The sequence below is a fragment of the Sulfuricella sp. genome (genome assembly GCF_035531155.1).
Classification (GTDB): Bacteria; Pseudomonadota; Gammaproteobacteria; order Burkholderiales; family Sulfuricellaceae; genus Sulfuricella.
Window position 1 is genome coordinate 1 of record NZ_DATKTK010000058.1, and the last position, 52,803, is coordinate 52,803.

Annotated in this window: 55 protein-coding genes; 19 read left to right on the top strand and 36 right to left on the bottom strand. The window is 58.7% G+C overall.

Annotation, left to right across the window (positions count from 1 at the left end; translation table 11 throughout):
* Positions 1-179 precede the first annotated feature (179 nt).
* The 4 genes from VMV64_RS14335 (at position 180) to cysG (ending at position 4,184) form a co-directional block, all read left to right on the top strand.
* Positions 180-677, top strand: a complete 498-nt coding sequence (locus VMV64_RS14335; RefSeq protein WP_325331523.1) for a nitrous oxide reductase accessory protein NosL — start codon at positions 180-182, stop codon at positions 675-677.
* A 162-nt stretch (positions 678-839) separates the two neighbouring features.
* Positions 840-2,054 (top strand): GAF domain-containing sensor histidine kinase, encoded by a 1,215-nt coding sequence (locus VMV64_RS14340; RefSeq protein ID WP_325331525.1) that lies wholly within the window; start codon positions 840-842, stop codon positions 2,052-2,054.
* Positions 2,051-2,725: a response regulator gene (locus tag VMV64_RS14345; protein WP_325331527.1), complete on the top strand. Its 675-nt coding sequence runs from the start codon at positions 2,051-2,053 to the stop codon at positions 2,723-2,725. Before VMV64_RS14340 ends, VMV64_RS14345 begins: the two co-directional genes overlap by 4 nt.
* 31 nt (positions 2,726-2,756) lie before the next feature.
* Positions 2,757-4,184, top strand: a complete 1,428-nt coding sequence (gene cysG / locus VMV64_RS14350; RefSeq protein WP_325331529.1) for a siroheme synthase CysG — start codon at positions 2,757-2,759, stop codon at positions 4,182-4,184.
* On the opposite strand, the gene VMV64_RS14355 is transcribed toward cysG, so the two are convergent.
* The 4 genes from VMV64_RS14355 to VMV64_RS14370 all read right to left on the bottom strand — a co-directional run bounded on the left by VMV64_RS14355 (position 4,181) and on the right by VMV64_RS14370 (position 6,741).
* A complete protein-coding gene (locus tag VMV64_RS14355) occupies positions 4,181-4,672 on the bottom strand; it encodes a disulfide bond formation protein B (protein ID WP_325331531.1) in 492 nt (163 codons plus the stop codon). The two genes, cysG and VMV64_RS14355, sit on opposite strands and share 4 nt — an antisense overlap.
* A 12-nt stretch (positions 4,673-4,684) precedes the next feature.
* On the bottom strand, positions 4,685-5,329 hold the full coding sequence (locus VMV64_RS14360) for a pyrimidine 5'-nucleotidase (protein WP_325331533.1): 645 nt from the start codon (positions 5,327-5,329) through the stop codon (positions 4,685-4,687).
* The gene (gene argB / locus VMV64_RS14365; protein WP_325331535.1) at positions 5,326-6,216 is read right to left on the bottom strand and encodes an acetylglutamate kinase; all 891 of its coding nucleotides are present in this window, start codon (positions 6,214-6,216) and stop codon (positions 5,326-5,328) included. Before argB ends, VMV64_RS14360 begins: the two co-directional genes overlap by 4 nt.
* Positions 6,217-6,309: 93 nt before the next feature.
* Positions 6,310-6,741, bottom strand: a complete 432-nt coding sequence (locus tag VMV64_RS14370) for an Hsp20/alpha crystallin family protein (protein ID WP_325331537.1) — start codon at positions 6,739-6,741, stop codon at positions 6,310-6,312.
* 170 nt (positions 6,742-6,911) lie between these two features.
* On the opposite strand from VMV64_RS14370, the gene VMV64_RS14375 reads away from it, so the two are divergent.
* Entirely contained in the window at positions 6,912-10,955 is a 4,044-nt protein-coding gene (locus VMV64_RS14375) for a PAS domain S-box protein (RefSeq protein ID WP_325331539.1), read from the top strand.
* 54 nt (positions 10,956-11,009) lie between these two features.
* Positions 11,010-12,860, top strand: a complete 1,851-nt coding sequence (locus VMV64_RS14380) for an ABC-F family ATP-binding cassette domain-containing protein (RefSeq protein WP_325331541.1) — start codon at positions 11,010-11,012, stop codon at positions 12,858-12,860.
* 113 nt (positions 12,861-12,973) lie between these two features.
* Here VMV64_RS14380 and VMV64_RS14385 read toward each other — a convergent pair whose 3' ends face one another.
* From VMV64_RS14385 to VMV64_RS14410, 7 genes are read right to left on the bottom strand one after another with little or no spacing between them, the layout of a single operon-like run.
* Positions 12,974-14,116: an NAD(P)/FAD-dependent oxidoreductase gene (locus VMV64_RS14385; protein ID WP_325331543.1), complete on the bottom strand. Its 1,143-nt coding sequence runs from the start codon at positions 14,114-14,116 to the stop codon at positions 12,974-12,976.
* Positions 14,117-14,161: 45 nt separating this feature from the next.
* Positions 14,162-14,869 (bottom strand): glutathione S-transferase family protein, encoded by a 708-nt coding sequence (locus tag VMV64_RS14390; protein WP_325331544.1) that lies wholly within the window; start codon positions 14,867-14,869, stop codon positions 14,162-14,164.
* The gene (locus VMV64_RS14395) at positions 14,869-15,066 is read right to left on the bottom strand and encodes a hypothetical protein (RefSeq protein ID WP_325331546.1); all 198 of its coding nucleotides are present in this window, start codon (positions 15,064-15,066) and stop codon (positions 14,869-14,871) included. Before VMV64_RS14395 ends, VMV64_RS14390 begins: the two co-directional genes overlap by 1 nt.
* A gap of 33 nt (positions 15,067-15,099) precedes the next feature.
* The gene (locus tag VMV64_RS14400) at positions 15,100-15,534 is read right to left on the bottom strand and encodes a NifB/NifX family molybdenum-iron cluster-binding protein (RefSeq protein ID WP_325331548.1); all 435 of its coding nucleotides are present in this window, start codon (positions 15,532-15,534) and stop codon (positions 15,100-15,102) included.
* Between the two features lie 34 nt (positions 15,535-15,568).
* Positions 15,569-15,712, bottom strand: a complete 144-nt coding sequence (locus tag VMV64_RS17450) for a DUF6858 family protein (RefSeq protein WP_414718902.1) — start codon at positions 15,710-15,712, stop codon at positions 15,569-15,571.
* 13 nt (positions 15,713-15,725) lie between these two features.
* Positions 15,726-16,070 carry a NifB/NifX family molybdenum-iron cluster-binding protein gene (locus VMV64_RS14405; RefSeq protein WP_325331550.1) on the bottom strand — a complete coding sequence of 115 codons (345 nt, stop codon included), beginning with the start codon at positions 16,068-16,070 and terminating at the stop codon, positions 15,726-15,728.
* A gap of 9 nt (positions 16,071-16,079) precedes the next feature.
* A complete protein-coding gene (locus tag VMV64_RS14410) occupies positions 16,080-16,514 on the bottom strand; it encodes a hypothetical protein (RefSeq protein WP_325331552.1) in 435 nt (144 codons plus the stop codon).
* Between the two features lie 183 nt (positions 16,515-16,697).
* Here VMV64_RS14410 and VMV64_RS14415 point away from each other — a divergent pair, with 183 nt between their 5' ends.
* A complete protein-coding gene (locus tag VMV64_RS14415) occupies positions 16,698-18,005 on the top strand; it encodes a sigma-54 interaction domain-containing protein (protein WP_325331554.1) in 1,308 nt (435 codons plus the stop codon).
* 31 nt (positions 18,006-18,036) lie between these two features.
* Here VMV64_RS14415 and VMV64_RS14420 read toward each other — a convergent pair whose 3' ends face one another.
* Positions 18,037-18,813 carry a hypothetical protein gene (locus tag VMV64_RS14420; protein WP_325331556.1) on the bottom strand — a complete coding sequence of 259 codons (777 nt, stop codon included), beginning with the start codon at positions 18,811-18,813 and terminating at the stop codon, positions 18,037-18,039.
* A gap of 32 nt (positions 18,814-18,845) precedes the next feature.
* On the opposite strand from VMV64_RS14420, the gene VMV64_RS14425 reads away from it, so the two are divergent.
* On the top strand, positions 18,846-18,992 hold the full coding sequence (locus VMV64_RS14425; protein ID WP_325331558.1) for a hypothetical protein: 147 nt from the start codon (positions 18,846-18,848) through the stop codon (positions 18,990-18,992).
* A 19-nt stretch (positions 18,993-19,011) separates the two neighbouring features.
* Here the strand turns inward: VMV64_RS14425 and VMV64_RS14430 are convergent, their stop codons facing one another.
* From VMV64_RS14430 to hslV, 3 genes are all read right to left on the bottom strand, one after another.
* Entirely contained in the window at positions 19,012-19,356 is a 345-nt protein-coding gene (locus VMV64_RS14430) for a hypothetical protein (RefSeq protein WP_325331560.1), read from the bottom strand.
* Between the two features lie 28 nt (positions 19,357-19,384).
* A complete protein-coding gene (hslU, locus tag VMV64_RS14435; protein WP_325331561.1) occupies positions 19,385-20,707 on the bottom strand; it encodes an ATP-dependent protease ATPase subunit HslU in 1,323 nt (440 codons plus the stop codon).
* Between the two features lie 70 nt (positions 20,708-20,777).
* On the bottom strand, positions 20,778-21,314 hold the full coding sequence (gene hslV / locus VMV64_RS14440; protein WP_325331563.1) for an ATP-dependent protease subunit HslV: 537 nt from the start codon (positions 21,312-21,314) through the stop codon (positions 20,778-20,780).
* A gap of 88 nt (positions 21,315-21,402) precedes the next feature.
* Between hslV and VMV64_RS14445 the strand changes: the two genes are divergently transcribed.
* Complete coding sequence (locus VMV64_RS14445) at positions 21,403-21,918, top strand: phosphate-starvation-inducible PsiE family protein (RefSeq protein ID WP_325331565.1); 516 nt, start codon at positions 21,403-21,405, stop codon at positions 21,916-21,918.
* A 33-nt stretch (positions 21,919-21,951) separates the two neighbouring features.
* Here VMV64_RS14445 and VMV64_RS14450 read toward each other — a convergent pair whose 3' ends face one another.
* The 17 genes from VMV64_RS14450 to VMV64_RS14530 all read right to left on the bottom strand — a co-directional run bounded on the left by VMV64_RS14450 (position 21,952) and on the right by VMV64_RS14530 (position 38,416).
* Positions 21,952-22,962 carry an STAS domain-containing protein gene (locus tag VMV64_RS14450; RefSeq protein ID WP_325331567.1) on the bottom strand — a complete coding sequence of 337 codons (1,011 nt, stop codon included), beginning with the start codon at positions 22,960-22,962 and terminating at the stop codon, positions 21,952-21,954.
* Positions 22,963-23,228: 266 nt separating this feature from the next.
* Complete coding sequence (locus VMV64_RS14455; protein ID WP_325331569.1) at positions 23,229-24,002, bottom strand: metal ABC transporter permease; 774 nt, start codon at positions 24,000-24,002, stop codon at positions 23,229-23,231.
* A gap of 203 nt (positions 24,003-24,205) precedes the next feature.
* A complete protein-coding gene (locus VMV64_RS14460; protein WP_325331571.1) occupies positions 24,206-25,117 on the bottom strand; it encodes a metal ABC transporter substrate-binding protein in 912 nt (303 codons plus the stop codon).
* Between the two features lie 11 nt (positions 25,118-25,128).
* Entirely contained in the window at positions 25,129-26,520 is a 1,392-nt protein-coding gene (locus tag VMV64_RS14465) for a TonB-dependent receptor (RefSeq protein WP_325331573.1), read from the bottom strand.
* 66 nt (positions 26,521-26,586) lie between these two features.
* Positions 26,587-26,901, bottom strand: coding sequence for a hypothetical protein (locus VMV64_RS14470; RefSeq protein ID WP_325331575.1), 315 nt, complete (start codon positions 26,899-26,901; stop codon positions 26,587-26,589).
* Between the two features lie 107 nt (positions 26,902-27,008).
* Positions 27,009-27,737, bottom strand: a complete 729-nt coding sequence (locus VMV64_RS14475) for a hypothetical protein (protein ID WP_325331577.1) — start codon at positions 27,735-27,737, stop codon at positions 27,009-27,011.
* On the bottom strand, positions 27,737-29,740 hold the full coding sequence (locus tag VMV64_RS14480; RefSeq protein WP_325331579.1) for a BbrUII/HgiDII family restriction enzyme: 2,004 nt from the start codon (positions 29,738-29,740) through the stop codon (positions 27,737-27,739). Before VMV64_RS14480 ends, VMV64_RS14475 begins: the two co-directional genes overlap by 1 nt.
* A gap of 44 nt (positions 29,741-29,784) precedes the next feature.
* Positions 29,785-30,816 (bottom strand): DNA cytosine methyltransferase, encoded by a 1,032-nt coding sequence (locus VMV64_RS14485; RefSeq protein WP_325331581.1) that lies wholly within the window; start codon positions 30,814-30,816, stop codon positions 29,785-29,787.
* A gap of 12 nt (positions 30,817-30,828) precedes the next feature.
* Positions 30,829-32,010, bottom strand: coding sequence for a DNA cytosine methyltransferase (locus tag VMV64_RS14490; protein WP_325331583.1), 1,182 nt, complete (start codon positions 32,008-32,010; stop codon positions 30,829-30,831).
* Positions 32,007-32,654, bottom strand: a complete 648-nt coding sequence (locus VMV64_RS14495) for an Eco29kI family restriction endonuclease (RefSeq protein WP_325331585.1) — start codon at positions 32,652-32,654, stop codon at positions 32,007-32,009. The genes VMV64_RS14490 and VMV64_RS14495 overlap by 4 nt, the downstream gene beginning before the upstream one ends.
* 69 nt (positions 32,655-32,723) lie before the next feature.
* Positions 32,724-33,617, bottom strand: coding sequence for a tyrosine recombinase XerC (gene xerC, locus VMV64_RS14500; RefSeq protein WP_325331587.1), 894 nt, complete (start codon positions 33,615-33,617; stop codon positions 32,724-32,726).
* A gap of 184 nt (positions 33,618-33,801) precedes the next feature.
* Positions 33,802-34,449, bottom strand: coding sequence for a DUF484 family protein (locus VMV64_RS14505; protein WP_325331589.1), 648 nt, complete (start codon positions 34,447-34,449; stop codon positions 33,802-33,804).
* A 19-nt stretch (positions 34,450-34,468) separates the two neighbouring features.
* Positions 34,469-35,299 carry a diaminopimelate epimerase gene (gene dapF, locus VMV64_RS14510; protein WP_325331591.1) on the bottom strand — a complete coding sequence of 277 codons (831 nt, stop codon included), beginning with the start codon at positions 35,297-35,299 and terminating at the stop codon, positions 34,469-34,471.
* A 102-nt stretch (positions 35,300-35,401) separates the two neighbouring features.
* Positions 35,402-35,818: a CoA-binding protein gene (locus VMV64_RS14515; protein ID WP_325331593.1), complete on the bottom strand. Its 417-nt coding sequence runs from the start codon at positions 35,816-35,818 to the stop codon at positions 35,402-35,404.
* Complete coding sequence (locus VMV64_RS14520) at positions 35,815-36,474, bottom strand: class I SAM-dependent methyltransferase (RefSeq protein ID WP_325331594.1); 660 nt, start codon at positions 36,472-36,474, stop codon at positions 35,815-35,817. The genes VMV64_RS14515 and VMV64_RS14520 overlap by 4 nt, the downstream gene beginning before the upstream one ends.
* Positions 36,475-36,640: 166 nt before the next feature.
* Positions 36,641-37,510 (bottom strand): lipid A biosynthesis acyltransferase, encoded by an 870-nt coding sequence (locus VMV64_RS14525; protein WP_325331596.1) that lies wholly within the window; start codon positions 37,508-37,510, stop codon positions 36,641-36,643.
* 48 nt (positions 37,511-37,558) lie between these two features.
* Positions 37,559-38,416, bottom strand: a complete 858-nt coding sequence (locus tag VMV64_RS14530) for a lysophospholipid acyltransferase family protein (protein ID WP_325331598.1) — start codon at positions 38,414-38,416, stop codon at positions 37,559-37,561.
* Positions 38,417-38,746: 330 nt separating this feature from the next.
* On the opposite strand from VMV64_RS14530, the gene metK reads away from it, so the two are divergent.
* The 3 genes from metK (at position 38,747) to VMV64_RS14545 (ending at position 40,886) form a co-directional block, all read left to right on the top strand.
* Positions 38,747-39,913 (top strand): methionine adenosyltransferase, encoded by a 1,167-nt coding sequence (gene metK, locus VMV64_RS14535; protein ID WP_325331600.1) that lies wholly within the window; start codon positions 38,747-38,749, stop codon positions 39,911-39,913.
* Positions 39,914-40,170: 257 nt separating this feature from the next.
* Positions 40,171-40,491, top strand: coding sequence for a type II toxin-antitoxin system MqsR family toxin (locus tag VMV64_RS14540; protein ID WP_325331602.1), 321 nt, complete (start codon positions 40,171-40,173; stop codon positions 40,489-40,491).
* On the top strand, positions 40,488-40,886 hold the full coding sequence (locus VMV64_RS14545) for a type II TA system antitoxin MqsA family protein (RefSeq protein ID WP_325331604.1): 399 nt from the start codon (positions 40,488-40,490) through the stop codon (positions 40,884-40,886). Before VMV64_RS14540 ends, VMV64_RS14545 begins: the two co-directional genes overlap by 4 nt.
* A gap of 877 nt (positions 40,887-41,763) precedes the next feature.
* Here VMV64_RS14545 and VMV64_RS14550 read toward each other — a convergent pair.
* The 3 genes from VMV64_RS14550 to cyaY form a co-directional block, all read right to left on the bottom strand.
* On the bottom strand, positions 41,764-42,057 hold the full coding sequence (locus tag VMV64_RS14550) for a hypothetical protein (RefSeq protein WP_325331606.1): 294 nt from the start codon (positions 42,055-42,057) through the stop codon (positions 41,764-41,766).
* A 225-nt stretch (positions 42,058-42,282) separates the two neighbouring features.
* Positions 42,283-42,948, bottom strand: coding sequence for a zinc ribbon domain-containing protein (locus tag VMV64_RS14555; protein ID WP_325331608.1), 666 nt, complete (start codon positions 42,946-42,948; stop codon positions 42,283-42,285).
* Positions 42,949-43,152: 204 nt separating this feature from the next.
* Complete coding sequence (gene cyaY, locus VMV64_RS14560; RefSeq protein WP_325331610.1) at positions 43,153-43,464, bottom strand: iron donor protein CyaY; 312 nt, start codon at positions 43,462-43,464, stop codon at positions 43,153-43,155.
* 56 nt (positions 43,465-43,520) lie between these two features.
* Between cyaY and lptM the strand changes: the two genes are divergently transcribed.
* On the top strand, positions 43,521-43,670 hold the full coding sequence (lptM, locus tag VMV64_RS14565) for an LPS translocon maturation chaperone LptM (RefSeq protein WP_325331612.1): 150 nt from the start codon (positions 43,521-43,523) through the stop codon (positions 43,668-43,670).
* Positions 43,667-44,911: a diaminopimelate decarboxylase gene (lysA, locus tag VMV64_RS14570; protein ID WP_325331614.1), complete on the top strand. Its 1,245-nt coding sequence runs from the start codon at positions 43,667-43,669 to the stop codon at positions 44,909-44,911. The genes lptM and lysA overlap by 4 nt, the downstream gene beginning before the upstream one ends.
* 368 nt (positions 44,912-45,279) lie before the next feature.
* Here lysA and VMV64_RS14575 read toward each other — a convergent pair whose 3' ends face one another.
* Positions 45,280-45,777: a hypothetical protein gene (locus tag VMV64_RS14575; RefSeq protein WP_325331616.1), complete on the bottom strand. Its 498-nt coding sequence runs from the start codon at positions 45,775-45,777 to the stop codon at positions 45,280-45,282.
* Positions 45,778-46,041: 264 nt separating this feature from the next.
* Between VMV64_RS14575 and VMV64_RS14580 the strand changes: the two genes are divergently transcribed.
* The 5 genes from VMV64_RS14580 to VMV64_RS14600 all read left to right on the top strand — a co-directional run bounded on the left by VMV64_RS14580 (position 46,042) and on the right by VMV64_RS14600 (position 52,664).
* Positions 46,042-46,680, top strand: a complete 639-nt coding sequence (locus tag VMV64_RS14580) for a TetR/AcrR family transcriptional regulator (protein WP_325331618.1) — start codon at positions 46,042-46,044, stop codon at positions 46,678-46,680.
* 20 nt (positions 46,681-46,700) lie between these two features.
* Positions 46,701-47,762 (top strand): efflux RND transporter periplasmic adaptor subunit, encoded by a 1,062-nt coding sequence (locus tag VMV64_RS14585; RefSeq protein WP_325331620.1) that lies wholly within the window; start codon positions 46,701-46,703, stop codon positions 47,760-47,762.
* Entirely contained in the window at positions 47,759-50,830 is a 3,072-nt protein-coding gene (locus VMV64_RS14590; protein WP_325331622.1) for an efflux RND transporter permease subunit, read from the top strand. Before VMV64_RS14585 ends, VMV64_RS14590 begins: the two co-directional genes overlap by 4 nt.
* Positions 50,831-50,982: 152 nt before the next feature.
* Positions 50,983-52,017, top strand: coding sequence for an inorganic phosphate transporter (locus VMV64_RS14595; RefSeq protein ID WP_325331624.1), 1,035 nt, complete (start codon positions 50,983-50,985; stop codon positions 52,015-52,017).
* A 5-nt stretch (positions 52,018-52,022) separates the two neighbouring features.
* Positions 52,023-52,664: a DUF47 domain-containing protein gene (locus tag VMV64_RS14600; protein WP_325331626.1), complete on the top strand. Its 642-nt coding sequence runs from the start codon at positions 52,023-52,025 to the stop codon at positions 52,662-52,664.
* Positions 52,665-52,803 lie beyond the last annotated feature (139 nt).

Here is a 52,803-nt window from a genome sequence, read left to right on the forward strand (position 1 = left end):
CCCTGACCGAGCAGAGCAGCGCCAGCAATGACATTGCCAGCCAGGTGGAAAAAGTGGCGCAAATGACCGAAGAGAACAGTGCCGCCGCAGCCGAAACCGCCAGTGCGGCAAATAACCTGCAAGAATTGGCGAATACCATGCAGGCCGCGGTGAGCCGGTTCAAGATATAGCGCTGCCCGATGCCAACAGCACTCAGTCGCAAACTTGCCCGGCTCGGGGCACTCGTTTTGGCCGGCATGGCGGCCTGGGGGGCGATTGCCGCAACCGGCGACCAACCGCCCGCCACCAGCAAGGAATTGCGCTGCCCGGTATGCGGCATGATTCCGGCCAACTATCCCAAGTGGCGCACCCGGATCACTTTCAGGGATGGGACTGTTACCGCGTTCGATTCTCCCGCGGACATGTTCCGCTTCCTCAGCAACATGACGAAGTACGACGGCAAGCACTCTGCCACGGACATCGTGCAGATGGATGCCACCGATCATGTCAGGCGGGGCCTGATCGATGCACGACGAGCCTCTTACGTCTCCGGATCGGCAGCCAGGGGTCCAATGGGGCCGGACTTGCCAGCCTTCGAGAATAAGGCCGACGCTGAGTTTTTTGTCCGGACAGCGGGCGGCAGGATGTTGAACTTCGACCAGGCAGCAAAGGAAACCGGGCGCGCTCCTCCCCGGTGACCGAACGACGCGGAACCTGTTCCCGGATTCATTCTCTAACCTGCAGTCATTGCGCCAACCGCCCGCGCTCTCTACAATTGCCAAGCATTTGTTTTTGTCCAAATGCTGGCTAGAATAGATTCCCCGGCGGCAAGGCTACCAATGCGTTATTCAGGAAACCCAATGAATCAGGAAGTTGGCGTTAAAAGTGCCCCCTCCAGTGCAATCCAAACCTCAGCCCACGGGACCTACAAGATCCCGGCGCTGCGGGTTTTATCCGAAATCACCAGCAGCCTGTCCAGCGAGAATAATCTGGATTCGCTGCTGGAGCGCTTTCTCGGCACCATGATCAAGCTCGCCGGCGCTGATGCCGGCGCAGTGCGGGTATTGACCGCTGATGGCCTGTATCTGCGTCTGGTCGGCGCCTTGGGGCTCCCCCCCGAGGTGATCGAGCAGGAGCGCTACATCCCGGTCGAGTGCGGCGTCTGCGGCGAAGCCGCGCGCGAGCACACCGTACACCACAGCACCAACCTGAAAGCCTGCGAGGAGCGCACCGCCCACAGCTATTTCGGCAAGCAATGCCTGCGCGTAGTGGCAGTGCCATTGCGCTATCAGGGCAAGATGCTGGGGGTGTACAACCTGTTCATGGCTTCGGACAGCCCGGTACCTGAAGACGTATCGCTGCTGTTTCACTCGATCAGCGAACACCTCGGCATGGCGCTGGAAAACGCTCGGCTGACACGGGAAAACCTGCGCATCAGCCTGACCAACGAGCGCCAGATGCTGGCCAACGAACTGCATGACTCGCTCGCCCAAACCATGGCCTACATGAAAATGCGCCTGCCGCTGTTGCGCGACGCCGTGGCGAACCGCGACGAGGCGCGTTCCAACAAATACGTCAACGATCTCGGTCAGGCGCTGGATTCCGCCTATACCGAATTGCGCGAACTGCTCACCCAGTTCCGCAACCGGATGGACCCGCGCGGCTTGCTACCGGCACTGTACGATATCGTCGGCAATTTTTACGACAAAACCGGCATCACCATCGATTTCATCAATCATGCCCCCGACATCAACCTCAGCCCCGACCAGGAAGTCCAGGTCTACCACATCGTGCGGGAAGCGTTGAACAACGTATCCAAGCACTCCCGCGCCAACCACGTGAGTCTGGCGATCGAAATCAGGCAAAGCCGCTACGTCATCAGCGTCGAGGATAACGGCATCGGCATCACCGGCAAGCTTAACACTGACAGCGGCATGCACCTCGGCCTCAACATCATGCGCGAACGGGCCAGACACCTGAATGCCGAAGTGACCGTCACCCCGGGAGAGCAGGCAGGCACCCGGGTAACCCTGAGTTTCCCGGTCTCCGCCGCGCGCAGGGAGGACAGCCTATGAGCGACCCGATTCGCGTCGTGCTGGTCGACGACCACACCCTGTTCCGCATGGGCCTGGCCGAATTGCTGGAGCAGCGCGGCAGCATCAAGGTGGTCGGCGTCACCGGCAATGCGGACGAAGCGCGCCGCCTGTTGACCGAGCAGCAGCCCGACGTGCTGGTGATGGACCTGCACATGCCGCCGCTCGACGGCCTTACCCTGTTCCGCCAGCTGCGCCAGGAGGGTTTTACCACCCCCACCCTGATGCTCACCGTCAGCAACGCCGAGGAAGATCTTTCCAATGTCTTGCGTGCCGGCGCCCGCGGCTATCTGCTCAAGGACATGGAGCCGGACGACGTGGTGGATGCGATCCTGCGCGCCTCACGCGGCGAAACCGTAGTCGCCCCCGCGATGACCATGAAGCTGGTCAAGCTGCTGCAGAACGACCAGCCGGCCAGCTCCTCGGCTTCGATGCTCGACTCGCTCACCCAGCGCGAGCGCGAAATCCTCACCCATCTGGCGCAGGGCGAAAGCAACAAGGTGATTGCCCGCGCACTCGATATCAGCCACGATACCGTCAAGCTGCACGTTCGCCACATTCTTTCCAAGCTCAACCTGACTTCGCGCGTTGAGGCGGCAGTTTTCGCTGTGGAGCACAAATTCAGCACCCAAACCGGCCAGCTCACCAGCTAACCGCATTACCTCAACTAACGGATTTTACGATATGGATTTTTTCCCAATTTTTTTCGACATCAAAAACAAACCCTGCCTGGTCATCGGCGGCGGCGAAGTAGCGACGCGCAAGGCGGGGATGCTGATGCAGTCCGGCGGCCTCATCACCGTCGTCGCGCCGGAGCTGACCCGGACCCTGAAAGAGCTGGCAGATGCGGGAAAAATCACCCATGTCGCAGAAAAATTCCGCCCCGAACTCCTCGGCGAAGCCGTTCTGGTGATCGCCGCCACCAATGACCGCGCTGCCAACGAGCAGGTTTCCGTGGCCGCGAAAAAGCTGCGGATTCCGGTCAACGTGGTGGACAACCCTGATTTATGCTCCTTCATCATGCCCTCGGTGATAGACCGCTCGCCGCTGGTCATCGCGATTTCCAGCGGCGGCACTTCGCCGGTGCTGGCACGGGTAGTGCGAGCCAAGCTGGAGGCCTTCATCCCGGCGGCCTACGGGCGGCTGGCGCACTTTGCGGCAAGCTTCCGCGACCAGGTGAAAGACCGCATCCTGCCTGCCAAGCGCCGCATTTTCTGGGAAAAAATCCTGCAGGGCCCGGTGGCCGAGATGGTGCTTTCCGGACAAGACCAGACCGCGAGGGACGCGCTGCAAAAAATGCTGGCAGCCGATTCCGACGACACCCCGCCGCGCGGCGAGGTCTACCTGGTCGGTGGCGGCCCCGGCAACCCCGACCTGCTCACTTTCCGCGCCCTGCGCCTGATGCAGCAGGCCGACGTGGTGGTCTACGACAACCTGGTTTCCCCGGCGGTGCTGGAACTGGCGCGGCGCGATGCCGAACGCATCTATGTCGGCAAGGAGCGCGCCAAGCACACCATGCGCCAGGAAAACATCAACGAATTGCTGGTAAAGCTCGCCCAGGAAGGCAAGCGCGTAGCGCGGCTGAAAGGTGGCGACCCCTTCGTGTTCGGCCGCGGCGGCGAGGAAATCGAAACCCTGGCGGCTCATGGCATCCCATTCCAGGTCGTACCCGGCATCACCGCCGCCACCGGCGTTTCATCCTACGCCGGCATTCCGCTGACCCACCGCGACTACGCCCAGTCCTGCGTGTTCGTCACCGGGCACCTGAAGGACGGCAGCGTCAACATCGACCTCACCGGCATCGCCAAAACCAACCAGACCATCGTCATCTACATGGGACTGCTCGGGCTGCCGACACTATGCCAGGAACTGGTCGCCCACGGCCTGCCGATCACCACGCCGGCCGCCATCGTTCAGCAAGGCACTACTTATCAGCAGAAGGTCGTCACCGGCACGCTGGCAACCCTGCCGGAACTCGCGGTCAACGCAAAGATGAAACCCCCGACCCTGATCATCGTCGGCGAAGTGGTAAAACTGCAGGACAAGCTCGCCTGGTTCAAGCCGGAACCGATTGAGGGTGGCTCCGACTTCGTACAAACAACCAGCGATTAGGGGCGACGGCGGAAAAGTACCGCCACCCCCGCCAGGGCGAACAGGACGAACCAGCCCAGCGCCCATTGCGCGATGGACAGGTCAAGGAAGGTCCAGGTCACTTCGGCGCATTCGCCCGAACCTTTAAAAATCATCGGCAGGATTTTGGTCAGCGGCATGGCCTCGAGCATGTAATCCAGGCCCGGCCCGCATTCCGGCACCTGGTCCTTCGGCAGATGCTGCAAATAGACTTGCCAGGCCGCGACCCCGCCCCCCAGCATGGAAAATAATGCCAGCAGGCTGCCATATACGGTCCAGCCGCGGCGTTTCGGATTGTGAATGGCTGCCGCCAGCGCAGTAGCGCCGATGACGATGAAGGCGATGCGCTGCAGGATGCACAGCGGGCAGGGCTCCAGGTGCATGACGTGCTGCAGTACCAGGCCAAAGCCCATCAGCCCGAAGCAAACCAGAAAGATCGCGAAAAACAGTACACGGTTATTGATCGTCACCAGCAACTCCTTTCAACGGATACGGTGCTGTGCCCGAGGCAGTTCCAGCACCGATTTCACACTCAAATCCACACAACTCGGCCGTTTCGGCAGCGCCCCCACGAGTACCGTCTTCATGCCGAGTTTTTTTGCGGTTTTGAGATTGACCAGCGTATCTTCGACCATGATGCAATTCGCCGGGTTCAGTCGCATCCGACGGAACAAGCGCCGAAATCCATGGGAGTCAGGTTTCGGCCGGTACCCGGCATGCTCGATCGTGAAGACCTCTTCGAACAGGTCGGCGATACCGAGCAGTTCCAGCACCCTGTGGATGTAATGGGCCGGTGCATTGGAGTATACCAGCTTGCGGCCGGGCAGCCTTTGCAACGCCGCCCTCAGCCCATGCTGGCGCAACACCATCTGGTGCAGCGCCGGGAACTGATGGGTGTGCCAGAGAAAATGATCGGGATCGGTGCCATGATGCCGCATCAAACCCTGCAGGGTCGCGCCGTAGCGCAGCCAATAGCGCTCACGCAGCTCGTTCGCACCCGCTTCATCGAGGTCGAGGTGGTTTTGCAGATACTGCGTCATAGCCCGGTTCATGTGCGGAAAAATGTGTGCGCCGGCATTATGCAGGGTGTTGTCGAGGTCGAACACCCAGGTTCTGGACGATTTCAATCGTTCGCCCGGATCAGGGTTCCTACGCCCTCATCGGTGAGAATCTCCAGCAGCAGCGCATGCTCCACCCGGCCATCGATGATGTGGCTGGTCTTGACGCCGTTTTTCACCGCTTCCAGGGCCATGGAGATTTTCGGGATCATGCCACCGCTGATGGTGCCGTCGGCGATCAGCTCGTCCACCCTGGCGGCCGTCAAGCCGGTGAGCAGTTTGCCTTCCTTGTCGAGCACGCCGATGGTGTTGGTGAGCAGGATCAGCTTCTCGGCCTTGAGGGTTTCCGCCAGCTTGCCTGCCACCAAGTCGGCGTTGATGTTATAGGCTTCGCCCTGCTCGCCAACGCCGATCGGCGCGATCACCGGAATGAAGTCGTGCGAGTCGAGCAGCGACACCAGTTCCGGATCTATGCTCACCACTTCGCCAACCTGGCCGATATCGATGTACTCGCCTGCCTTCTCGGCGTGCTTCAGCTTCAGTTTTTTTGCCTGGATGAACTCGCCGTCCTTGCCGGTCAGGCCAACTGCTCGGCCCCCATGATGGTTAATCAGGTTGACGATGTCCTTGTTGACCAGCCCCCCCAGCACCATCTCGACGATATCCATGGTCTCCCGGTCGGTGACGCGCATGCCCTGGACGAATACACCCTCCTTGCCAACCCGCTTCAGCAGATCGTTGATCTGCGGCCCGCCGCCGTGGACGATCACCGGGTTCAGGCCGACCAGCTTGAGCAGCACCACATCTCTGGCAAAGCCCTGTTTCAGGGACTCTTCGGTCATGGCGTTGCCGCCGTACTTGATCACAATGGTCTTGCCGTGAAAACGCTGGATGTAAGGTAGCGCTTCGGCGAGAATCGCGGCTTTTTCTTTTGCAGTGGATGCGCTCAGTGGCATGGTTGGAGTCTTTCGCCCAGGGTGATAATCGGCCTATTTTAGCTCAAACAAAAAAGGCGGCACAGGGCCGCCTTTTCGGACAAGCTTGCGGAATTACTGGATGGACAGTTTCTTCGCGCTGGAGGTTGCCTTTTTCGGCAGGGTCAAATTAAGCACGCCCTCGTTGTACTTGGCCGTTGCCGTTGCCTCGTCGACATCCTGGCCGAGGCTGAAGCTGCGGTACACCTTGCCGTAATAGCGTTCACTGCGCAGCACTTTTTCGCCTTCCTTTTCCTCTTTTTCCTTCTTCACCTCGGCGCTGATGCTGACCTGGTTGCCCGCGATGGTGACGTGAATATCTTCCTTCTTCACGCCGGGAATCTCGGCATGGACATTATAGGCCTTGTCGTCCTCCTTCACGTCCATCTTGATCTGCATCTGCTGGGTCTGGCCCTCGAATCGCACCGGGCGGAGAAAGCCCCGGAAGAGGTCATCGAAGGGATCTAAAGTCACGTCAAACGGGTCGTAACGGGTAATATTGGCCATCTCGATACTCCTTTTTAGCAAAAACTCGGTGCATTGACAGTTCGGCGGCGACTTGCAGGCCGGCTGTTTTAACTATAGGAACTTCGCGCCGAAGTTCAAGCTCCTCCAGCCTCGCCCGGAAGCAGCGAAATAATCGTATAATTATCGCAATTTCCTGCTCCCCACGATCCATGCGTTTTCCCCTGTATTCTCTCCGCCTTCCTCAACTCCCGGACGGGCAAACCGTTTCCCGGCAGGCGGTTGCGAAGCTCTTTCTCGCACTCTATCTTCCCATGGCACTCGTCCTGACCGGGCTGGTGTACGGAACGCTGAAAATCAATGCTGAAATAGGTTTGCAGGCGCTTCAGGCACAGGAAGCGGGGGAAGTGAAACTCGCCGGCCAGATCCTGCGCCAAGACTTCGAGGTGGTGGCCGCCGACTTGCGGCTCCTGTCCAAGGCACCCGCGCTCAAGCATTTTCTCGACACAGGCAGCCCTGAAGAAAAGCAGCGCCTGACCGCGCTTTTTTTGATCATGTCCCAGGAAAAACACCATTACGACCAGATCCGCTATCTCGACAACAGCGGCATGGAAACGATCCGGGTCAACCTGGTCAATGGCAAGGCGGAAGCGGTGCCCGGAAAGGAATTGCAAAACAAGGCCGCGCGCTATTTCTTTAGCGATTCCCTGCGCCTCGAGAATGGAGAAATCTATATCTCGCCGCTGGACCTCAACATCGAGCACGGTCAGATCGAGATTCCCCACAAGCCCATGCTGCGCTTCGGCACTCCGGTGTTCAACAGCGCCGGCAAGAAGATGGGCGTGGGGCTGATCAACTACTACGGCAGCGAATTGATCAAGGACTTCAGGTGGGCAATGGCGGAAAAGCGCCACGCCATGCTGCTCAACCGGGACGGATACTGGCTGAGCAGCCCTGACTCGAGCCTGGAATGGGGCTTCATGTTCGGACGGGAGACCACCTTCGCCAAACAATATCCCGAAGCATGGACGCGGATCAAGGCTGCCGACGAAGGCAGCCTCATGACCGAGCAGGGCCTGCTGACCCATGCCACTGTCTACCCCTTGCTGGCTGGCCTGCGACCCGCCACCGGCACGCCCAGTGCCGAGGGCGCGAGCGCGCACGAACTGTCGGCCCGGGAATATTACTGGAAGGTCGTTTCCCTGGTTCCCGAAAATGAGCTGCCTTCCCTCAGCCTGACCCGGCATCCGGGCATCCTCGCCCTCTATTTGATCGGCATGGCGCTGCTGGCGCTGCTCGCCAGCTTCATGGCGGTAACCATGCCGACCCGCCGGCAATTCCGCCGCGCCCTGGCCGAGAACGAAGCGCGCCTGCGGGAAATCACCGCCACCCTGGCCGAGGCGGTCTTCGTCATCGACACCCGCGGATATATCGTTTTCGTCAACCCGGAAACGGAACGGCTGCTGGGATGGCCGGAAGGTGAGCTCATCGGCCAGCATGCCCACAACAAGTTCCATTACCGCGAAGCCGACGGCTTGCCCATCCCCGTCTGCAACTGTCCGATTTCTCGGGCACTCGACGCAGGCCGGATCTACCGCGGCGAAACCGAAATGTTCTGGCGCAAGGACGGTACCCACGTTCCGGTGGAGGTGAGTGTCTCCCCCATTGTCCGAGAGGGAAAAATGGCAGGCGCGGTGGTCGCCTTCAGCGACATCAGTGAACGCAAGCAGATTCAGGAAAGGCTGCTCAGGAACACGGCCCAGTTGACCGAAGCCCAGCACCTCGCCCATCTGGGCAGCTGGGAACTGGATCTGGCAAGTAATGCCCTGGACTGGTCGGAGGAAATCTACCGTATTTTCGAAATCGACCCGGCGGTCTTCGGCGCTTCCTACGATGCCTTCCTGAACGCCATCCACCCCGAAGACCGCGAGCGGGTGCATCGTATCTACAGCGAATCGGTTGCGAATCGTGTGCCGTACAGCACCGAGCACCGCCTGCTATTCCCGGACGGGCAGATCAAATTCGTCCTGGAACGGGGCGAAACCTTCTACGACGCCGAAAGCCGCCCATTGCGTTCTGTGGGCACGGTGCAGGACATCACCGAACGCAAGCAAGCCGAGGAAGCGCACCTGCACGCCGAAGCCCTGATCCACATGGTGTTCGACAATGTGGCGGACGCCATCCTGATCCACGACCTACATGATGGCCGCTTCCTGGAGGCGAACCAGGTGGCCTGCGAGCGGCTGGGATACAGCCGCGAAGAGTTGCTGCGCCTTTCGCCACCGGATATCAACAGCCCGGAAGGGACGGAAAAATGCGCCGAGCGCGGCAGACGACTATTGGCCGATGGCCGGATCACTTTCGAAACCACCCATATCAGCAAGGATGGCAGGGAAATTCCGGTCGAAGTCAGCTCACGCCTGATCGACTTCAACGGCAAACCGGCGACGCTCAGCGCGGTTCGCGACACCACCCAGCGCAAGGCAGCACAGGAGGCCTTGCGGCAAAGCGAGGAAACCGCCCGCGCCATGCTCAACGCCACATCGGAAACGGCGCTGTTGCAGGACCGCGCCGGCACCGTGCTGGCGATCAACGAAATCGGCGCAAAACGTCTCCGGATGAAGCCGGAGGACATCGTCGGCCGCAATGTCTACGACTTGCTGCCTCCCGACGTGGCGGCAAGGCGCAAAACCATCATCGACGAGGCGTTCCGCATCGGGCAGCCCGTCCACATGCAGGACGAGCGCGCGGGAATGATTTTCGACTGCAACATGTATCCGGTTTTCGATGCACAGGGCAAGGCTGAGCGGATCGCTATTTATGCCGCCGACATCACCGAGCGGGTGCAGATGCAGGCTGTCGACACCCTGCTCCACGCAATCGACCAGCATGCACTGCGCAGCGAAAGCCTGTCGGAACTGCTGCAATTCGTGTGCGTGGAAACGGCGCGCCTGCTCGATTACCGTTTCGCCTGGGTAGGCCGGAAGGAAGCCGGCGGCCTGGTCTCCATTTCTGCCTGGTCCGGGCCGGAAGCCGGTTACCGCACCGAGCTGGAACAGGTCGGCGTGCGTTGGGACGACACCTCCCAGGGCCACGGCCCTGCAGGGACGGCCATCCGCACCGGGCAAATGCAGGTGTTCAAGCTCTCCGATCCCGGCTTTCATCCCTGGCACGATGCTGCCCGGCGCTTCGGCCTGGAATCCGCCACCGCCCTGCCACTGGTCCTCCGCGGCGAAGTCTATGGCGCATTCATGCTGCTTTCCCGGCATGCGCGCAGCTTCGACGACCCGGCCACGAAGCAACGCCTTTCCGGCATTGCCACCCGTATCTGCGTGGCACTGGAAATGGCCATGGATCAGATGCAATTGCGCCTGATCGGCACCGCCCTGGCTTCGGCAGGGAACGGCGTGTTCATCACCGACCGGCGCGGCCGCATCCAGTGGATCAATGCCGCCTTCACCCGGCTCACCGGCTATGCCGCTAAGGACGCATTGGGCTTCACGCCCGGCATCCTCAAATCGGGCAGGCAGAGCGAAGCCTATTACCAGACCCTCTGGACAACCATTCTCCAGGGCGAAACCTGGAGCAGCGAAACCGTGGAGCGACACAAGAACGGCACGCTGTTTACCGTGCAGCAGACCGTCACACCGATCCGCGACGAGAAGGGGGAGATCAGCCACTTCATTTCCATCCTCGAAGACATTACCGCCCAGAAAGAGGCGGAGGACCGCATCCAACACATGGCCCATTACGACGCCCTCACCGACCTGCCCAACCGGTCGCTGCTCTACGACCGCCTGCAGCAAGTACTCGCCCTGGCGAAACGGGACGAGCATTTGTGCGCCCTGATGTTCCTCGACCTGGATCGTTTCAAGAAGGTGAACGACTCCCTCGGCCACCATATCGGCGACCTGCTGCTGCAAGGCGTTGCGCAACGCATCTCCGCCTGCGTGCGGGAAACCGACACCGTGGCGCGGCTGGCGGGCGACGAATTCATTGTCATTCTGCCCCATCTGGCCGCTCGGGAAGATGCCGCTGTCGTTGCGCAAAAAATCGTCGCCGCCCTGGCCGAACCCTTCCTCCTCGACGGCCATGAAGTAAAAACCAGCACCAGCATCGGGATCGCTCTTTGCCCCCTGGATGCGGCCGAGGACGAAGAACTGCTCAAACTGGCCGACCACGCCATGTATGCCGCCAAACAGCGAGGACGCAACCAGTATCGTTTTTATGCGGATGTCCGCGCACCCGGCCAATAGCGGCTCAACGGTGCGTTCCGGGAACGCGCCGGCCCATTCTGATATCATTGCACCATGCTCAACATCCAGAATCTGACTTACCTTCAAGGCGGCACACCGCTGTTCCAGCAGGTGAATTTGCAGGCCTTCGCCAACCAGCGCATCGGCTTGGTGGGCAAGAACGGCTGCGGCAAGTCCACCCTGTTCCGCCTGATCCGCGGCGAACTCAAGCCGGACGGCGGCGAAATCTCGCTGCAAGCCGGCAAGACGCTGGCCTTTGTCGAACAGGAAATCGCCAACTCCACGCAGCCCGCGCTGGAATTCGTGCTCGACGGCGACGTCCAGCTGCGCCAGCTGGAAAAAACCCTGGCGCGGGAACAGCATGACGCCGCCTGGTTCGATGCGCAGCACCGCTTTGAGGCCATCGACGGCTATGCCGCCAAGGCCCGCGCAGCCCAGCTCCTGAATGGGCTGGGATTCGCCAACGACACCCTGGAACGCCCGGTTACGAGCTTCTCCGGCGGCTGGCGCATGCGACTCAACCTCGCCCGCGCGCTGATGCATCGCGCCGATTTGCTGCTGCTCGACGAGCCCACCAACCATCTGGACCTCGAAGCCATTCTCTGGCTCGAACAATACCTGGCGCGCTACCCCGGCAGCATTCTGCTGGTCTCGCACGATAGGGAATTCCTCAACGCCAGCGTCAACCGCATCGCCCACGTCCACGATTGCGTCATCGACAGTTATGCCGGCGACTACGACGACTTCGAGCGTGCCCGCGCCGAAAAAATCGCCCAGCAGAACCAGGCTTTCCAGACGCAACAGGCAAAGATCGCCCACCTGGAAGATTTCGTCCGCCGTTTCCGCGCCAAGGCAACCAAGGCGAAGCAGGCGCAAAGCCGCGTCAAGGCGCTGGAGCGGCTCACGCGCATCGCCCCTGCCCACGTCGCCGGCGGCCATTTCGAGCTGGAAATCGAGGCGCCGGAGCGCGGCCCCGACCTGTTGCTGCGCGCCGAAAGCATGGGCTTCGCCTATGGCGACAAGAACCTGTTCCAGAACGTCGATCTGGTGCTGCGCGCCGGCGCGCGCATCGCCCTGCTGGGGCCGAACGGCGCCGGCAAATCCACCCTGATCAAGCTGCTGGTGGGCGAACTCAAGCCCACCTCGGGCAAGCTGGAAATCACCCCGGACATCCGCATCGGCTATTTCGCCCAGCATCAGCTGGAAAATCTGGACAGCGCGGCCACGCCGCTACAGCACCTGGAACGGCTGGCGCCCAAGGAAACCACGCTGGCGCTGCGCACCTTCCTCGGCCGCTTCGGCCTGGCCGGCAACAGCGAGGATCGCCCGGTGGAAAGTTTTTCCGGCGGCGAAAAAAGCCGCCTCGCGCTCGCCCTGCTGGCCTGGCAAAAACCGCATCTGCTGCTGCTCGACGAGCCCACCAACCATCTCGATCTGGACATGCGCGATGCCCTCACCCTGGCGCTGGAGGAATACACCGGCGCAGTGGTGCTGGTCTCCCACGACCGCAGCCTGATCCGCGCCGTGGCCGACGAGTTGTGGCTGATTGCCGACGGCGAAGCGAAACCGTTCGATGGCGATCTGGAAGACTACAAAAGCTGGATCGAGACCCGCCGCCCGCGCGAGACCGTTGCAACGCCGGAGAAATCCCGCCCGGAAGCCGCGCCCAAACCGAAGAAGAAGGCGCTATTATCCAAACAGGCCAAGCTCGAATCCGAGCTGGCAACCGCCCAGGCGGAGCTTTCAGAAATCAACCGCCAGTTGGCCGACCCGGCTACCTATGCCGAATGTGCCGGCGATGAGATCGGCAGTCTGAATGCTCGGCGCGAAAGCCTGGAAGCCAAAGTGGCGGAACTGGAGGAAAGCTGGCTGGAAATGGAAATGGCGCTGGAAGAATCGACCTAAGGTTTCAGCCGGCGCGCAAGCCACCGTACCACTGGCGCAGGAACCCGCGGTTAGCCGGGCGCGGCGGGATAGCCGCCTTCCACGGCGATGCGCTGCATCGTCCCGCCTTCGCCTTATTTGCGGAACACCCGCAGATAGTGGCCCTCGAACAGCCGCTTGGCCCAGTGAAACAGGCGCGACGAAGGCAGCAGCCAGGTGCGCCTTTCATCGCGATAGACCAGGATGCCCGCGTCCACGCTGTCCACGATGCAGATCAGTTCCGCTTTGGGCCGGGCGACGGGCGGCTTGCCCTCCAGCACCAGCAAAAGGTTCTGCGCTGCCGCTTTGGCCTGCAGGTCGGCCATGTGCGCCTGCTTGGGCAACCAGTCCGGACCGGGGAAGCTGCCGGCGTCGCCGGCCACGAACACCCCCACCTTGCCGGGCACGCGGCAGAATTCGTCGGCCCGGATGAAGCCGCCGGAGGAGATGGATAGGCCGCTGTTTTCCACCCAAGCCGGGCCGGTGAGACCGGGCATGAACAGGATTAGGTCGGCGGGCACGGCGCCGCCCTCGGTATTGACCCCCTCTGCGGAAAACCCTCCGATCTTGTGACCCAGATGGGTCTGGATGCCGCGCCGCTGCATCTCGGCGACCAGCTCCTTGACGGCCTTGTCGCCCAGACGCTTTCCGGGTTCGGCGGCGGCGTTGAAGAAGGTGAGGGTGAAGCGTTCCCGCTTGCCCTGCTGGCGCAGCCAGGTATCCACGCCGAACAGCAGCTCGAACATCGGTCCGCCGCGCATGGCCGACGGCTCTTTGGGATTGCCACCAAAGCCGAAGGCGATGCGGCCGCCGTCCATCTCCCGCAACCGCTCTCCGATTTTCTCGGCCGCGGCCACGCCCTCGCACAGGGTCAGCGCGTATTCGATGCCGCGCAGCCCCTTGAGGAATCGTCCGCCGGTGGCGATCAGCAACGCATCGTTAGTGATCTCGCCCCGATCGGTGATGACCGTGCGGCCGCAGTCCTTAAGGCCGGTAACACTGGCTGCGCGAAAGTCGAGCTTGTGATCGGCGATGAAGCGGTCGAGCGGCAGGACCAGGTCGCTGCCTTTTCTCACCCCGGTGGGCACCCAGATCAGGCTGGGCAGATAGACGAATTCCGCCTTCGGAGCTACCAGGCTGATATGCGCCTTTGGTGCGCGCCGCCGCAGCTCGCGCGCGGCGGTGAGGGCGGCGAAGCCGGCGCCGAGGATGACGATGCGGTGGGATAAAGTGGTCATGGCGTTTTTTACAATGGGTTGATTATCAGTGGTAAGGCGTGTCGTTCAATCCGGCCAGCCATGCCAGCACAGCGCCTTCATGCGCGCGCAGTAGCCGGCCAGGTTGGCGAGCGTCCTGGCGTGGGACTGGAGCGGATTGCCGTGGGGCTGGTCCAGGATGTTGGCGAGAAAGGCATACAGGCTCATATCCAAGCTGCGGGGCACGTCGCCGAGAAAATAGGGCTGGTCGCCCAGCAGGCCCGCCAAGGTATCCAGCACCGCCTTGCCCTTGGCATAGGCGCCCTGCGGGTCCGTCCGGGCAAGCCCCCTCTGCTGCATCTGCCGCAGCAGCATCCGGCGCAGCAGGAACAGCACCGGGCCGCGCATCCCCAGCGGCAGGTATTTCACCAGGTCCGGCTTGAATACCGCCCAGCCGGACGGATCGCCCCAGCGCATGTAGGTGATCTGCCAATAGAGCCGGTCCTCCACCAACTCGCGCACGAAGAAGGCGGTCGCCCGCTCGGCCGCGCTCAGGCCGTCGTCCAGGCGGTCCTGCCTTCGGCTCTCGAAGTGGGCGATGATGGCCTCGGAATCAGAAATGACCCGACCGTCCTCCACGATGAAGGGAATCTTGCCTGTGGGCGATTTGCGCGGCCCGCTGGGCACCACCTTGTAAGGGATCCGACGATAGCGCAGATAAGTTTCCGCCTTCATGCAGAAGGGACTGGCATTGGGCAGCCCCCAGAAGGGCCGGAACTGGTGCAGTTCTATCATCAGTGGCCCTCCTCCATGCAGATTTTGCGCCGTGGCACGGCCAGCGCCGTGCGCGCCAGCAGCATGGCGATCAGCAGGGTGAAAATGGCCAGCGGGCCGGCAGCGATCCGCAAGGACGCACCGCGCAACAACTCGGCGAAACGATTGCCTCGGGCCTGCAAAGCAGTCCGCAGACAATTCAAAACATAGGAAGTCATTCGATGATCTTCCTCTGGTATTGTTTGCATAACTCAGTGTCCACATCCGCAGCCAGCATGTTCGCCATGTCCATGCTCGCCGTGGCTGCCACAACCGCATTCCCCGTGTGCATGCCCGCCTTCGTGGTCCTGATGGCTGCCATCGCCACAGCTGGCGACCTCGACCACTTCTTCCAGGCGGCCAGCAGCCAAATCGGCCAGCGCCTCCGCCACGGTAATGGCGCCGGTATTGAAAACGCTGACGCCGCGCTGGCGCAGGCCGTTGAACATGCCACGACCCATACCGCCAGCGCAGATGATGGCATCAATATGCTGCGGCATGGCGCCACAAGCACCGGAAGTGGAGTCGATCCCCTGGCATCCGCTGGTCTCGGTATCCACCACCAGCAAGGCCGGGGCGCCACGAAAATTGGGGAAAACTTCAGACGCAAGACCATTCAACTGGTCGACGGGTAAACAGATTTTCATAATTGCTCCTTTCATTTCAGTTAAGGAATGGTCCCTAACTGTGATGGGTCTCAAGCCTGTTGCGCAGGCCTTTCACCCAAGCCTTCATTGACTCGTTGGCGGGTTTCATGGGGGCCTCCAGGAAGCTCACCACGAACCTGTCCGCCAGATCCGCCACACCGATCGAGCGCGGTCGCACTCCGAATACGGGCTTACAACAACTTGATTTGCGGCGGCATGATTTCCAGAGCGCCCTCCAGCCAAGCCGTCACCGCCCGGTCGGGGTCGATTTCCGTGGTGGGCACGGCGAGAACGCCCTTCTGTTTGAAGCGATGGTACAACCCAGTTCCTATGCCGCCGGTGATGAGCACATTGACCTCATCCAGGGGATGGGTGCTGCCGGGGGCGCAAGCGCGAAAGCTCTGTGCCAGGGGCAGCTCAAGAAGCGTCTTGTTCACGACCTGCCGCCCCTTGACCTCGTAGATCCAGAACTTTCGGCATTTGCCGGCATGTCTGGTGACGGTCTTGCGGTTCTGGCTGCTGACTGCGATCTTCATGTATTCCTCTCAATTCAACGAAATCCCGTGACTGATCAGCCAATTCTTATCCAGCTCCCATTTCACCTCGGACACGCCGGGCTCGTGGAGCACGATCTTCCGCGCCTCCGACTGCATCTTCGCCAATTCCTTCTCTGCCGCGACAAAATCCGGATTGTCCGGCGATTTTCCGGCAAGCGTCGGATAAATCGTGCCGATCATGCGATAGACCGGCATCGCCGGTGAGCGGGGCGTCGCCATCACCGCCACCGCACCCTCCCGTCGCAGCACCCGAAATTGGTAAGGATAGTCGCGCAAGGCCGGGCTGCATTTTTCCTGAATCGCCTGGTTAAGGGCCGCTACCTTGGGGTCGGTGCGCAGCCCGAACCAGTAGATTGAGCCGAGCGCGAGAACGACGATCAGGGCAGTCACTATTTTTTTGCCCCAACGGGGCCCGTGTTCCAAAATTTTTACCTCCTGCTATCTATCGGCGTTGCAACAACAGTGAGCAATGTACGTGCCAGACGCCGGCCTACGCTACCAGCCCCAGTATTGACGGTGAGTTAAGTGGCATTGCGAGTCATCAAGATCAGAGGAGTACGCATTCAAATCTTGACAAATTTGTCATAAATGATAAAGATGTCAGTCATGAATGACAAACCGCCATTCTTCCCCGACGAACTGCAGTCCTTCCTGGAAACCCTGCCCGAACCGCGCATCCTGGTGGATCCGGATTACCGCATCCTTTCTGCCAATGCCGCCTACCGGCGTGCCTTCGGCAATCCGCGCGCCATCCTGGGACACACCTGCTACGAGATCTCCCACCACTACGACAAGCCCTGCGACGAGTGCGGCGAATCCTGTCCGCGCCAGACCGCCATGAAAACACGCCAGCCCGGCCGGGTGCTACACCTGCACCACACCCCGCGCGGACAGGAGTATGTGGACGTGGAACTCATCCCCATCCACGATGCACGGGGAAAACTGGTTTACTTCGTGGAGACCATGCGCTTCCTGCACGAGACCGGCGATCAGCCCGGAGCCTTGGGCATGGTGGGGCGTTCGCCCGCCCTGCTCCAAATGCTGGCCCTCCTCAACCGCGCCGCCCCAGCCATGACACCGGTGCTCCTCCTAGGCGAATCCGGCACCGGCAAGGAGCTCGCCGCGCAGGCGGTGCATGCCCTGAGTCCTCGGCGCAACCGGCCATTCGTGCCAGTGGACTGTTCCGGCCTGTCCGAGAATTTGTTCGAGGCGGAGCTGTTCGGCTACGAGAAAGGCGCCTTCACCGGCGCCGCCCGGCGCAAGACCGGCCTGGCGGAAGTGGCTAGCGGCGGCACCCTGTTTCTGGACGAGCTGGGCGACATCCCGCTGCATTTGCAGGTAAAACTGCTGCGCCTGCTGGAATCCGGCACTTTTCGCAGAGTGGGTGGGGTGGAAACCCTGCGCGCCGACTTCCGCCTGGTCGCCGCCACCCACCGCAACCTGGAGGAGATGATGGAAGCAGGCACATTCCGCCGCGACCTCTACTACCGTATCGCCGCCTTCCCCATCCACCTGCCGGCCCTGCGGGAACGGCGCGAGGATTTACCCCTGCTGGCGGAGGCCCTGCTCGCCCGCTTGGCGCCGGAACGCCCCCTGTGCCTGAGCGTAGCCGCCATGGCGCGCCTCATGCAGCACGGCTTTCCGGGCAACGTGCGGGAACTGCGCAATATCCTGGAGCGGGCCTTGCTGCTCTCCGACGGAGACACCCTGGACCTCGCGCACCTGCCCGAGGCGGTCGCGTTCGTCCGCCAGGCGCCTGCCGCCCAGAACCTTCCCGACCAGGAAATCCTTTCCCTGGACGAGGCGGAGCGCCGCTATGTGCGCCGGGCGCTCCGGCAGTTGGGCGGAGACAAGCGGGAACTGGCCCGCCGCCTGGGCGTGAGTGAACGCACGCTGTACCGCAAACTCGGCTAGCCCGGATATTCCATCAGGGCGCCGCTTACTTTTATTTGAACGGGAAGGCGATGATCGCCTTCGCCACCCAGATATCGCCGGCATTTTCGAAGCCGCGCCCGACGCCGAAATCGATGTCCCAACCTTTCTTTTCGATGTCCACCACGCCGTAGAGGTAATGGGCGCGCTGATTTTGCGGCAGCGTGTGGTGAATCGGCCCGTACTCGCCGTAATACTCTAAACCCGCATGCACGCCCTCGGCCGCCTTGCGCGTCACTTTCAGCGCCGGCTCGAAGTGCGGCTCGCGGCTGACGTTGTTGGAAAGGTTCAGGTTCAGGATCGGGTTGAAACTGACCAGCCAGTCCTCGCTGCGATAGCCGACAATCGGCCGCAGCTCCATTCCCCAATCACTTTCCGACACGCGCCGAGCGGAATAGCCTACCTCTGTATTGAGGCCCCAGAAGAAATACCGGCCTTCTTCGTGCGGCGCGATGTATTTCAGCCGGAAACGCAGACCGTTGCCGTAGGCATTGCCATCCGGGCCGATCGCAACCGGCAGGTAAAGACCGGCCTCCAGGGTCCGGGTCACGCCGTAGGAAAATTCCGGGGTGATTTGCAGCATGTGCTGCGACGGCATCTCGCCTGCGTAGCCCGGCGCCTTCGTTCCCTTGATGGCGTAGTTGACGTGCAGCTCCAGCCCGAATTCGCCCGGATCGTCCATCTCCTCGGTGTAAACCTGGATTTCGTCCGGCGCGGCACTTGCGCCGGAGCTGATCGAACCGAAAGCGACGGCGATCACTGCGCCGCATGCGTAAACAACGAACTTCATTTTTCCACCCCCACGGCCTGTTTTAGTTGCGAATGATTGTCAACAAAACACTCGGCACCGGGATTTTGCAGCCATTGACGGGTTGGATGGTAGACCGGGCTACCCAGGCGCGGGGCGGGGTTGCGGCGCTGCATCAATTGTCCGATTACCAGGCCGGGCTGGGTGAGTGGGTCTTCTGAATGGAGGTAAGCACTGACACTACCCCTTCAGAACCGCGTCAAGAAAGCCTTGCCGCTCACCCTCCAGGATATTGGCGATCTCTTGCAGCCGGTCGGCGGGAACCTCCTCCAGCCGCTCCAGCGCTTCCCGGCAGCGTGCATGGTAGGCAGTGAAAGCGGCAAGCACCGCCTCCGCCTGCAGCAAATCCCCCGCCTTGTCCGCAGGGCGCCGCTCCGCGCCGTCCAATGGCTGGACCACCACATAGCGGGCCAGAAATTTCCTTTCCCCACCCTCTTCCCTGCTGGCCAGCACCGGGCTGGTTTTGACGTAAACCACACCGTCCAGTTCGAAGCGCTGGCCGATGGCCAAATCGTGGAATTTCATTTCGATCTACGTGGTCGTAATGGATGGTTTACAGCACGTAGCGCGCCAGATCCTCGCTCTTGGCCAGCTCTTTCAGTTTGCCGTCGACATAGGCGGCATCGATGAGGATGCTTTCTTCAACCTTGCGCCCGGCCTCGAAGGAGATTTCCTCGAGCAGTTTTTCCATCACGGTATAGAGCCGCCGCGCGCCGATATTCTCGGTTCTTTCGTTGACCTCGAAAGCGATTTCGGCAAGCCGCCGGATAGCGTCGGGTTTGAAATCAAGTTTCACCGCTTCGGTACCAAGCAGCGCTTCATACTGCTTGGTGAGGCAGGCGTCGGTGTTGGTGAGGATCTGCTCGAAGTCGGCCACACTCAGGGAATCGAGCTCGACCCGGATGGGCAGCCGGCCTTGCAGTTCGGGGATGAGGTCGGAGGGCTTGGCGAGGTGAAAGGCGCCGCTGGCGATGAACAGGATGTGGTCGGTCTTGATCATGCCGTACTTGGTGGAGACGGTGGTGCCTTCCACCAGCGGCAGCAGGTCGCGCTGCACGCCCTGGCGAGACACGTCGGCTCCGGAGGACTCGGAGCGACTGGTGATCTTGTCGATTTCATCGAGGAAGACGATGCCGTTCTGCTCGACGTTCTGCACCGCCTGGATTTTCAGCTCCTCGTCGTTGATGAGCTTCATGGCCTCTTCTTCGGTGAGAAGCTTCATCGCTTCGTTTACCTTCATCTTGCGCAGCTTGCGCCGACCGCCGCCGATATTCTGGAACATGCTCTGGATTTGCGAGGTCATTTCTTCCATGCCGGGCGGGGCAAGAATTTCCATGTGCGCCTGCGCGGCGGCGACTTCGATCTCGATCTCCTTATCTTCGAGCTTGCCCTCGCGCAGCATTTTGCGGAATTTCTGCCGTGTGGTATTTTCTTCACCCGCATTCACTTCGACTTCCCGAGCCGGCGGCAGCAACGCGTCGAGGATGCGCTCCTCGGCATGATCTTCGGCGCGGTGGTGCACTTTGCGGGTTTCCTGCTCGCGGGTCTGCTTGATGGCCATTTCCACCAGGTCGCGGATGATGGAATCGACGTCGCGACCGACATAGCCCACCTCAGTGAACTTGGTCGCTTCCACCTTGATGAAGGGCGCGTTGGCAAGCTTGGCCAGACGGCGGGCGATCTCGGTCTTGCCGACGCCGGTTGGTCCGATCATCAGAATATTTTTCGGCGTGATTTCGTGGCGCAACGGCTCGGCCACCTGCTGCCTGCGCCAACGGTTGCGCAGGGCAATGGCGACGGCACGCTTGGCGGCATGCTGGCCGATGATGTGTTTGTCCAGTTCGTGGACGATTTCCTGGGGGGTCATTGGGGTCATGGTTCGCTGCGCTCACGGCAATGGGCAATGGGTGATGAGCAATGGGCGTGGGAGGACTGCCCATCACCCCTCACTCGAGAACTTCAATCACATGGTTCTGATTAGTATAGATGCACAGATCGGCTGCGATGGTCAGCGCTTTCTTGACGATCTCTGCCGGCGGCAGGTCGGTGTAGTCGAGCAAGGCGCGCGCTGCGCTCTGAGCGTAAGGGCCGCCGCTGCCGATGGCGACCAGCCCATACTCCGGCTCCAGCACGTCGCCGTTGCCGGTGATGATCAGCGAGCTTTCATGGTCGGCCACCGCCAGCATGGCTTCGAGGCGGCGCAGGATGCGGTCGGTGCGCCAGTCCTTGGCCAGTTCCACGGCGGAGCGCAGCAAATGCCCCTGATGCTTGTCGAGCTTGGCCTCGAAACGCTCGAACAGGGTGAAGGCGTCCGCCGTGCCGCCGGCAAACCCGGCCAGAATCTTGTCGTGGTGGATACGGCGCACCTTGCGCGCGGTGGCCTTGACCACGATATTACCGAGAGTCACCTGCCCGTCGCCGCCGAGCGCGACTTGATTGCCGCGTCGCACAGAAAGAATGGTAGTGCCGCGAAATTGTTCCATGGATTCTCCCTCAACCGGCTAAGTCAGCCCTCATTCAACGTTCAATACAGTCATTATACTGTCACCTGTTTGCGCTAAACTGTAAAGTATGAAAACAAGTTTATTCCCCAAACTGTGCCGCGCTACGGCCAAGCTGGACATGATTGCCCTGTTCGACCGCGTTATCTGCATGGTGTTCGGGCTCATGCTGATCTTCATCACCATCGGCATTATAGTGGGGGTGGCGCGCCTGTTTCTCAATCTCGGCAACCTGCTGATCAACGACGACATCACTCGCCAGTACATGCTCATCATTTCGGAGGTGCTGACCCTTTTCATCCTGATCGAGCTGTCCCGCTCCCTGGTGGACTATTTCAGCGCCCACCGCCTGCGCATGACTTTCATCGTGGATGCCGGAATCGTATTCGTGCTGCGGGAAATCATGATCAAGCTGTTCGAGCACAAAATTGCCGTCGAGGAAATTTATGCCCTGAGCGCGCTGCTGTTCGTGCTGGGGAGCCTGCGTATCGCCTCGGTGCTGGTGTTTCAGCGGGAGAAGATGATGCACGCCGAGGCGCTACCGCTCCCTGCGCCAGGCCGCACCGAAAAAACGGGGGTGGCATAAGTTTATGCGGGGATGCCTGACGGGCGGCGGGAATCAGCCGATTTTTCTTTTCAGAATGGCGGCGAACTGATCGACGCCCATGACGCCGAACAGGGCACGGATCATTTCATTGGCATTACGGACCAGCAATTTCTTGCCGCTGCCGTTCAACCTGACCAGTACGCCGACGAAATCGCCGACACTGACGAAATCCACGCGGGGCACGCCGCTCATATCCAGGTAAACCTCGCTGCGCGAGGCGGCATAGTTCGCGAGTTCCTGTAATTGCGGGCCGCTGGCGGACGAAATCACGCCGCTCATGTAGAACGTATTCTCGTCATGCGGCTGTTCATCGGGAGCGTTGACCGTCACCACCGCAGCTGGCTGCCGGCATTGGGGCATTGCCTCCCAGGATGGCGGGGACACCTCGAAAGTAATCGCGTACTCCACCGCCAAATCCTCGAATTCGGCCTGCATTCCCTGGCATTGGTAGAGATTGAGCAGTAGCTGCCAGTGGGCCTGCTCATCCTCGCCACCCTGCCCGAACATGCTCTTAAGCAGATCCGTTACGTGCGGAACACTTATCGGAGTAATTTTCTTTCCGCTCTTTTTCAAACCTTGCAGAGTCTCCACCAGGCGGCGACTGCCTGAGGCATCCAGCCCCTCCAGACGGGCAAAGTCCAGGCGCAGGCCTGCGCCCTTCTGCGCAACCTGCTCCAGGTTCTGGAACAGGGAATCCTTGTCCCCCTGCAAAATACCGGTAAGGGCAATATAACCTTCAACGGCCGCCGCTCCTCCCGGTTTGGGGTTTTCGGTCTTGGCGCCCGACACCTTGGCATCACTCCAGATCGGTGCACTGCGCTCGAATTTAACCACGAACTCCAGCGCAAGCTCTTCAAACTGTGGTTTCTTGCCCTGGATCTGGTAAATATCGAACAACATCATCCAGGGCTGAATTTCTTTGCTTTCGGTATAGCTCTTGACGAAGTCCAGCAGCAGCGCGGCGGCTTGATCGGGATGGTCGCTGGCATAGAGAATTGCCGCCTCCTCCACTGCCGAATACATTTCCGCAGCATCTACAACTCCCGCAGTCCCAATCGTATTCGTTTCGGTTTGAGGCGGCGGGGGCGGCGCGGTCAAGGTCGCGGGCGGGGTTACCTGAGGGCGAGAATGGGCAGCGGGCTTGGCGGCAGCAGGCGCGCGAGGCTTAGCCTGCGACGCCTCTTCCGGGTTCTTGCGAAAAAATGAAAACACCACTGTGGGTCAACCGGTTTATATTGAAATCAATTCATTATAGGACTGCTCATTTTTATGAGCAATACGGGGAATGCTTATTTGGCGAGGCTCCTGGACGAGCCGGGACCCAAACTGTAGGTTGCAATGCCGACCAGCGCCAAAGTCCACACCACCACTGCGCCGGAAGGCAAGTCGAACAATACCGAAAGCCCCAGCCCCAAGATGTAGCCCGCCGCAGCGACGACATAACCCACCGCTAACCGGATGCGGAACGGATAAAGGCGGCAGGCCAGTGCCGGCACGATCAGGCTGGCGAACACCAGGTACACGCCAACCAACTGCACCGAGGTGGTGACGGCGAAAGCGAACAAGCCGTAGAATCCGAATCGTCCGAGACGATCCCGCAGCCCGAACCACAGGGCCAGAATGGCGGCTGCCAGGGCGGCCACCGGCAGCAGTTGCGCGTAGCTCACCCACAAAATCTGGCCTGCCAGCAAATCCCTGAGATGTTCGCCGCCGTGCGGATTGTTGGCCACCAGCAGCATTCCGCCACTGGCGGCCAGCACGAACAGCACACCGATCAGCGCCTCCTGCACGTCCGGCCAGCGCCTTTCCGTCCAGGTCAGCAGCAGGGCACCAAGCAGGGCGGCCGCCACCGCGGCAGCCTGCGCCACCCAGCCTTCCGGCTCGAAGCCCAGCCGGTCCGCCGCGATGACCCCGAGGGTGGCGATCTGGGCAATCGCCAGGTCGATGAACACGATACCGCGGGACAGCACCTGCATCCCCATCGGCACGTGAGTTGCAAGAACCAGCAGGCCGGCGAGGAAGGCCGGGAAAAGGATGGAAAAACTGAGTGCGTCGAAGTTCATGATTTATCCTGGAAAAAGCAGTTTATCCACGGATTAACACAGATGCACACGGATTATCAACGGGTTACATAAAGTGTATAACCCACCCTTCGGGTAACTAACGGATTATTCACAACCATCTGTTTTATCAGTGTTAATCCGTGATCATCCGTGGATAGTAGTGGTTTTTAGGTTTATCCTTTTTTACCGCGAAGGACGCGATTTTATCTAGCCGCCGCCAGCAGCCTCTGCACCGTATCGTCGAACAGCCCGAACAAATCCTTCGCCTGCTCCGAACCGCCAACGGTAAAGGGCAGCGCCACCGCCGGGATTTTCGCCCGCTCCGTCAGCCACTCGGAGGCGCGCGCGTCGTTGTAAGCGGCGCGTATCACCATTTTCGCCGGCTGCCGCTGCAGCTGCCCGAGCAACCCGGACAGATAGGCACTGCTCGGCTCGACACCGGGCTTCGGCTCCAGCGCGGCCACCTGCTTCAGCCCCAGCCAGTTCTCCAGATAGGGAAAGCCTTTGTGCTGGACGACAATAGGGGTTCCCCTGAGGGGCGCAGCCAGCTTTTCCCAGTTGGCGATGGCCGTTTTCCAGCGTGCCGCGAACTGGATATGGCGCTGCCGGTAATAATCGGCGTTGGCGGCATCGATCTCGGCCAGGCGCTTTGCCAGCGCATCCGCCACCAGCGCGATGTTGCGCGGGTCGGTCTGGATGTGCGGATTGCCGCCGGGATGGACGTCGCCCTCGGCGCGGTCGAGGCGGGCGGGGATTTCCAGCATGCGCACGTAATGCGCTGCCTCGAAATAGCCGGGCTGCCCCGGCTGGATTTTCGGATTGCCGGTCTGGCGCAGCAGGATAGGCAGCCAGCCGACCTCCAGTTCCGCGCCGGTGCAGGCCAGCAGGTCGGCGCCACGGGCGCGCGCCATCAGGCTGGGCTTGGCTTCGACGCGGTGCGGGTCCTGCAGGGCGTTGGTGGCGCTGTACACGGACACCTTGTCGCCGCCCAGCTCCTGCGCCAGCGCACCCCACTCAGGCTCGCAGGCAAGGATATTGAGGGCGGCGAAGGCGGGGACGGACAGTAACGCCAGCAGCCCTCCGGCCAGCCATTTCATCGGTTTTGCTGAATTCATGCCAATTCTCCTTAATACTTGTGCGCGCCGTGGGCGCCCAGGCTCATCTGGTATTGCAGGAACATCTGGTTGTCGGTCGCTTCAGGACGGGACTTGTCCTGCGCGAATTGCAGGCGGAAACGGGAAAACTCGCTCGGGCTGTAGTCGAACATCAGGCTGTTCTTCGACGGGTTGAACGCTGCCTGCCCCAGCACCGCACTGTTGGAAGCGTAATCGACACTGCCCCCGTCCAGTTGGTCGCGCCGCAGCCCCACCCGCCAGCGCGGCATGAACTGGTAGACGCCCTGCAAGTACCAGCCGGATTGCGACGAAGCATAGCGGTCGGTGTTATTGGCCGTACTCACAGCATAGGTCAGATCACCGTCTTCGCGGCGTCGGAAATATTCGCCCTGCAGCTTGAAGTTGGTATAGACCGGGTTGCCGTCGGGCGCCCATTTCCACACGAAGTCGGCAATCTCCAGCCGGCTTACGCCGCTGAAGCTGTTGTCCACCGCCGTGTCCAGATTGTCGGTGGTGCGGTAGGCCCGATCGCGCGGCGACGTGCGCAACAGCGAGAGCCCGGCGCGCCAGCTGTGGCTGGCACCGACATCGCCGCCGAGATGGGCGAACAGCGTGGCCGAGCCGAAGCCGTTCTTGGCGCGGTCGCTGGCGGGGAAGTTCCTGCCCCGCCCGACTTCGGCGCCGAGTTCGACGAAGGTATCCGTCGGCGCCAGCCATTTCAGCTGGACGCCCTCGTCCTTGAACTGGCCGCCGAAGAACGCCTGGTAGGCGAGCGGGGCATCGGTGAAATCCCAGGTGTGGGCATGCTGCTCGTTGAGGTAGCCGACGCCGGAGAGGAAGCGCCCGCCCTTGACGGTAAGGCCGTTGCCAAGACCGAGGGACTGCACGAATGCCTCCTCCACAGCCACCGTGTTTTCCGGCGTGACGGCGAGGGTGAACTGGCCGCGCAGGTAAGGGTCGATGTTGGCGGCAATGGCCAGCTCGGATTCGCCCAGGTTGAAGCCACGCGCACCCGGCCCGATTTCTCCGCCGTTAGGCAGGAAGCCGCCGATCCGGTAATTGGCCGGGTCCTGCGAAAGATTGGCGTAAGTACCGGAGAGGATCAGCGACACCTCGGGGTTGAAGGCGCCGGCGGACGCCGATGGCAACGCCGCGGGTGCAGCGGCAGCCTGGACAGCCTTTTCCTCGGCCTTCCCGGCCTTGTCCAGCGCGTTTCCGGCAGTGCTTTCGGCCTGTTGCAGGCGTTTTTCCAGTGACTGGATGCGCGCTTCGTAGCTTTCCTTCATTTGCCTGATCTGCTCGCGGATTTGCGCCAGTTCGGCGTTGTCCGCTGCCTGTGCGCTTAGCGGCGCAACAAGAGCGAGCGCGATGCCCACCGCAAGGGTTTTATGTTTGAATGACATGATGACCTCGTGAAAAAAATCAACGGCGGCAACCGGCTTCAGGCCGGCTGCCGGAACAGGGCATGATTAATTCAGACGAGGCGGGGCTCGGGAAAGATAGGAATAAAGCGGCGCGGAGAAGAACAGGAGAAACAGTGCCGCAGCAAGGACGGCGGTCGTTTCCTGGGCGGCGAATATCGGTGGCGAAGACAATGCCGCACTGCCGATGCCGGCATAAGCCACGCACTGGTCGCAGGCTGGCGAGTGGGGTAGATGCTTTTCCTGCTGCGCCTGTGCCGGCACGCCGTCCGCGAAGTGCGATAAAGCGTGCAGCGCCGCGCCTTGCTGGGCGAAGAGCAGGGCGAAGGCCAACCACAGGGATAACAGCAGACGCGAATTCATTTTTTCAATATGGCCAAAAATCATCGGGCTGTCAATCAACTCCGACTCGTGCCCGTCAATGTGCGGTGATACGCAAAACGTTATGCGACTCTCTATGCGCTATCTTCTTATTGCCTTATTCGCGCCACGCCAATTTTGGGGCACCAAGCTGATATTGGACATTCATCGCACCGGGGGGCGGTCGGGGTGCAAGTCTCGCGCCCAAGAGAAATCATATTCACGTGTAAAGAGTAACGAAGCTCGAGTGGGATTTTGGATTGCAGGCGATCCATATCTCGCGGCGCGCAGTGCTTGTCTTTTTGTGTCGGCCTGACCCAGCCAAGACGCCTGGCGATTCGCCAGCAATGCGTATCCACAGGGAAAACCTGCCTGCCCAGCGAATACATCAAAACGCAACGAGCAACTTTTTTCCCCACTCCTGGCAATGACAACAAGAAAGCTTCAGCATCCCTGTCGCACATCTTGCGCAATGGCTTCAGGGTTGGCTCGCCGAATTTTGCCATGATGACATCGAAAAGATTGCGGATCGCCTTTGCCTTCTGATTCGACAGCCCACCGCTGACGATAGGCTGTGCAATATATTCGGCAGGCGCTTCGGCAATTCGCAGGTGGGTGGGGAAGGTTTCTTTCAGCGACCGGAAGGTGTTGCGGTAGCTCGCTTCGCCAGTTTTGGTGCTGCAAATAATGAACAGCAACTCATCCAGAGGCTCCTTGAGGTTGTAGTGATTGAAGTCGTGGTAGCGCTTTTTCAGCGCTGCTGCAACGTCCAAAACAGTTGAAGGATATTTCTGAGAAGCCACGGGCACCTTGGGACGTAATGGATAAACAGCCGACATCAGAGTTTCTTTAATATTGTTTCCAGAGGCCCCGTTATATTTGTGACATTCAAATATTGCTGATACGAATTCTTGGCATCATTTATCAACTGGGAATAGGTAATCAAGCGCCCGTTAAAAGCTGCCAGTGCCTGACGCATCGACTCGTCAAAGCCAGTTGGTGCCTTGGCAACCAGAAGATAAATGTCCAGCGGAGGCACTGGTTTGTTTGGCTCCTTATCCTTGTAATACGATTCAATGGCATTCTTGTATTTTGAAACCTGCTTACTTAAAACAAAGTAATCAAGTGAAGTCTGCGTCGGCTTCTTTAGCTCGACGACAATATGCCTACCAGAACTCGCACGGTATGTAATATCCAGGCGCGCGCCTGTCGAATCAGGATGGGTTTTTTTAAGATAGTCAGTTAAAGTCTTTTCCATTTCAACCCGTGATGTGACACGATCCCATGTCGGGTCAAGCAACCATAAATGGTCAAAAAGATACTGCTGCGCGACCTTTTCCAGCGCTGAGGGATCGTTGGAAATCTCAGCAAACTTTTTAACGATTGCCAATCTCTGACGGGTAATTTCGGCATAGGCAGACTCCTCAACGTGATCCAAGCTCGAAAAAATGGCAGCAAATTCAGCGCCCAATATGTCTGTCACAGCAGCCAATTTGTCGAGCTGATTATTGAGCCTAAGTTTTTCGAAACCAATAATTGCGCCGCGATAGAGGACGCGTTTTGCCGCATCATTTTTTGCATCATCAGGGTGCACCACAGCATTCTTGATGGATGTCATAAGTTTCATCGCGGCCTTTTGGTCACGCTTGTCGGCAAGCGAATCAATCCATTCGAGCACTGCCGCATTTTGTGGTTCAGCCTTATCAAGCCCTAGTTCAGTACGCCAATCGTCCCACTGGTCACCAATTGAATCCAAGGTGGTACGTATAAATGCAATTAATGCCTGATATTTTGGATCATCTTTCTTAATTGCTTCACGGCTTGCTGTAGCACGGTCTACGTTGTCGTCATCAAGAAAGTCGGCGTGTAGCTCACCAACCAAATAGCTCTGATAGTATTTTGCGCTGTTCGCTTCTGTTAACACGTCTTCCGCAAAAACTCGACCATTAGCAAATATGGACACCATATTTGCACTATCTTCTTTTGAACCAAGATGCCTAGGCAAGAGGACGCTTGCAATATAACCTGACACCTCAAATTCTGCTGAATCGCATACCACCACATTGGGCAATATAGCGATGCATGGCTCAGGATTTTTTCCATCAGTTACAACCTTTGGTAGCTGAGCGAGGTTCTTTGCCATAGACTGAACTTCGTTGCTCGTTGCATCGTCAAAAACCCACAATAACTGCACATGCTGATAGAACCCTCGATCCTCTTTTTTGATTTCCTTCTCATTGAGAAATACCTTGAATTCATGCGCCTCGTCTAGCACGCTGAAACGGCGAGCCAACTTGACTCGAAGATAATCTTCAGTTGTCTTAAGACCTGTGAGAACTTGCAGCAACTCTATCCGTGTTCCCTTTTTATTCTTGAATTCCTTAGGCTCAAACTCATCAAGCGGATGCGATTTATTTTCTTCAATGGTTTTCTTAAACTCGGGGACATTTACCGTTAAGCCGACTGCATCAAACCCAGATGATTGAGAAGAGATTTTCACTTCGTTTGCCAATGCAAACATGGCGAGCTTGCCAATGCCTTTCCGTCCCATCACGCGACGTTTGCCAGAGTCGCTGAAAAACCCCTTGGGTTGCTGGCGCCTAGAATACCCAACCTTTAAAAACTTGCTATTGATGTCGGCTGCAGACATTCCGTGACCATCATCCTCAATCACAATACTTCTTTTGACCGGGTCAACAGTGATCCGAACCTCGTTTGCATCGGCATCCCATGCGTTCGCAACGAGTTCTGTAAGGGCTGCAGGTGTAGAACTGTAGAGTCCAACACCAAGATGGTTTATGACGTTAACGTCGACCTGAAATACAAAGTTGTTTTTCCCCACGTTGCCCCCAGTGATTTTATTTGCGGATGATCGAGTCGATACACTTATTGTGCGGCAAGGTGGCGATTGATGCTGCGAGCGATGGCACGACCGAGATCCACAGGGACGGCATTGCCAATTAAGCGGCCTAGCACCCTCAAATGCACTTCGCTCCCCTCAGGGATGAATGCATAGCCAGGAGGAAAGCTTTGCAGAATAGCCGCCTCGCGTAAGGAAATCGCGCGATCTTGATCTGGATGCCCGAATCGCCCATTACCAAAACCAAAGCATTGAGTTGTCATTGTCGGTGCTGGCTTGTCCCATTCCATTCGTCCATAAACGCTAGGATAAGTTTGACCGCTGCTTTCGCGATGACAATTAACCACGAGGTGTTTTGGCCAGTCACGCCAAGTTCCCCCCGGTATCGACACCCTGATGCGTTGGAGATTTTTTTCAGACAATGACGACGCAACATGTAATTTATCTAGGGGTGCGGATTCTCCAGCTTTTAGGGTGCTCAAACCTCCTATAGCTTCACGCACCGTTCTGGGTTTGTCATGCGTAGGCGGAATGATCTCAATTTCCCCAAGCTTGGAAGCCAAAAGAACCATACGTCGCCGTGCTTGTGGCACTCCATATAAAGAGCTGTTAACGACGCCATACCAAACGTGATAATTGAGTCTTCTTAGCGTATCGACAAAGTCGTGGAAAACCGCATGCTTTGCAACAGTAGGTACGTTTTCCATAGTGATGATATCGGGATTTGTTGCCTCGGCAAGTCTAGCGAATTCATATAAAAGCCCCCATTTCCCGTCACCATCAAGAGAGTATCTATGGGCGTAAGTAGAAAAAGGTTGGCATGGTGCACAACCCGCTAACACTTTTACATCAGCATCACCAAAGAGAGACGACAACTCTTCTTTGGTGACCGTGCTGATATCTCGTTCAATGAACCGCGCTTGATTGTTGGTCTCGTAGGGGAAGCGGCATGCGGGATCCATATCAATGCCAGCCACCACAGGCAACCCTTCCAAAACGAAGCCGTGCGTCAAACCACCCGCACCGCAGAACAAATCAACACAAGAAATTTTAGCCACTATGCCCTCTAATTAAAGCCTTGCCCGGTTCGCCTGTCTCGCATCAATAGACTCATTACACACGATCAATTGGCTCGCCAGCTCACGACCTATCATTTCGCCCAGCAACACAGGAACCGCGTTCCCTATCTGGCGCATCGCTTCGCCCCAAGCGCCTTTTATGACAAAGTTATCCGGGAATGTCTGAATTCGCTTTGCCTCGCACACTGTAAAATAACGGACGCCGCCATCCGGATAGCGAATCATGTTTTCTCCGCCAGGAACTCCGTGGCCTCCCGCCTTGATGGTTTTTGCAGGCCAGTCGATATCGCTGCCCGTGTGGCCGGGATAGGTACGCGCACCGTCATGGAAAACATGGTCTTCAATGCCATGTTGAGTTTCTGGATCAGGGATGCCTTGCAGCGCATCCCTGACCGTGCGCCATGGCACACACTCTGGCTCGAACATGCCGTACTTATCTTTTAAACGAATCACCTTCTCTTGCAGAAGCTCGGTTATCGGCGATCTTTTTGATTTCGGCACGTTGTGACGTTCCCAATATTCACCTGAAACATACATTTCCCAAAGCAGCCTGTCTTCGGAATGTGTTTCTTCGGGAAACGACCAGGACACCTCTAAGTCAGCTCTTATGCCCACGATAACAACCCGTTCCCGCGTTTGTGGGACACCATAATTTGCTGCATTTATTAACTTGAATGAAACGTCGTATTTTGTTCCGGCATAGGTAAGCTGCCCAATGCTGCGAAGGTCAGATAAATGATCCTTCCAGTCTGCATCATGTTTTGCAATAAATCCGGGGTAGGTAAGTCGCAGGATTATGTATTCGAAATAATCCGCAAACGATGCTCTGAGCAAGCCTTTGACGTTCTCAAATATAAAAGCTTTGGGAGTTAGTTGTTCAATCGCCCGAATTGCATAGGGGAACATGTCGCGGCTATCTTGATCCGCTCTATGTTTGCCACCCAATGAAAAGGGTTGGCAAGGCGGGCCACCCGCCACGACATCAACATCGCCCAAGGCATCAAGGTCAAAATCTTTAATATCGCCAAAGAAAACTTTCCCCGCATCAAAGTTTTCATAGAGTGACGAGCAGGCATGTTTATTAAATTCCACAAACGCGGAATGTTGAAAACCAGCAAGCTCCAGCCCCTTGGCCAATCCACCAGCCCCAGAAAATATCTCTAGTGACTTCATGGCTTGCGCTCGATATTTTTGAGGTGATTTTTGATTCTGGAAAGGATGGTGCTTTCTTCGGCATGAGCGCCGTTGCATTTTTCTGCCCAAGTTCGACCCGGATGAATAACATCCCACCCTGATTTTGCTTGCTCATATCGCCCGCTACCGGGGTCGTGGTTTCCGAAGCCATCCACGGCAGTATTCCAGAGCGGCATATTCAATTTGATTAGCGCGGCTTCGATGGTGCTAATCATGTCTGAGCTGGCATCCTCAAAAATAACGAACCGGCACATGAAGTCTTGAAGCTCCAGTCCTTGAACAATATTGATGCTTCGACCATGTTCTCGAAGGCGGCTGATTAACTCTTTGGATTGACTGAGCTGGTTATCGGAAACTCGCGCCTGCCGCCAACCCTTTGGTACAGCCTTGCCAACATAGATTGGATAACTGTAAGACAGTCGATTCAGCTCCGCATATTTTTTGTATGCCGGGTTTTTGCCGGTGTAATAGATAGCGTAAACCCCTGTGCCAAGGAAAGACTCTGGCGGGGGCAGCGTGTGTACGGGAGTGCCGTTAAAGAACCTGATAGCGTCTTTGACTAGCTCGGCAAAAGCGTCGTTTTTGTATACGTGTTCACTTCTGTCGAAAGCTTTTGATTTCATGAATGAGCAATGCGCATGGGCTTATCAGTTTGAATTTTCTCATGTTGGGGTGGCAAATACCACCCCAACTCAAGGTTTCTTCTTGGCCCGTGGATGCGCTGCGTCATAAACTTTTGCCAGATGCTGAAAATCCAGATGCGTGTACACCTGCGTCGTCGAAATGTTCGCATGGCCGAGCATTTCCTGCACCGCGCGCAGGTCGCCGCTGGACTGCAGCACATGGCTGGCAAAGGAATGACGCAACACGTGCGGATGCACTTCCGCCGAAATGCCCAGTTTGAGAGCCCATTGCTTGACGCGGTACTGCACGGCGCGCGGCGTCAGGCGAGTGCCGTTCCTGCCGACGAACAATGTATATTCTTCGGGCTTGGCGAGCTTTTCCCGCTCCGGCAGCCAGTTCCGCACTGCCTCCAGAGCGAAACGGCCCACCGGCACTTCACGGGTCTTGCCGCCCTTGCCGGTGACGCGCACCATGCCGGCGGCGAGATCGATCTGACTTAGCGGCAGATTGACGAGTTCGGAGAGGCGCAGGCCGGAGGAATAGAACAGCTCGAACATCGCCTTGTCGCGCAGGGCAAGGGGGTCGCCATCCGCGGGGATTTCCATCAGGCGCACCGCCTCGTCCGGCGACAGCGCCTGCGGCAAGGCTTTGACGGATTTCGGGGCGCGCAGTCCGGCACAGGGATTGCTGGTAAACCCGTGGTCGCGGGCAAGGTAACCGTAGAAACCCCGCCAGGCGGAGAGCATGCGCGCCAGCGTTTTGCCGCCCAGGCCGCGGCCATGCAATTGCGCGACGAAGCGCCGAATCTGGTGGACTTGCAGCTGATCGAGGGGGGTCTCGCCCGCCAGCCTCAGCAGCTCGGTCACGTCGCGGCCGTAGCTGGTGCAGGTCAGGGGAGACAGGCGGCGCTCGCTGGCGAGATGGCCGAGAAAAGCTTGCAGATAAGTCGCGCCTGAGCTCATGGGATTATCGATGGCGAGGTGAGTCATGTAGGTTGGGTTAGCGGCTTTATCGCGTAACCCAACAAACCCAACCAAAAGTAGGCGCCTCTAGGCGACTTCAAAACCAACATTTAGAAGGAAAATTGGGTTTGTCGGGTTACGGCGCAAAAAGCCGCGCCTAACCCAACCTACATGGCTGATAGCTCTATTTCAGATAGCGCAGCAATGCCGCACTGACCAGTTCACCCAGGCGCTTCAGGTAGAGCGTGCCCATCTCCGGGTAGAAGCGCTGCGCATCTTCGCTGGCCAGGGCCAGCAGGCCGAACGACTGTTCCGAGCGCAGCGCCACGTAGGCGAAGGAGCGCAGGTTCGGGCCGGCCTCGCCGAACCAGGAAGGCGCCTCCTCAAGCAACTGCGGACCGCATTTCGGCGTGATCAGCTCGTCGGCGAAGGCGCACATCTCGATCGTCGCCCCTATGAACTCCGGTCGTGCCGGCAGATCCGCGCCGGCCCAGATACGAATCGCCACGTGAGGCACGTCGAAATCCTCACGCAGATTGAAATAAGCGGTGTTCAGTGCACTGTCCAGATCGCGCGCACCGAGCAGCGACAGGCTGAGGCGGTGCATTTTTTCGCTGATGGCGTCATTTTCCTCGCCGAACTGGATCAACTCCCGCAGCTTGGTTTCCAGCAGCCGGTTCTTGTCGCGCAGCGCCAGCTGCTGGCGCTCGGCGATGGATATCGCCCGGCCCCCGTGGGGGTGGGGGATAAATACTTCCGCCAGCAGCGCGGAATGTTGCTCGAAGAACTCCGGATTTTCCTGCAAATACAGCGCGACCGCTTCCGAATTCATGCTTTTTTTCTCCCCTTGTTCACAAATTTATTTCGCCTTCGAACACCGTCACCGCCGGGCCGGTCATCCTGACCGGTTGCCCCTCTCCTTCCCAGCGGATGATCAACTCACCGCCCCGGGTTGTCACCCGCACCTCGTCATCCAGCAATCCGCGCATGATCCCCGCCACCGCTGCGGCACAGGCACCGGTGCCGCAGGCCAGGGTTTCGCCGGCGCCACGCTCGTAAACCCGCAGCTTGATGCGGTTGCGGTCGAGCACCTGCATGAAGCCCGCGTTAACCCGTGCAGGAAAGCTCGGGTGGCTTTCGATCTGCGGCCCCTCCATGGCAACCGGCGCGCTGTCCGCATCTTCCACCCACTGTACCGCATGAGGGTTGCCCATGGACAGTACGCTGACTTCGGCGAGCTTACCTTCCAGGCCAAGTAAATAGGTCAGCGCACGTTTTTCCGCGAGGAACGGGATCTCCGCCGGCTCGAAGCGCGGCACGCCCATGTTCACCGTCACCTGGCCGTTCGGCTCGAGACGCGGCACAATGATGCCGGAAGCCGTTTCCACGCGAATCTCGGTTTTCGGGCTCAGCCCTTTGTCGTGCACGAAGCGCACGAAGCAGCGCGCGCCGTTGCCGCACTGCTCGACCTCGCCGCCGTCGGCGTTGAAGATGCGGTAGCGGAAATCCGCATCGGGCCGGGTGGCGCGTTCCACCAGCAAGATCTGGTCGCAACCGATGCCGAAATGGCGATCGGCGATGAACTGGAACTGGGCCGGGCTCAAATTCACGCTTTGCGAAATCGCGTCGAACACCACGAAATCGTTGCCCAAGCCGTGCATTTTGGTGAACTTAAGCCGCATGGCAGCAACCCAATATCCACCGCAGAGGCGCAGAGGCGCAGAGTTTTTGTGCGAGTTGGTTTTCTCCGCGCCTCTGCGCCTCTGCGGTTAAAAAATTCACTTTCATTGACATAAAGCCACGTAATCCTTGTAGATGCAGCGATCCATCACCACCGTCATGCCGGCGGCGCGAGCCCGTTCAGCAGCGGCCTCGTTGACGATGCCTTCCTGGATCCAGATTGCCGGCAATTGTAAGGCAATACATTCGTCAACAATAGCGTCCAGATGTTCCGCGGCACGAAACACGTCCACCAGATCGACCGGGCCCGGGATCTCGCGCAAGGACGCGTAGGCCTTCCGCCCCAGAACCTCGGCGGTGGCGGGGCGCACCGGGATGATGTTGAAGCCGAAGCCCTGCATCGCCTTCGCCACGCAATAGCTCGGGCGATCCGGCTTGGGCGACAGCCCGAGCACGGCGATATTCTTGATTTTTTTCAGGAGGACGCGAAGCTCCGCATCGTCCGGATTCTGGAAACTCACAAATTCCCCCATATCAGCAAATGGCGGTTACTCACCGCTTCCACGCGGAAACCGAATAAGCTGGCGTTATACAGCTGCGCTCGCACTTCATCCTGACGATAGGCCGCCAGCAAGGAATTGTGGAAATCCCGGCGCAGCACCGGCGGTGCGTCGGCGGCATAACGCCCGGCAAGCTGCCCCGCCTCGGCGAACGAAGCCGGCCGCATCAAATCCATGATCAGCACGGGCGCGCCGGGCCTTGCCGTCTGTCTTACAGTTTCCCACAGCACCGCCGGATCGTCGAGATGATGCAGCAGGCTATTGCTGATCACGGCATCGAACTGCAGCGCAGCCAGACTCTCATCCGGCAGATAACTCTGCACCAGCTGCAGGCGTTCAGCCATGCCAGCTTCGCGCACCGCCGCGAATCCGCGTTGCAGCATGGCAGCGGAGCCGTCCACGCCGGTCAGGATCGCATCCGGGTATGCCTTGCAGAAGCGGATGCCGACATCCGCCGGTCCGCATCCCAGGTCGAGCACGCGCCCGGCGGCGAAGTCGCGAAAAAGACGGCGGAAATGGGCGACGAAGGCATTGTGCGGCTCGGAAAAATCCGCACTGGCATAGGCTTCAGCCTGCTCGGGGTCGTCCATCAGATCGGGTTCGGGAATGCGTTCCATAATTTCTCTCAAAGCAATCGAACCGCAGGGGACGCGGAGGACGCAGAGGAATTCAAAAGCTTGAAGTAAGAAACGCACCCACCCAATGGGCAGCTCAGCATAACCTGGCAATACCTTGTTTTACCTCTGCGTCCTCCGCGTCCTCTGCGGTAAGCGCCTTTCAGACTCATGGGTAAAATTTCTTTTCTCCCGGCGGGCGGCTCTTGAAACGCTTGTGCAGCCAGAAATACTGCTCCGGCATTTCCCTCACTCGCTCCTCGATGAAGGCGTTCATGCGGCGGGTATCGCTTTCGACATCCTCGCCCGGGAAAGACTCCCAGGCGGGATAGAATTTCAGCACATAGCCGGCACCGCCGGGAAGCTGGCGGGTGACGCAGGGCACCACCGCGGCACCGGTGATTTTCGCCACGCGCGACAGGCCGGTGATGGTGGCGGCGGGCACGCCGAAGAACGGCACGAATACCGCGTCGCGCGCGCCGAAATCCATGTCCGGCAGGTAATAGAACGGAAAGCCCTTGCGCATTGCCCGCACCACCGGCTTGAGCCCGTCCTGGCGCGATGCCATCGGAGAATTGCCGAATCGGGTGCGGGAGTGTAGCAGCAGGGCGTCGAACAACGGATTTTTCTGCCGGCTGTACATCGAAACCAGGGGGTAGTCCGTGGTCAGCCTGACTCCGCCCATGTCCAGACCGACAAAGTGGGGGGCGAGCCAGATCACCGGCTTGTCGGCCACTGCCTGCCAGTGCTCCAGTCCTTCGATGCGGATCAACTTCTGGATGCGCGACTTTGAAGACCACCACAGAATGCCGCGCTCCAGCACGCTCCGGCCGAAGGCGCGAAAATGGCGCCGCACCAGCCGTTCCCTTTCTCCATCGGCCATCTCCGGAAAGCACAGCCGCAGGTTGATGCGCGCCACCCGCCGGCGTTCGCTCCCAAAGGCGTAGAGCAGAAAACCGAAACCCGCGCCGAAACGCGCGAGCACGACTAGCGGCAGGAAATGCAGCAGCCAGATGAGGAAGATGCCTAAGCGAGCCATTGCAAATCAGTAATGGGTAATGGGTGATCGATGATGAATGGAGACGGCTTACTCATTACTCATCGCGCCCTTGGGCACTTTATAGCGGTTATAGCTCCACAAGTACTGCTCGGGTTTTTTACGGATCAACCCTTCCACCGCTCGGTTTATCACCTCTGCAGCCGCGGCGGGATCTTCGGGCAAGTCTTCGGATAGCGCTTCCAGCCATAACTCGTAGCCCGCCCCATGAGGCAGGCGCTCGGCGTAGGCAAAAACGATCGCGGCGCCGGTGGAACGGGCCAGACGCGGCGCCAGCGTCATGGTATAGGCGGGGCGCCCGAGAAAATCCACCCACACCCCTTCGCCTTGGCCCGGCACCTGGTCGGGCAGGATGCCGATCGCCTCGCCCCGCCGCAGCGCCCTGAACAACGCGCGCACGCCGCCAACATCGGTCGGCGCGAGAGTGACCTGTCCACGCTTGCGCCCGGCCTCCATCAACGGCTGCAGCCAGTGCAACCGCGGCGGGCGGTAAAGCACGGTGATCGGGTGGCGGGCGGCGTAATACAGGCTGGTGATCTCGAAACACCCCATGTGCGGCGTCAGAAAAATCAGTCCTTTGCCACGCGCAAGCGCCGCCTCGACATGCTCCCAGCCATGGCACTGCTTCAACAACTGCAATGCCTGCCGTTCCGGGCGCAGCCAGATGGCAGGCAGTTCCAGCACACTCTTGCCCGCTTCGGCCACCACCCGGCGCAGCAGTCCGCCGCATCGGCCCGGCGCGCACACCCCGCTGGCCGTCAGATTTTCCCGCATCCTCGCGGCATAGCGCCGCGAACCCAGATAGGTCGCCCAGCCCGCCGCCGCACCCAGAAAGTGCAGCAGCCAGAGCGGCAGATAAGCAAGGACGCGAAGCAGGGTGGCCATCATCCTAAGGGCTCGTTAATGGATAACTTGAACATTCTGGCTGCACTGGCGGGCGCGCTGCTGCGTTGCCGGTCGCTTGCAGGGAATGGCCATGCGGCGCGCCATGCGCCTTGCATCGCATCCCGCCAGCACACCCATAATTGTCCAAGTTATCCATTAACGAGCCCTGAGGTTTGACTAAAAACCTTTTAAAAAATAGAATTACTGCGCCGCCGTGTTAAAGACAACTTGCGGGCGGGATATAAATACGGCTAAAGCGTCGTCTGCTTCTTACCCCAGAGCCGGCTTCGCCAGCGCATTACGGGGAAACACCTAGATATCCAAGGAGCAGAAATGTTACACGAACACCTCTTTACTTCCGAATCCGTTTCCGAAGGCCATCCCGACAAAGTCGCCGACCAGATCTCCGATTCCGTCCTCGACGCCATTCTAGCGCATGACCCCAAGGCACGGGTAGCCTGCGAAACGCTGGTCAGCACCGGACTGGTCGTTATTTCCGGCGAAATCACCACTCATGCGTCGGTCAACTACATCGACGTCGCGCGCGAAGCCGTCAAGCGCATCGGCTACAACAGCTCGGAAATCGGCTTCGACTACTTTACCTGCGCCGTGCTCACCGCGATCAACCGGCAGTCGCCCGACATCGCGCAGGGCGTGAACCGCTCCCCGGAAGAAGAGATGGACCAGGGCGCCGGCGACCAGGGCCTGATGTTCGGCTACGCCTGCGACGAAACCCCGCAGCTGATGCCGATGCCGATCCATTACGCGCATCGGCTGATGCAGCGCCAGGCCGAACTGCGCAAGGACGGCCGCCTGCCCTGGCTGCGCCCCGACGCCAAGTCCCAGGTCACCATCCGTTATGTAAATGGCAAACCGGCACATGTCGACACCGTGGTGATCTCCACCCAGCACCACCCCGACATTTCCCACGCCGAACTGTCCGAAGCGGTGATCGAGGAAATCGTCAAGCCGATCATCCCGGAAAGCATGCGCGCCGGCGACATCCGCTACCTGATCAACCCCACCGGCCGCTTCGTCGTCGGCGGCCCGATGGGCGACTGCGGCCTGACCGGCCGCAAGATCATCGTCGACACCTACGGCGGTGCCGCGCACCACGGCGGCGGCGCCTTCTCCGGCAAGGACCCGTCCAAGGTCGACCGTTCCGCTGCCTACGCCGGCCGCTATGTCGCGAAGAACATCGTCGCCGCAGGCCTGGCCTCGAAATGCGAAGTGCAAATCGCTTACGCCATCGGCGTCGCCAAGCCGGTGAGCATGATGGTCAACACCTTCGGTACCGGCAAGATCGCCGACGAAAAAATCGTCAAGCTGATCGAAGCCCACTTCGACCTGCGTCCGCGCGCCATCATCCAGTCGCTCGACCTGCTGCGGCCGATTTATGCCAAGACCGCCGCTTACGGCCACTTCGGCCGGGAAGAGCCGGAGTTTACCTGGGAAAACACGGACAAAGCAGACGCCCTGCGGGCGGATGCGGGGCTGTGAGCAAAGCGAACAGTCGTGCCGAAGGCGCATTTGTTCTTGTTTCAGCCGCAGGCTAACGCACGCGAAGCTTGCGTTAAGGCGCAAAGCGCCGGCCGGAGGCAAACCACCGACAAGGCGGAAGCGCTTAAGGCCGACGCCGGGTTGTAGTTTCTTGGTTGGATTTGAAGCCCTGTCTTGAAGAAAGGCAGGGCTTTTTAACGACCTTCGGAGCCCATGTAACCTTTTAGGTTTGAAACCTTTGGGGTTATAATGTGTCTATGGAAAAACGGAAGCCGCACTATCCACTGTCAGCGATTCAGCAAATGGTTGCCGATCCGTCGAACCGGGTATTCACCGGAACCGCTCTTGATGGCGGCTTGGAGATGGGCTTGGAGGAAAGCGAGATGCGGGACGTGGTTTGCCATCTCACCACGCGCAATCTGTTCAAATCGATGACGACGACCCGCGACCCTACCGTTTGGCAAGATGTGTATCACGCCATGACGCCCGTTGGGATTGTTGCCTACATCAAGATCACTGGCTATTTGGATGGTCGGCCACCGGTCATCCAGTTTAAGCGCAAGGAGGACGAATCATGAAGTGCCCTGCATGTGGGTTTGATGAAATGAAACATGGGACTTGGGACAAGGTGGTCTCCTATCGCGGCAAGTCCATGACAGTTCATGCGGTTTCCGGATTCCGCTGTTCTGAATGTGGAGAGGCCGTCTTTGACGATGAAAGCTATGATCGGGTGGCCGCTGCCGGAGATGGGCTGGTGAAAGCTGCCAGGAAGGCTAATCCACCTGAAATTCGCCTGATTCGGGAGCGGCTTGGGCTGACTCAGGCGGAAGCCGGCAAGGTCTTTGGTGGCGGAGTTAATGCGTTTTCACGCTACGAGCGGGGGGAAGCTAAACCTAGCGCCACCATGCGTAAGCTTCTCAAGCTGGCAGAACGACATCCCGAACTTATCAAGGAGATTGCATCGGTTGCCTAAGGAGACGCCGAATAAATCAAATTCCGTCATTCCGGCGAAGGCCGGAATCCAGAAGAATCAACAATCTAGACCCCGGCCTTCGCCGGGGTGACGAATAAATCAGCGGTTCCTTAACAGGGCAAACCACAATTCTTGGTATTTTCGATCAGAAAACCGTGGCCTGTCTTCTGTTCTACTGTCTTGCGAGAGGCAGGGATTTTTTGTTTGGGGCTTTGTGCGCTACGCGCAAATATTTAGGTGCCGGGGGTAGCCCGGCAGGCTAGTTCCTTTCTTTAAACGGCTAAAGAAAGGAACCAAAGAAACCCGCCCCTATCCACCGCCCCTTCGGAGTTCCCTGCGTTGCTCGCCAAGCCGGGCTGCTGCGGAACTCGCGCTTTGCGCTCAAACAGTCCTCGCAGAAATCCCCCGGCTTGGCTGCGCTACTCGGCGGCGGACCAAGGGGACCGAAAGCACCCCCATCCCCATCCTACACCTTCCCCTTGAAGGGGAAGGAACCTCAACACCAACTCCCTCTCCCCAGCGGGGAGAGGGCTGGGGAGAGGGGGAGCACTGGCGAGAATCGCCCACAAAACCCAAATCCCCCTCTGCACCGCCTCGGTTTTCCGGGTGAAGCGGGGGCCGTCGGCTGCGTTTGTCTGAGGCCGAAGGCCGAGTTTAACGCGGCCGCCCGGATTTTCAGGAAAACCGAGGGAAGCCCGAAGGGCCGGCGCGGCAGGGTGCCCTTTTGTTTGGTTACTTGTATTTTGGGCAAGCAAAATAAAGTGACCTGCTGCCGGGCAGCCCCCGGCACCTAAACATCTGCGCATAGCGCGCACAAAACCTGTCACCGCTGACATCTTTTATAGACCTGACCCTGCGCTTGTGTCCGTCAAAGAACTTATTTCTTCTCTAGGACTATTATGTCCTGAGAACTGAGGTTGATCTCTACTGTGTCCATTGGCTCAAAATTGTTCTGAAACCAATTACGCAGTGCTGTACCTCCAAGAACCCTTGCCGTTCCATTATTGTTTACGGTGCGGTTGATTTTTCCATCGATCTCGATGCCAAAACTTCCGAGCCGAAGACGCACCGGGCCAGCGGTCTTTCGGACGTAGCGATCGTAGTCAACAATGACGTTGAAAAATCCTTGATTGAAGTATGTCTGTTGCAACGTAAGTTTGAAGATAGGCATATTTGCCTCCAATCTGTATCAATGCTGATTGGTAACAAACGAATTCATTAGCCAACTAATCCCACAGTTTCTAAATCGAGTAACTGCGCCAACAAGTATTGCCTTGGTATTATTCATAACGTATGACAATTCCAGCCATATTCAGCTGGTCGCGAATCGAAGAGGGCTATTTTTTAGTCTCGCCGCTTCGCGTTTGGCTTTGCCAGCTGAGTTTTCAAGTCCACATCAGGGAAACATAAGCATATGGTCAAGCGACCACGACATTCCATCAGCACTTGAAAGTATACAAACGAATTGTGAGCGTAGATTTGCTCCAAAACTGTTTTGCGCGTCTACATACCCTGAAACAACAAAGTCGGATTTTTTTATTAGCTTAACCAGCTCACTCTTAAGCAACCCCTTGGCAACTTGCTCTTTTCCTTGTGCATGGAAGGTTTTTAGCTTATCCATTACGTCAGGGGTCATAAAATAACCCAGCCTCTTCTCGATCAAAGATATATCACTCGAACCTAATAATATTCCGGAAAGCGCATCAGCCATGTTATCAATCTTTTGGAGTTCTGAATTTTCTCCAGATGTTGTAATCGCGGTAAAATCATGAGCGCTTTGAAAGTCAGCAGTCGCAGGGGATTTGAGCCGTTCTTTTACGAGTTTCTCGCACATATATTTGGCATCTACGGAAGGGTTTTTCTTAGTAGGCCAAAATGCCTGACCCACAGCGCCGATGATGCCAAGAACCACGATGAAACCTATTATTCCTGCGATAGTAAAGGCCGCTATCTTTCCGTATTTATCAGAGGTTTTATTTTTCAGATTTGCCCCACAGTGTGGGCATGATTTAGCCTCAGTTGAAACTTCTTTTCCGCATTCTTTGCAATTGATTAGCGCCATTCCCTGCCCTCCGTAAGAAGACCACTCAATTTAACCCATCGCCATGTGATGTCAACGTTTAATAGGGGGACGTAGTGAGCTAACCCGCATTTCACGGACACTGTTAATCGTGGCGAAAGGGGCCAGGGTCGAATTAACCTGATCCAAGAAAGGCCTCTCGCTGTGTATTGCGCCGCATGAAAATCACCCCCCCCTACTCGCCGATCAAAAACTTACCGGCACCCCGGCTTGTTCACTCGCATACCTCCCCAACGCCGCAAACAACTCCCCCCCATCCCGCGTATCATGCCACCCCCCATCCTTCCACAAAAAATGATACCCCCCCGATTTCGCCGCCACCCAGATTTCCCGTGTAGCGGTTTGCCGGTTGACGATGATCTTGCTGCCATTCTCGAAGCTCAGTTCCAGAACCCCGCCTTTCATTTCGTAATCGATATCCGTGTCGCTGTCGTCCAGTGACTGCTCGATTCTGGCCAGGGTTTCGTCCGCCAGTTTGTTGAATTCGCTCTCGGTCATTTCGATATTTCCTTGTGATAAGATGATGCGCAAACCTACAGTCTTCCGAGAATAATATGCGCCTCGTTTTTTTACCAGTTCTGCTTGTTATCCTGCTCCAGGGTTGCGGCCACAAAGGCCCGCTCTATCTGCCCGCACCTGAGCAGAAACCCGCCGCCAATGCACCCGCCGCACCGCAATCCGTTGCCGAGGAGAAAAAGCCATGAAATTCTTCTCCCGCCATGATGCCGAATTGTGCGTCGAATCCGTTCCTCTTTCCCGCATTGCCGAAGAATTCGGCACGCCCTGTTACGTCTATTCCCATGCCGCACTAACCGCAGCCTACCAGAGTTTCGACTCGGCCTTCGCCGAGCGCGAGCACCTGATCTGCTACGCGGTGAAGGCCAATTCCAGCCTCGCCATTCTGAATCTTTTCGCGCGCCTCGGCGCGGGATTCGACATCGTTTCCGGCGGTGAACTGGCGCGGGTTCTGGCGGCGGGCGGCGAGGCGAAAAAGGTGGTGTTTTCCGGCGTCGGCAAGACCGCGGATGAAATGCGCCAGGCGCTCGAAGCGGGCATCCTGTGCTTCAACGTCGAATCGGAAAGCGAGCTGGAACGCCTGAATAAAGTGGCCGGCGAAATGGGCCGGCGCGCGCCGGTCAGTTTGCGCGTCAATCCCGACGTCGACCCGAAAACGCATCCCTATATTTCCACCGGGCTGAAGGGCAACAAATTCGGCATCGCCTATACCGATGCCGTCCGGCTTTACTGCAAGGCGCGCGACCTGCCGCACCTGGAAGTGGTCGGCATCGACTGTCATATCGGCTCGCAGATCACCGAGGTTACCCCCTTTGCCGATGCCCTCGACAAGATCCTGCTGCTGATCGATGCCTTGGCAAAAGAAGGCATCGCGATTCATCACCTCGATCTCGGCGGCGGTCTGGGAATTTGCTACAGCGACGAAACGCCGCCGCCAGTGGCCGACTACGCAGACACGCTGCTGGAAAAACTCGCCGATCGCAAGTTCAAGATTCTGCTCGAACCCGGCCGCGTATTGGTAGGCAACGCCGGTCTACTGCTCACCAAAGTGGAATATCTCAAGCACGGCGAAACGAAAAATTTCGCCCTCGTCGATGCCGCGATGAACGACCTGATGCGCCCCGCGCTCTACGATGCCTATCACGCGATTCTTCCCGTCAAGGAAAACACCGGCGTTACGCAGCGCTATGAAATCGTCGGCCCGGTATGCGAGAGCGGCGACTTTCTTGGCCATGATCGCCTCCTGCACCTCGCCGAAGGCGACCTGCTGGCGGTGATGTCGGCAGGGGCATATGGCATGAGCATGAGCTCCAACTACAACACTCGACCGCGCGCTGCCGAAATTATGGTGCAGAAAAACAACACGCATTTGATTCGTGAACGAGAAAAAATTTCACAATTATTCGCGCTGGAACGACTACTCCCCTGAGTGTTTTTCATGTTCCACACATCCACGTTCCGGAAATAATATAGCCCATCAACGTTGCCCATGGCCGATGTAGGCCATTGTCATTTCAATGCCCGCCACATCTTCCCCGAAAAAAACTCAGCCCAACCTCTCGTAAGCCCGTCTATTTCCAATGATTTTCTTTTCGCAAACCCATTTTATCTGTTGTGCATTTTCAAATAATTGGAATAGAATTTGAGCGCAAGGCGGAAACATGCTCTCGGTCATGCAGTCCTAACGGGAGGAACGACAAGGTTACACAATCAGTTGTTCAGTACTGCCGCTTTATTTTGGATTTGCTAAGGCACCAAAATAAAAATGTACTCGAGATAACTTTCTACGATAAGGAGTCAGCAAATGGCAACAAAGAAAGCGACCAAATCTCCCGCCCAGGCACCCGCCAAAGCGACCGCAACCAAACCTGTCACCAAGGCCGCACCGGTTGCCGCAGCGAAAGCTGCCGCCAAGCCCGCAACAGCAACCAAGGCCACCGCAGCTAAAAAAGCGCCGGTTAAAAAAGCCGCCGCTGCAAAACCCGCCGCCAAGAAAACAGCAAGCAAGGCCACTGCCACCAAAACCGTAGCCAAAACGGCAGCCAAGAAGCCGGCAGCTACAGTCAAAAAAGCAACGGCAACCAAAGCGCCCGCAGCCAAAAAAGCGCCGGTTAAAAAAGCCGCTGCTGCAAAACCAGCCGCCAAGAAAACAGCAACCAAAACCGTAGCCAAAACAGCAGCGAAAAAACCCGCGGTAGCCGCCAAGAAACCCGCAGCGGCTGTCAAGAAAGCAGCCACAACCAAAGCTGCTCCCGCGAAAAAAGCGCCGGTTAAAAAAGTTGCCGCCAAACCCACTGCGAAACCTGCGGCTAAAAAAACCGTCGCCCAAAAAGCCCCGGTTAAAAAAGCTGCCGCAAAGCCTGCAGCAGCTCCCGCAGCAGCAGCGGGAAAGTAGTCAACTCTAGTCCGGCATAACGGCGGGTTTTAACCCCCGCCGTTATGCTTTATTTTCCCCGTATAAGATTCTCCCTCCGCTCAAAAAACATTCCCCGCAATATTGACCGACCGGTCAGTCAGTGCTAATTTGTCTTCTGTTTTCCTGACTTAGCGAGACCGGCTGTGCCTCTGGTAGAACCCACCCCCAACTTGTCTGCGACTGGCCAGGATGCGGTCGAGCGTATCCTGGCCGCGGCCAAGAATCTGTTTGCCGAATCCGGCTTCGACGCGATATCGATGAATGCCATTGCGGAGCTCGCTGGCGTCAGCAAGGCCAATGTCTTTCATCACTTCAAATCGAAGAACGCGCTTTATCTCGAAGTGCTGAAAACCGCCTGCAGCGAGCCCGGCAGTCAGATCGATCAACTCGGCAATGGCTCCGGCGCCTTGATCGAGCGCCTGCGCGACTTCTCGCAATCGCATCTGGCCAACATCCTGCGGGACGAAAAAATCTCCCGGCTGGTCCAGCGCGACTTGCTGGAAAACGGCCCGCAACGAGGCAAAGAATTCGCCGAGCAGGTATTCGGTCAGAATTTCGCGCGCCTGGTGGAGATCCTGCGCACCGGCCAGAAAAAAGGTGAACTGCGCAAGGGCATAGATCCCGCCATGCTGGCCACGCTGCTGATCGGCGCCGATGTGTTCTTTTTCCAGTCGCGCGAGGTGTTACGCCATTTTCCTGACGTCCACTTCACCGATACGCCGGAAAGTTACAGTGCAATGCTGGTGGATATTCTGCTACGCGGCATTCTGCCCAAACCCTGATGAACCCCTGGACTAACAACATGCGAACAACCCCATCGATCCTGATCCCCTGCCTGCTTGGCGTAGCCCTGCTGCTGCCGGGCTGCGCGAAAAAGCCCGAAGAACAGAAGAAAGGCCCGACCGCCGCGATCATCACCGTCACCCAGGCGCAATCCCGCGCCATGCAGGTGCTGGAGCAGTCAGTCGGCGAGGTGGACAGTGCCACCGCGCCCAAGGTGGGTGCCGAAGTGGCGGGACGCATTATCAAGGTCTATGTGGAAATCGGTGCGCCGGTCAAGAAGGGACAATTGCTGGCCGAAATCGATGCCACCGATTTTTCCTCCGACTCAAAGCGGCTGGAAGCCCAGGCAACCAGCCAGCGCAAGCTGACCGAACGGTATCGCGAATTGGCCAAAAAGGGCTTTATTTCGCCCTCCCTGCTGGAAGGCTATGAAGCCCAGAACGTCGCCGCGCGCGAACAATACACCCGTGCCGCCAAGAATCTTTCCCGCACCCGCATCGTGTCGCCGGTGGATGGACGGGTCGACGACCGCATGGTTTCGGTGGGCGACTGGATCGATCTCGGCAAGCCGGTGTTCCAGCTTTCAACCAGCGAGAGTCTGCGCATCCGCCTGCCGTTCCCTGAAACTGCGGCGCAGCGCATCAAAATTGGCCAGGTGGTCAAGCTTTCCACACCAACCGCACCGGATGCTACCGTGACCGGCAAGATCGAACAGGTGCGGCCGATGGTGGGCAGCACCAACCGCGCTTTCGACGCCGTGGTGGATGTGAAGAACCCGGGCGGCTGGAAACCGGGCGCTTCGGTCAACGGGGCGGTCGTCGTCGAGGAGCATGCAGGGGCGGTCAGCGTGCCGGAGGTAAGCGTGGTGCTGCGGCCTGCAGGCAAGGTGGTCTACGTGATCGAGAACGGCAAGGCGGTTCAGCACGTCGTCACCACCGGGGTCACCCAGAACGGTCAGGTGGAAATCCTGCAAGGGCTCAAGGCGGGCGAAAGGGTGGCGGTGGACGGCGCGGGCTTCCTCACGGACAAGGCCGCGGTCAGCGTCAAGGAAGCGAACGGCAATAAAGGCGCACAGAAATGACCTTGCCCGAACTTTCCATCAAACGCCACGTGCTGGCGTTCATGCTGTCCGCCGTGCTGGTGCTGTTCGGCTACATCAGCTATCAGCGCATCGGCATGGATCGCTTCCCCTATATCGAGTTTCCCATCGTCTCGATCTCCACCACGCTGAAGGGCGCCAACCCCGACATCGTCGACGCCAGCATCACCAACGTGCTCGAGACGTCGATCAACAGCGTGCCCGGCATCGAGCACATCCAGTCCAGCTCCTCGCCTGGCGTATCGGTGATCAACATCACCTTCAGCCTGGACAAGAAAGTCGATGTCGCCTTCAACGAGGTGCAGGCCAAGGTCAACCAGGTCTTGCGCCGTTTGCCCAAGGATGCCGACCCCCCCGTCGTCGCCAAGGTCGAGACCAATGCCATGCCGATCATGTGGCTGGCGCTGCGCGGCGACCGTACCCAGCAGCAACTCAACCAGTACGGCGTCAACGTCATCAAGAAGCGCCTGGAAACGATCGACGGCGTGGGCGAGGTGCGCCTGGGCGGGCGGCGCGACCGCACCATCCGCGTCAACCTGCTGCCGGCGAAGATGACCGCGTTCAAGGTCACCGCCCAGGATATCAACACCGCCTTTGCCAACGAGCATGTCCAGCTCGCCGGCGGTTTTCTGGTGGGCCAGAAAACCGAAAACCTGATCAAGCTCGACCTGGAATTTCACCGCCTCGACGAGCTGGAAAAAATGATCGTTGCCTACCGCGATGGCTCGCCGGTACGTCTCCGGGATATTGCCGAAGTCGAGGATGGTCTGGCCGATTACCGGCAGCTCGCGCGCTTCATGGGCCAGACCACCATCGGCCTGGGCATCGTCAAGGTCACCAACACCAACACCGTGGCGATTGTCGACGCGATCAAGAAACGCCTGGAAACCGAGATCATCCCGCAATTGCCGCCGGGCATGACGCTGGACGTCGTCTCCAACGACGCGATCTTCATCCAGGAAATCATCGACTCCCTTAAGGAACACCTGATCGAAGGCACCCTGCTGGCCTCGCTGGTCGTCTGGCTGTTCCTGCGCAGCATGCGCTCCACCCTGATCGTCGCCACGGCTATCCCGGTGTCGCTGATGGGCGCGGTGGCGGTGATCTACTTCTTCGGCTACACCCTCAATTCTCTCACCATGCTCGCCCTGCTGCTGCTGATCGGCGTGGTGGTGGACGACGCCATCGTAGTGTTGGAGAACATCTTCCGCCACCGCGAGGAAATCGACGCCGACCCGGTCACCGCCGCCATCAACGGCAGCCGCGAAGTGATGTTCGCGGTGATTGCCGCAACGCTGTCCCTGGTATCGATTTTCGCGCCGGTGATTTTCCTCGGCGGCATCATCGGCCAGTTCTTCAAATCCTTCGCGGTGGTGGTGACCTTCGGCGTGCTGGTGTCCCTGTTCGTGTCGCTCACGCTGACGCCGATGCTGTGCTCGCGCTACCTCAAGGTACAAAAGCGGCACGGGCGCATGTATTACGTCCTGGATCGCTTCTTTCACGGCATGGACAACCTGTACCGCTACCTGCTCGACAAGGCGCTGCGCCACCGCTGGTGGGTGGTGGCGTTGACCCTGGCGACCGTAGTGGCGAGCAGCTATTTCTTCATCAACGTGGGCAAGACCTTCGTCCCCGACGAGGACGAAGGCCGCTTCCTGGTGAATCTAAGAACCCCGCTCGGTTCCAGCATCGAATATACCAACAGCCGTTTGCGCATGGTCGAGGAACTGCTGTTCCGCCACAAGGAAATCGTCACCGAGTTTGCCCTGATCGGATTGGGCAGTGCGGGACAGGTCAACCAGGGGATGGTGGTGGTGCGCATGGCGCCGCGCGGCGAGCGTAAAATCAAGCAGCAGGACGTGATTCCCGTGATCCGCAAGGAGCTGGCGCAAATCCCCGGTGCGCGCGCTTTCGCCGCTCCCTACCCGATGATCGGCGGCCAGCGCGGCGAGCCTTTGCAGTTCGTGATCAACGGACCCAATCTCGACGAAGTGGGGCGCCTGGCCAATATACTGCAGCAAACCCTTTCGGCCGATCCCGGCTTGGGGCGCATGGACCTCGATTTGCAGCTCGACCTGCCGCAACTCGTCCTCAATCCTGACCGCACCCGGATTGCTTCTGCGGGGCTGACGACCCAGGACGTGGCGCTGGCGCTCAACATGCTCTCCGGCGGTGTGGACATCGCCAAATACAACGACGAACCGGGCGACGGTCAGCGCTACGACATCCGGGTCAAGGCCAAGGACGGCGAATTCAGGCAGCCTTCCGATCTGAACAAAGTTTACCTGCGTTCCCGCGATGGATCGCTGGTGCGCCTGGACACCGTGGCGAACGTGAAGCAGACACTGGGACCTGCAATCATCGGACGATTCGACCTGCAATATGCCGCCACCTTCTACGGCACACCCACCATCCCGCTCGGCGACGCAGTGAATAAAGTGAAAACCGCCGCTGCAAATGTCCTGCCGATGGGCTATAGCGTGAAAATGATCGGCCAGGCGGAAGAGTTCGGCAAGACTGTGCAGAACATGATCTTCGCCTTCTCCCTGGCGATGGTCCTGCTCTACATGGTGCTGGCGAGCCAGTTCAACTCCTTCATCCAGCCCTTCATCATCATGGTGGCGCAGCCGCTCGCGATCATCGGCGGGGTGATGGCCTTGTGGCTGTTCAACCATACCCTCAACATCTACTCGATGATCGGCCTGGTGCTGCTGATCGGTCTGGTGGCGAAGAACTCCATCCTGCTGGTGGATCTCACCAACCAGCGGCGCTCGGAGGGCAAGGGCATCGACGAGGCGCTCTCCGAGGCTTGCCCGATCCGGATGCGGCCGGTGCTGATGACCTCGATGACGGTGATCCTGGCCCTGCTGCCCGCAGCGCTGGGCCTGGGAGCCGGCGCCGAGACCAACGGCCCGCTGGCGGTAGCGGTGATCGGCGGCATGATCACCTCGACCCTGCTCACCCTGGTGGTGGTGCCGGCAGTGTATTCGCTGGTCGAACACGGACTGGCAAGCTACAAGCAAAAGCATTCGGCCAACAACCCGGCGTAATTCGATCCGTCAAGGGCTCTCGTCCTATGCGACCCCAATGGGCGTGTAGGGGAAGCTCTTGCGGAGTCGTATGCAGGGATAACACCACGGCGCTGGATAATGGTAGGCTAACAGCGTCCCTACCCTTCTTCCTGCTCAACATGGATGTCGTCTTGATTCTGGCAGTCGTTGCGGTGATGATCGTGCTGCTGTTCGATTACACCAACGGCTTTAATGACGCCGCCAATATCGTCGCCACGGTGATCGCCTCGCATGCCATGACGCCGGCGCAGGCCGTGCTGATCGTCGGCTTTTTCGAGTTCCTCGGGCCGCTGCTGGGCGGCACGGCAGTCGCCAACACCATCGGCAGCTTCATCACCCTGGGCGACCTGGAGGCCACGGTATCGCTCACCATCATCCTGTGCGGGCTGGCAGGCGCCATCGCCTGGAATCTGCTGACCTGGTGGCGCGGCATCCCTTCCTCCTCCTCGCATGCATTGGTGGGCGGCCTGGCCGGTGCCGTGGTGGTTGCTGTCGGCGCCGACCATGTAGCATGGGGATTCGGCGAACTGTTCCAGAACGGACACTTCACCGGGATCACCAAATTGCTGCTGGCCTTGGTGCTGTCGCCGCTGGCCGGTTTCTGGGCGGGATTCTTTTTGCACCGCCTGATGCTGTTTCTGCTGCGCGGCGCGAAGCCGACGATCAACCGCAATTTACGCCGCGTCCAGTTTCTCACCGCAGCCGGCCTGGCCTTTTCCCACGGCGCCAACGACGCACAGAAAAGCATGGGCATCCTCACCCTGGTGCTGCTCGTGGGCGGCTTTATCCATGAATTCGCCGTGCCGTTCTGGGTGATGCTGGCTTGCGCCACGTCGATCACGCTGGGCATCATGTCCGGAGGCTGGCGCATCGTGCGCACCCTCGGCTTCGCCATCTACAAGGTGCGCCCGCTGCATGCGCTGGATTCCCAACTGACTTCTGCGGGCGTGATTTTCGCCGCCTCCCTGGTCGGCGCGCCGGTTTCCACCACTCATGTGGTCGCCACCTCGATCATGGGCATTGGTGCCTCGGAGCGCCCCAAGGCGGTGCGCTGGGCAAAAGCTGAAGAAATCTCGATAACCTGGCTGATCACCATTCCCGGTGCGGCAATGGTGGCGATCACATGTTATTTCATGGTGCAGATGACCATGAAATTGATAGGATAAGAATCATGAGCGAACAATCCAAATCCTTCTTCCCGGCCCTCTTCGATCGCGTGTTTCCGAAAACGCCCGACTTCTTCAAGCTGCTGACCGAGCAATGCCAGCAGGTCAGCCATTCGGTTGACGACTTGGTCGAATTCATGAAAACCGGAAACAAGGAATTGGGGAAAAAAATCAAGCAGGATGAGCATGAAGCCGACCTCATCAAAATACGCAACCTCCATGCCCTGAACGAGGCCTTCTCCACCCCGATCGACCGGGAGGACATTTACCGGGCGATCGCCGATCTCGACCGGATCGTGACCTACTGCAAAACCACCGTCAGCGAAATGGACGTGCTTGGCGTGACGCCGGATACCTTCATCGTGGAAAAATCCAAGCTGCTGCAAGAAGGCGTAGACGCTCTGGTGGCAGGTTTCGGCAAGTTGGGGAGCAATCCCCTGACCGCAGCGGAGGATGCCGACAAGGCGCGCAAGGCGCAGCGGCGAGTCGAAAGGCTATATCGCATCGCCCTGGCTGAATTATTCAAGGGCGACGACTACATCAACATGTTCAAGCGCCGCGAAATCTATCGCCACCTCTCCAACGCCGCCCACAACATGGCGCACTGCGCCAATACCCTGCACGATATTATCGTGAAGATGTGTTAACCTAAAAAAAGCAATTCAGCCACGGATTAACACAGATATACACAGATTATCAATGAGTTACCATTCTCATTCCAATCACCTTTTGGGTGAGGTGAAAATCCTCAACAACACATTGTTTTGTCTGTGTTAATCCGTGTTT

Bases quoted from the DNA above. Each gene is read 5' to 3' on its own strand.
- VMV64_RS14335 (WP_325331523.1), top strand. From the start codon at position 180: ATGCCAACAGCACTCAGTCGCAAACTTGCCCGGCTCGGGGCACTCGTT.
- VMV64_RS14340 (WP_325331525.1), top strand. From the start codon at position 840: ATGAATCAGGAAGTTGGCGTTAAAAGTGCCCCCTCCAGTGCAATCCAA.
- VMV64_RS14345 (WP_325331527.1), top strand. From the start codon at position 2,051: ATGAGCGACCCGATTCGCGTCGTGCTGGTCGACGACCACACCCTGTTC.
- cysG (WP_325331529.1), top strand. From the start codon at position 2,757: ATGGATTTTTTCCCAATTTTTTTCGACATCAAAAACAAACCCTGCCTG.
- argB (WP_325331535.1), bottom strand. From the start codon at position 6,216: ATGCCACTGAGCGCATCCACTGCAAAAGAAAAAGCCGCGATTCTCGCC.
- VMV64_RS14370 (WP_325331537.1), bottom strand. From the start codon at position 6,741: ATGGCCAATATTACCCGTTACGACCCGTTTGACGTGACTTTAGATCCC.
- VMV64_RS14375 (WP_325331539.1), top strand. From the start codon at position 6,912: ATGCGTTTTCCCCTGTATTCTCTCCGCCTTCCTCAACTCCCGGACGGG.
- VMV64_RS14380 (WP_325331541.1), top strand. From the start codon at position 11,010: ATGCTCAACATCCAGAATCTGACTTACCTTCAAGGCGGCACACCGCTG.
- VMV64_RS14385 (WP_325331543.1), bottom strand. From the start codon at position 14,116: ATGACCACTTTATCCCACCGCATCGTCATCCTCGGCGCCGGCTTCGCC.
- VMV64_RS14390 (WP_325331544.1), bottom strand. From the start codon at position 14,869: ATGATAGAACTGCACCAGTTCCGGCCCTTCTGGGGGCTGCCCAATGCC.
- VMV64_RS14395 (WP_325331546.1), bottom strand. From the start codon at position 15,066: ATGACTTCCTATGTTTTGAATTGTCTGCGGACTGCTTTGCAGGCCCGA.
- VMV64_RS14400 (WP_325331548.1), bottom strand. From the start codon at position 15,534: ATGAAAATCTGTTTACCCGTCGACCAGTTGAATGGTCTTGCGTCTGAA.
- VMV64_RS14405 (WP_325331550.1), bottom strand. From the start codon at position 16,070: ATGAAGATCGCAGTCAGCAGCCAGAACCGCAAGACCGTCACCAGACAT.
- VMV64_RS14415 (WP_325331554.1), top strand. From the start codon at position 16,698: ATGAATGACAAACCGCCATTCTTCCCCGACGAACTGCAGTCCTTCCTG.
- VMV64_RS14420 (WP_325331556.1), bottom strand. From the start codon at position 18,813: ATGAAGTTCGTTGTTTACGCATGCGGCGCAGTGATCGCCGTCGCTTTC.
- VMV64_RS14425 (WP_325331558.1), top strand. From the start codon at position 18,846: ATGATTGTCAACAAAACACTCGGCACCGGGATTTTGCAGCCATTGACG.
- VMV64_RS14430 (WP_325331560.1), bottom strand. From the start codon at position 19,356: ATGAAATTCCACGATTTGGCCATCGGCCAGCGCTTCGAACTGGACGGT.
- hslU (WP_325331561.1), bottom strand. From the start codon at position 20,707: ATGACCCCAATGACCCCCCAGGAAATCGTCCACGAACTGGACAAACAC.
- hslV (WP_325331563.1), bottom strand. From the start codon at position 21,314: ATGGAACAATTTCGCGGCACTACCATTCTTTCTGTGCGACGCGGCAAT.
- VMV64_RS14445 (WP_325331565.1), top strand. From the start codon at position 21,403: ATGAAAACAAGTTTATTCCCCAAACTGTGCCGCGCTACGGCCAAGCTG.
- VMV64_RS14450 (WP_325331567.1), bottom strand. From the start codon at position 22,962: ATGTATTCGGCAGTGGAGGAGGCGGCAATTCTCTATGCCAGCGACCAT.
- VMV64_RS14455 (WP_325331569.1), bottom strand. From the start codon at position 24,002: ATGAACTTCGACGCACTCAGTTTTTCCATCCTTTTCCCGGCCTTCCTC.
- VMV64_RS14460 (WP_325331571.1), bottom strand. From the start codon at position 25,117: ATGAATTCAGCAAAACCGATGAAATGGCTGGCCGGAGGGCTGCTGGCG.
- VMV64_RS14465 (WP_325331573.1), bottom strand. From the start codon at position 26,520: ATGTCATTCAAACATAAAACCCTTGCGGTGGGCATCGCGCTCGCTCTT.
- VMV64_RS14470 (WP_325331575.1), bottom strand. From the start codon at position 26,901: ATGAATTCGCGTCTGCTGTTATCCCTGTGGTTGGCCTTCGCCCTGCTC.
- VMV64_RS14475 (WP_325331577.1), bottom strand. From the start codon at position 27,737: ATGTCGGCTGTTTATCCATTACGTCCCAAGGTGCCCGTGGCTTCTCAG.
- VMV64_RS14490 (WP_325331583.1), bottom strand. From the start codon at position 32,010: ATGAAGTCACTAGAGATATTTTCTGGGGCTGGTGGATTGGCCAAGGGG.
- VMV64_RS14495 (WP_325331585.1), bottom strand. From the start codon at position 32,654: ATGAAATCAAAAGCTTTCGACAGAAGTGAACACGTATACAAAAACGAC.
- xerC (WP_325331587.1), bottom strand. From the start codon at position 33,617: ATGAGCTCAGGCGCGACTTATCTGCAAGCTTTTCTCGGCCATCTCGCC.
- VMV64_RS14505 (WP_325331589.1), bottom strand. From the start codon at position 34,449: ATGAATTCGGAAGCGGTCGCGCTGTATTTGCAGGAAAATCCGGAGTTC.
- dapF (WP_325331591.1), bottom strand. From the start codon at position 35,299: ATGCGGCTTAAGTTCACCAAAATGCACGGCTTGGGCAACGATTTCGTG.
- VMV64_RS14520 (WP_325331594.1), bottom strand. From the start codon at position 36,474: ATGGAACGCATTCCCGAACCCGATCTGATGGACGACCCCGAGCAGGCT.
- VMV64_RS14525 (WP_325331596.1), bottom strand. From the start codon at position 37,510: ATGGCTCGCTTAGGCATCTTCCTCATCTGGCTGCTGCATTTCCTGCCG.
- VMV64_RS14530 (WP_325331598.1), bottom strand. From the start codon at position 38,416: ATGATGGCCACCCTGCTTCGCGTCCTTGCTTATCTGCCGCTCTGGCTG.
- metK (WP_325331600.1), top strand. From the start codon at position 38,747: ATGTTACACGAACACCTCTTTACTTCCGAATCCGTTTCCGAAGGCCAT.
- VMV64_RS14540 (WP_325331602.1), top strand. From the start codon at position 40,171: ATGGAAAAACGGAAGCCGCACTATCCACTGTCAGCGATTCAGCAAATG.
- VMV64_RS14545 (WP_325331604.1), top strand. From the start codon at position 40,488: ATGAAGTGCCCTGCATGTGGGTTTGATGAAATGAAACATGGGACTTGG.
- VMV64_RS14550 (WP_325331606.1), bottom strand. From the start codon at position 42,057: ATGCCTATCTTCAAACTTACGTTGCAACAGACATACTTCAATCAAGGA.
- VMV64_RS14555 (WP_325331608.1), bottom strand. From the start codon at position 42,948: ATGGCGCTAATCAATTGCAAAGAATGCGGAAAAGAAGTTTCAACTGAG.
- cyaY (WP_325331610.1), bottom strand. From the start codon at position 43,464: ATGACCGAGAGCGAATTCAACAAACTGGCGGACGAAACCCTGGCCAGA.
- lptM (WP_325331612.1), top strand. From the start codon at position 43,521: ATGCGCCTCGTTTTTTTACCAGTTCTGCTTGTTATCCTGCTCCAGGGT.
- lysA (WP_325331614.1), top strand. From the start codon at position 43,667: ATGAAATTCTTCTCCCGCCATGATGCCGAATTGTGCGTCGAATCCGTT.
- VMV64_RS14585 (WP_325331620.1), top strand. From the start codon at position 46,701: ATGCGAACAACCCCATCGATCCTGATCCCCTGCCTGCTTGGCGTAGCC.
- VMV64_RS14590 (WP_325331622.1), top strand. From the start codon at position 47,759: ATGACCTTGCCCGAACTTTCCATCAAACGCCACGTGCTGGCGTTCATG.
- VMV64_RS14600 (WP_325331626.1), top strand. From the start codon at position 52,023: ATGAGCGAACAATCCAAATCCTTCTTCCCGGCCCTCTTCGATCGCGTG.